This window comes from Streptomyces endocoffeicus, assembly GCF_016741935.1.
GTDB lineage: Bacteria > Actinomycetota > Actinomycetes > Streptomycetales > Streptomycetaceae > Streptomyces > Streptomyces endocoffeicus.
Window position 1 is genome coordinate 56,542 of sequence record NZ_JAERRG010000016.1, and the last position, 56,948, is coordinate 113,489.

General features: G+C 70.6%; 51 protein-coding genes and 2 pseudogenes (2 of these 53 only partly in view). 23 read left to right on the plus strand and 30 right to left on the minus strand.

Going from position 1 to position 56,948, the window contains the following annotated elements; translation table 11 throughout:
* The 3 genes and pseudogenes from JK364_RS32665 to JK364_RS32675 form a co-directional block, all read right to left on the minus strand.
* Positions 1-1,626, minus strand: partial view of a caspase, EACC1-associated type gene (locus tag JK364_RS32665; protein WP_201854963.1) — the 5' portion only. It extends 1,110 nt beyond the left edge of the window; the window shows 1,626 of its 2,736 coding nt (coding positions 1-1,626); the start codon lies at positions 1,624-1,626; its stop codon lies beyond the left edge, outside the window.
* 2 nt (positions 1,627-1,628) lie between these two features.
* The gene (locus JK364_RS32670) at positions 1,629-2,024 is read right to left on the minus strand and encodes an effector-associated constant component EACC1 (protein ID WP_201854964.1); all 396 of its coding nucleotides are present in this window, start codon (positions 2,022-2,024) and stop codon (positions 1,629-1,631) included.
* Between the two features lie 391 nt (positions 2,025-2,415).
* Positions 2,416-2,538: pseudogene (locus JK364_RS32675) on the minus strand (EamA family transporter); the annotation flags it as partial.
* Between the two features lie 218 nt (positions 2,539-2,756).
* On the opposite strand from JK364_RS32675, the gene JK364_RS32680 reads away from it, so the two are divergent.
* Positions 2,757-3,677, plus strand: coding sequence for an aminoglycoside phosphotransferase family protein (locus tag JK364_RS32680; RefSeq protein WP_201854965.1), 921 nt, complete (start codon positions 2,757-2,759; stop codon positions 3,675-3,677).
* A 5-nt stretch (positions 3,678-3,682) separates the two neighbouring features.
* Here JK364_RS32680 and JK364_RS58590 read toward each other — a convergent pair whose 3' ends face one another.
* The gene (locus JK364_RS58590; RefSeq protein ID WP_201854966.1) at positions 3,683-5,053 is read right to left on the minus strand and encodes an NsdA family TPR-like regulatory protein; all 1,371 of its coding nucleotides are present in this window, start codon (positions 5,051-5,053) and stop codon (positions 3,683-3,685) included.
* A gap of 510 nt (positions 5,054-5,563) precedes the next feature.
* On the opposite strand from JK364_RS58590, the gene JK364_RS32690 reads away from it, so the two are divergent.
* Positions 5,564-5,899 carry a hypothetical protein gene (locus JK364_RS32690; RefSeq protein ID WP_307841447.1) on the plus strand — a complete coding sequence of 112 codons (336 nt, stop codon included), beginning with the start codon at positions 5,564-5,566 and terminating at the stop codon, positions 5,897-5,899.
* A gap of 452 nt (positions 5,900-6,351) precedes the next feature.
* Positions 6,352-6,642: a hypothetical protein gene (locus JK364_RS32695; RefSeq protein WP_201854968.1), complete on the plus strand. Its 291-nt coding sequence runs from the start codon at positions 6,352-6,354 to the stop codon at positions 6,640-6,642.
* A 433-nt stretch (positions 6,643-7,075) separates the two neighbouring features.
* Here JK364_RS32695 and JK364_RS32700 read toward each other — a convergent pair whose 3' ends face one another.
* Entirely contained in the window at positions 7,076-7,846 is a 771-nt protein-coding gene (locus tag JK364_RS32700) for a GntR family transcriptional regulator (protein WP_201854969.1), read from the minus strand.
* A 169-nt stretch (positions 7,847-8,015) separates the two neighbouring features.
* Here JK364_RS32700 and JK364_RS32705 point away from each other — a divergent pair, with 169 nt between their 5' ends.
* From JK364_RS32705 to JK364_RS32720, 4 genes are all read left to right on the plus strand, one after another.
* Entirely contained in the window at positions 8,016-8,375 is a 360-nt protein-coding gene (locus tag JK364_RS32705; RefSeq protein WP_201854970.1) for an SCO3933 family regulatory protein, read from the plus strand.
* Complete coding sequence (locus JK364_RS32710) at positions 8,372-9,682, plus strand: FtsK/SpoIIIE domain-containing protein (protein ID WP_201854971.1); 1,311 nt, start codon at positions 8,372-8,374, stop codon at positions 9,680-9,682. Before JK364_RS32705 ends, JK364_RS32710 begins: the two co-directional genes overlap by 4 nt.
* On the plus strand, positions 9,679-9,873 hold the full coding sequence (locus JK364_RS32715) for a hypothetical protein (RefSeq protein WP_201854972.1): 195 nt from the start codon (positions 9,679-9,681) through the stop codon (positions 9,871-9,873). Before JK364_RS32710 ends, JK364_RS32715 begins: the two co-directional genes overlap by 4 nt.
* A gap of 279 nt (positions 9,874-10,152) precedes the next feature.
* A complete protein-coding gene (locus tag JK364_RS32720; protein WP_201854973.1) occupies positions 10,153-11,559 on the plus strand; it encodes a replication initiator in 1,407 nt (468 codons plus the stop codon).
* 124 nt (positions 11,560-11,683) lie between these two features.
* On the opposite strand, the gene JK364_RS32725 is transcribed toward JK364_RS32720, so the two are convergent.
* From JK364_RS32725 to JK364_RS32740, 4 genes and pseudogenes are all read right to left on the minus strand, one after another.
* Positions 11,684-13,132: a recombinase family protein gene (locus JK364_RS32725; protein WP_201854974.1), complete on the minus strand. Its 1,449-nt coding sequence runs from the start codon at positions 13,130-13,132 to the stop codon at positions 11,684-11,686.
* Between the two features lie 26 nt (positions 13,133-13,158).
* Positions 13,159-13,944 (minus strand): annotated as a pseudogene (locus tag JK364_RS32730) (EamA family transporter); the annotation flags it as partial.
* On the minus strand, positions 13,941-14,435 hold the full coding sequence (locus tag JK364_RS32735) for a YbaK/EbsC family protein (protein ID WP_201854976.1): 495 nt from the start codon (positions 14,433-14,435) through the stop codon (positions 13,941-13,943). The pseudogene JK364_RS32730 and the gene JK364_RS32735, both read right to left, overlap by 4 nt.
* Positions 14,436-14,584: 149 nt before the next feature.
* Positions 14,585-18,175: an AfsR/SARP family transcriptional regulator gene (locus JK364_RS32740; protein ID WP_201854977.1), complete on the minus strand. Its 3,591-nt coding sequence runs from the start codon at positions 18,173-18,175 to the stop codon at positions 14,585-14,587.
* A gap of 179 nt (positions 18,176-18,354) precedes the next feature.
* Between JK364_RS32740 and JK364_RS32745 the strand changes: the two genes are divergently transcribed.
* Positions 18,355-18,729 (plus strand): hypothetical protein, encoded by a 375-nt coding sequence (locus JK364_RS32745; RefSeq protein ID WP_201854978.1) that lies wholly within the window; start codon positions 18,355-18,357, stop codon positions 18,727-18,729.
* Between the two features lie 94 nt (positions 18,730-18,823).
* Here JK364_RS32745 and JK364_RS32750 read toward each other — a convergent pair whose 3' ends face one another.
* The 16 genes from JK364_RS32750 to JK364_RS32825 all read right to left on the minus strand — a co-directional run bounded on the left by JK364_RS32750 (position 18,824) and on the right by JK364_RS32825 (position 33,243).
* Positions 18,824-20,464: a penicillin-binding transpeptidase domain-containing protein gene (locus JK364_RS32750; protein WP_201854979.1), complete on the minus strand. Its 1,641-nt coding sequence runs from the start codon at positions 20,462-20,464 to the stop codon at positions 18,824-18,826.
* A gap of 308 nt (positions 20,465-20,772) precedes the next feature.
* Complete coding sequence (locus JK364_RS32755; RefSeq protein ID WP_201854980.1) at positions 20,773-22,038, minus strand: tyrosine-type recombinase/integrase; 1,266 nt, start codon at positions 22,036-22,038, stop codon at positions 20,773-20,775.
* 91 nt (positions 22,039-22,129) lie between these two features.
* Complete coding sequence (locus JK364_RS32760; protein WP_201854981.1) at positions 22,130-22,357, minus strand: helix-turn-helix transcriptional regulator; 228 nt, start codon at positions 22,355-22,357, stop codon at positions 22,130-22,132.
* A 142-nt stretch (positions 22,358-22,499) separates the two neighbouring features.
* Positions 22,500-23,756, minus strand: a complete 1,257-nt coding sequence (locus JK364_RS32765) for a DUF3631 domain-containing protein (protein ID WP_201854982.1) — start codon at positions 23,754-23,756, stop codon at positions 22,500-22,502.
* 355 nt (positions 23,757-24,111) lie between these two features.
* Positions 24,112-25,014 (minus strand): bifunctional DNA primase/polymerase, encoded by a 903-nt coding sequence (locus tag JK364_RS32770; protein ID WP_201854983.1) that lies wholly within the window; start codon positions 25,012-25,014, stop codon positions 24,112-24,114.
* 88 nt (positions 25,015-25,102) lie between these two features.
* Positions 25,103-25,423, minus strand: coding sequence for a hypothetical protein (locus JK364_RS32775; RefSeq protein WP_201854984.1), 321 nt, complete (start codon positions 25,421-25,423; stop codon positions 25,103-25,105).
* The gene (locus JK364_RS32780) at positions 25,420-25,920 is read right to left on the minus strand and encodes an AAA family ATPase (protein ID WP_201854985.1); all 501 of its coding nucleotides are present in this window, start codon (positions 25,918-25,920) and stop codon (positions 25,420-25,422) included. The genes JK364_RS32775 and JK364_RS32780 overlap by 4 nt, the downstream gene beginning before the upstream one ends.
* Before the next feature lie 14 nt (positions 25,921-25,934).
* The gene (locus tag JK364_RS32785) at positions 25,935-26,246 is read right to left on the minus strand and encodes a hypothetical protein (protein WP_201854986.1); all 312 of its coding nucleotides are present in this window, start codon (positions 26,244-26,246) and stop codon (positions 25,935-25,937) included.
* Positions 26,247-26,469: 223 nt separating this feature from the next.
* Positions 26,470-28,575, minus strand: a complete 2,106-nt coding sequence (locus JK364_RS32790; protein WP_201854987.1) for a hypothetical protein — start codon at positions 28,573-28,575, stop codon at positions 26,470-26,472.
* A gap of 2 nt (positions 28,576-28,577) precedes the next feature.
* Positions 28,578-30,164 (minus strand): hypothetical protein, encoded by a 1,587-nt coding sequence (locus JK364_RS32795; protein WP_201854988.1) that lies wholly within the window; start codon positions 30,162-30,164, stop codon positions 28,578-28,580.
* Positions 30,165-30,433: 269 nt separating this feature from the next.
* Positions 30,434-30,817, minus strand: a complete 384-nt coding sequence (locus tag JK364_RS32800) for an RRQRL motif-containing zinc-binding protein (RefSeq protein WP_201854989.1) — start codon at positions 30,815-30,817, stop codon at positions 30,434-30,436.
* Positions 30,817-31,695 (minus strand): hypothetical protein, encoded by an 879-nt coding sequence (locus JK364_RS32805; RefSeq protein WP_201854990.1) that lies wholly within the window; start codon positions 31,693-31,695, stop codon positions 30,817-30,819. Before JK364_RS32805 ends, JK364_RS32800 begins: the two co-directional genes overlap by 1 nt.
* Complete coding sequence (locus JK364_RS32810) at positions 31,692-31,982, minus strand: hypothetical protein (protein WP_201854991.1); 291 nt, start codon at positions 31,980-31,982, stop codon at positions 31,692-31,694. The genes JK364_RS32805 and JK364_RS32810 overlap by 4 nt, the downstream gene beginning before the upstream one ends.
* On the minus strand, positions 31,979-32,473 hold the full coding sequence (locus JK364_RS32815; RefSeq protein WP_201854992.1) for a Pycsar system effector family protein: 495 nt from the start codon (positions 32,471-32,473) through the stop codon (positions 31,979-31,981). Before JK364_RS32815 ends, JK364_RS32810 begins: the two co-directional genes overlap by 4 nt.
* Complete coding sequence (locus JK364_RS32820; protein ID WP_201854993.1) at positions 32,470-32,739, minus strand: DUF6284 family protein; 270 nt, start codon at positions 32,737-32,739, stop codon at positions 32,470-32,472. Before JK364_RS32820 ends, JK364_RS32815 begins: the two co-directional genes overlap by 4 nt.
* 147 nt (positions 32,740-32,886) lie before the next feature.
* Positions 32,887-33,243, minus strand: coding sequence for a hypothetical protein (locus JK364_RS32825; protein ID WP_201854994.1), 357 nt, complete (start codon positions 33,241-33,243; stop codon positions 32,887-32,889).
* A gap of 842 nt (positions 33,244-34,085) precedes the next feature.
* Between JK364_RS32825 and JK364_RS32830 the strand changes: the two genes are divergently transcribed.
* The gene (locus JK364_RS32830; protein WP_504942121.1) at positions 34,086-35,219 is read left to right on the plus strand and encodes an NsdA family TPR-like regulatory protein; all 1,134 of its coding nucleotides are present in this window, start codon (positions 34,086-34,088) and stop codon (positions 35,217-35,219) included.
* Here JK364_RS32830 and JK364_RS32835 read toward each other — a convergent pair.
* Positions 35,203-36,006, minus strand: a complete 804-nt coding sequence (locus JK364_RS32835; protein WP_201854995.1) for an NUDIX domain-containing protein — start codon at positions 36,004-36,006, stop codon at positions 35,203-35,205. The genes JK364_RS32830 and JK364_RS32835 overlap by 17 nt on opposite strands.
* A gap of 189 nt (positions 36,007-36,195) precedes the next feature.
* Positions 36,196-37,977 carry a dolichyl-phosphate-mannose--protein mannosyltransferase gene (locus JK364_RS32840; protein ID WP_201854996.1) on the minus strand — a complete coding sequence of 594 codons (1,782 nt, stop codon included), beginning with the start codon at positions 37,975-37,977 and terminating at the stop codon, positions 36,196-36,198.
* A 227-nt stretch (positions 37,978-38,204) separates the two neighbouring features.
* Here JK364_RS32840 and rsmI point away from each other — a divergent pair, with 227 nt between their 5' ends.
* The 9 genes from rsmI to JK364_RS32885 all read left to right on the plus strand — a co-directional run bounded on the left by rsmI (position 38,205) and on the right by JK364_RS32885 (position 49,317).
* Positions 38,205-39,080 (plus strand): 16S rRNA (cytidine(1402)-2'-O)-methyltransferase, encoded by an 876-nt coding sequence (gene rsmI / locus JK364_RS32845; RefSeq protein WP_201854997.1) that lies wholly within the window; start codon positions 38,205-38,207, stop codon positions 39,078-39,080.
* Positions 39,081-39,266: 186 nt separating this feature from the next.
* Positions 39,267-39,743: a hypothetical protein gene (locus JK364_RS32850; RefSeq protein WP_201854998.1), complete on the plus strand. Its 477-nt coding sequence runs from the start codon at positions 39,267-39,269 to the stop codon at positions 39,741-39,743.
* A 133-nt stretch (positions 39,744-39,876) separates the two neighbouring features.
* Positions 39,877-40,797 (plus strand): TatD family hydrolase, encoded by a 921-nt coding sequence (locus tag JK364_RS32855; protein WP_201854999.1) that lies wholly within the window; start codon positions 39,877-39,879, stop codon positions 40,795-40,797.
* A 130-nt stretch (positions 40,798-40,927) separates the two neighbouring features.
* Positions 40,928-42,127 carry a resuscitation-promoting factor gene (locus tag JK364_RS32860; protein ID WP_307841448.1) on the plus strand — a complete coding sequence of 400 codons (1,200 nt, stop codon included), beginning with the start codon at positions 40,928-40,930 and terminating at the stop codon, positions 42,125-42,127.
* An 83-nt stretch (positions 42,128-42,210) separates the two neighbouring features.
* Complete coding sequence (gene rsmA, locus JK364_RS32865) at positions 42,211-43,077, plus strand: 16S rRNA (adenine(1518)-N(6)/adenine(1519)-N(6))-dimethyltransferase RsmA (protein ID WP_201855000.1); 867 nt, start codon at positions 42,211-42,213, stop codon at positions 43,075-43,077.
* Between the two features lie 160 nt (positions 43,078-43,237).
* Positions 43,238-44,164, plus strand: coding sequence for a 4-(cytidine 5'-diphospho)-2-C-methyl-D-erythritol kinase (locus JK364_RS32870; protein WP_201855001.1), 927 nt, complete (start codon positions 43,238-43,240; stop codon positions 44,162-44,164).
* Between the two features lie 225 nt (positions 44,165-44,389).
* Positions 44,390-46,210, plus strand: a complete 1,821-nt coding sequence (locus JK364_RS32875) for an ABC-F family ATP-binding cassette domain-containing protein (RefSeq protein WP_201855002.1) — start codon at positions 44,390-44,392, stop codon at positions 46,208-46,210.
* Between the two features lie 269 nt (positions 46,211-46,479).
* Positions 46,480-48,324 (plus strand): hypothetical protein, encoded by a 1,845-nt coding sequence (locus tag JK364_RS32880; protein WP_201855003.1) that lies wholly within the window; start codon positions 46,480-46,482, stop codon positions 48,322-48,324.
* A 264-nt stretch (positions 48,325-48,588) separates the two neighbouring features.
* Positions 48,589-49,317 (plus strand): response regulator transcription factor, encoded by a 729-nt coding sequence (locus JK364_RS32885; protein ID WP_201855004.1) that lies wholly within the window; start codon positions 48,589-48,591, stop codon positions 49,315-49,317.
* Between the two features lie 22 nt (positions 49,318-49,339).
* Here JK364_RS32885 and JK364_RS58160 read toward each other — a convergent pair whose 3' ends face one another.
* Both JK364_RS58160 and JK364_RS32895 read right to left on the minus strand, forming a co-directional pair.
* On the minus strand, positions 49,340-49,741 hold the full coding sequence (locus JK364_RS58160) for a hypothetical protein (RefSeq protein ID WP_201855005.1): 402 nt from the start codon (positions 49,739-49,741) through the stop codon (positions 49,340-49,342).
* Positions 49,742-49,768: 27 nt separating this feature from the next.
* Positions 49,769-51,439 carry a sodium:solute symporter family protein gene (locus JK364_RS32895; protein WP_201855006.1) on the minus strand — a complete coding sequence of 557 codons (1,671 nt, stop codon included), beginning with the start codon at positions 51,437-51,439 and terminating at the stop codon, positions 49,769-49,771.
* A gap of 162 nt (positions 51,440-51,601) precedes the next feature.
* Here JK364_RS32895 and galT point away from each other — a divergent pair, with 162 nt between their 5' ends.
* The 4 genes from galT to JK364_RS32915 all read left to right on the plus strand — a co-directional run bounded on the left by galT (position 51,602) and on the right by JK364_RS32915 (position 56,078).
* Positions 51,602-52,645 (plus strand): galactose-1-phosphate uridylyltransferase, encoded by a 1,044-nt coding sequence (gene galT, locus JK364_RS32900; protein ID WP_201855007.1) that lies wholly within the window; start codon positions 51,602-51,604, stop codon positions 52,643-52,645.
* Positions 52,642-53,619, plus strand: coding sequence for a UDP-glucose 4-epimerase GalE (gene galE / locus JK364_RS32905; protein ID WP_201855008.1), 978 nt, complete (start codon positions 52,642-52,644; stop codon positions 53,617-53,619). Before galT ends, galE begins: the two co-directional genes overlap by 4 nt.
* Positions 53,586-54,818, plus strand: a complete 1,233-nt coding sequence (gene galK / locus JK364_RS32910; protein WP_230992854.1) for a galactokinase — start codon at positions 53,586-53,588, stop codon at positions 54,816-54,818. Before galE ends, galK begins: the two co-directional genes overlap by 34 nt.
* A 342-nt stretch (positions 54,819-55,160) precedes the next feature.
* Positions 55,161-56,078 (plus strand): response regulator transcription factor, encoded by a 918-nt coding sequence (locus JK364_RS32915; protein WP_201855010.1) that lies wholly within the window; start codon positions 55,161-55,163, stop codon positions 56,076-56,078.
* On the opposite strand, the gene JK364_RS32920 is transcribed toward JK364_RS32915, so the two are convergent.
* Positions 56,037-56,534: a MarR family winged helix-turn-helix transcriptional regulator gene (locus JK364_RS32920; RefSeq protein WP_201855011.1), complete on the minus strand. Its 498-nt coding sequence runs from the start codon at positions 56,532-56,534 to the stop codon at positions 56,037-56,039. The genes JK364_RS32915 and JK364_RS32920 overlap by 42 nt on opposite strands.
* Before the next feature lie 142 nt (positions 56,535-56,676).
* Here JK364_RS32920 and JK364_RS32925 point away from each other — a divergent pair, with 142 nt between their 5' ends.
* Positions 56,677-56,948 carry the start of a trans-aconitate 2-methyltransferase gene (locus tag JK364_RS32925; protein ID WP_201855012.1) on the plus strand. Its footprint extends 553 nt past the window's final position, so 272 of the gene's 825 nt are visible here — the first part of the coding sequence; its start codon is at positions 56,677-56,679; its stop codon lies beyond the right edge, outside the window.

Sequence of the window (56,948 nt, forward strand, 5' to 3'; positions counted from 1 at the left end):
TCCGGATGGTGTGGCGAGCATGCGCTCGAAGTCGCCGTTGGGCTTGGGCAGTTTGAAGACGATGGTCCTGTCATCCGGGGTGCCGATGGCCTTCAGATCGGAGGTTCCCTTGTACGGTCCTTTGTAGGTGAGGCCGGGATCGAGCGCCTCCTGGAGGAAGATCGGGCCGCCCGGGATGTCGTCCTGGGCCCACACCCGCTCGATGCCGTATTTGATGTCGTAGGACGTGATCGGGGAGCCGTCCTCCCAGGTGATCCCGTTGCGCAGGGTGTAGGTGTACGTCTTACCGCCGTCGGTCACCTTGGCCTTCTTCTCCGCGAGATCCGGGACCAGTTCGGTGCCGTCCTTACCGGGCTTGGGGGCGTAGGTGACCAGTTGGCGGGCGTAAAAGCGGGAGAAGTTCCAGACGTAGCCGAAATAGGTGCGTTGAGGGTCCCAATAGTCCGCGTCGTTCTGGCTGATGAACTTCAGCGTTCCGCCCGGTTTCGCCGAGGCGTTGACGACGGAGCCCTTGGCCGCGGCGTTGTACCCAGAGGTGGGGCCCGGCTTCGGCTTGCCGGACGACTTCGAGGTGTCGCGCCCGGTGTCGCGCCCGGAGTCGTCCTTGGACGAGTCATTCATCCAGGACATCGCCAGGGGCACGCCCGCGGCCACCAGGGCCACGAAGAGCGCTCCCGCCAGCCCGTAGGTGACGGCGCGTCGACGGCCCCGGGATGCGCCGCCGGGGGAGGGGAGCGGGGCGGGCGACGGCAGGGCCATCGGCGACCAGGTGGGCATCGGCGGCACGGCGGGCGGCGGTGTGGGCGGCGTCGGTTCGTGGTCGTACGGCGGTGGCGGTGGCGTCGGCTCGTGGTCGTACGGCGGGGGTGCCGGGCCGAAACCGGGCGGTGCCCAGGCGGCGTTGCGGGCCAGGGCGAGCCCGCCCGCCGTATTGCGGTCGCGCTTCTGCGGCAGCGGCCGCCCCTTGGCCCGCAGCGCCGCGTACACCTGCGCGTAGACCGTGTCCAGGTCCAGCAACTCCGGCCCGCCCGGCACCCCTTCGCGCAACAGCCGCAGCAGCTCACCCGTGAAGGCCGTATGGGTCTCACCGGGCGGGGCGAGCGCGAAGCTGGTGTCGGGGACGGAGGCGAGCAGATAGGTGCCCTCGATCTCCACCTGGTCGATGACCGCCTCGGCGCTCGCCGCGCTCATGAAGCCGAGCACGCGTCCGCTGAAGCAGCAGTCGAGCAGCATCACCTGGCGCCCGGCCCGCCCGTCCAGCACGACGTCGCGCAGCGTGCCGTACGGCAGTCCGGTGTAGGAGCGGTGCTGTATGGACCCGGTCAGTCCCAGGAAGAGCTCGCCGCGGCGCGGTTCCACGAGGCCGTGTCCGGCGAAGTACACCAGCAGGGTGTCCGTGGCCTCCTCAGCCGCGGTCCGGACGGCCTCGAGGACCTCGACCGCCGTGCTGGGGTCCTCGATGACCGTGCAGTGCTCGGGCGCCAGCCCCCAGGAGCCCGGGGCGCACAGGGCCGCGGCCAGCGCGCTCAGGTTGTTGGCCACCGCCGGGATCTGCTCCAGATGGGCATAGCGGCTGGTGCCGATGAGCACCGCGCGGCTGGCGGCCGGGTCGGGCAGAACGGCCACGGCTATCGCCCTTCCCCGCCGCCCTGACGGTCCGGTTCGGGTTCCCGTTCCGGTTCGGGGGCGGCCGGGCGCTCCAGCGCGTCGATCAGCCGCCGCAGCTCCTCGTCGCCGCCGCTGTCGATGTCGACCGTAAGGTCGCCACGGCGCACGGTGATCCGTCGGCCGTGCGGCCGCGTCTGCCGCCAGGTGGACAGCGCCAGCGCGAAGGAGGCCGCGCTCCAGGTGTTGTCGGTGATGAGCTGCAGAACATCGGTGAGCACGCCCATCTGGCCCGGCGAGGGCTCGGCCTGGACCAGCTCCACCTGGGCGCCGTGGCGGGTGCCCGGATCCCGTCTCAGCCAGTCGTGGAGCGAACGGAGTTCCGCCTCCCCACCGGTCACCGCTACGTCGATCCGCACCAAGTCCCCCTTGTGACGACGGTCCTCCGATTCTGTCGTACCCAGGACCGTCCGCGCAGGATCAACGAAGAGCGGAAGAGCGGGGGCAATGGTGTACGGGGCGACGGTGTACGGGGCAACGCGGCGCGAAGGCAACTGGCCAGGGGGTGTCCGATGGGCTGTGACGCCTGCGGCGGGCTGCTCCCCTCCCCGCCCCTTCCCTCAACTGGGGCTCCGCCCCAGACCCCGCTCCTCAATCGCCGGAGGGGCTGGAAGGCGGGGCTCTGCCCCAGGCCTCGTTCCTCAATCTCCCCCAGCTACCGCTGGGAGGTGCCCCCTGGAGGGGCTGGGAGGCGGGGCTCCGCCTCAAACCCCGGAGCCCCCTGCCACGTGGCGGACATCCCGCACGCGATCAACCCGCGTGCAGCATCAGTCCGATGCCCGCCACCATCAGCCCCGCCGCCGCGATCCTCGGGCCGCCGAACCCCTCCTTGAAGAACAGCGCGCCGATCGCCGCGCCCACGATGATCGACGTCAAGTCCTGTAGAGGCAGTAATTACATCGCAGGTCAGAGCGTTGGAGCCTGGCGCTACGTGGCACATGGTTGGGGGTGGAGGGGACGCCGCACCGTGCAGATGGCTGATCGCCATCCCCCGGCCCCGTTGTAGTTCTCGGGTCGTGGGTACGGTCGCAGAGATGTCTCTTAAGGGTCACCGACGGCGGGTGGCGTGATCTAGGGGAGTTGGTACAGGCATGCCGAATGATGCTGCGCGGGATTCACGAGAGGGGTTCTTGTCGGCACGCGCTACGCGGGTGATGACTGCGGCGTGCCATCGAGTGGGCCTCGACAGTGGTGGGGCTCAACTGATCCGCTTGGGCGAAAACGCGCTCTTCCGGCTGACGGCGCAGCAGGTAGTAGTACGGATCGCAAGGTCAACGGAGTACTTGCCCTCTGTGCGTGGCGAGGTGGAGGTGTCGCGCTGGCTGGCGGGTGAGGGCTTCCCGGTGGCCCGGACCGTCGATGAACTAGAGCAACCTTTGGTCGTCGACGGCCACCCCGTGACGTTCTGGCACTTGATAGAGGAGAGCGATCGGAAAGCTACGTATGGTGAGCTGGGGTCGATTCTGCGTGATCTCCACTCGTTGAGCTTGCCGGACGGTCTCGGCCTGCCGCCGTTCCCTGTCTTGGACCGGACCGACCGGCGCATTGAGGCGGCCACTGGGATTCGAGAGGACGACCGCGAATTTTTGCGAAAGCGTGCACGGGAGTTGAGCGATCAGATCGCAAATCTTCGCTTCGAGTCGAAGAAAGGACCTGTACATGGGGATGCGCACGTTCAGAACCTCATGGTGGATCGGAAAGGCCAGGTAACACTTATCGACCTGGAGAGGTTCAGCTACGATCACCCGGAGTGGGACTTGATGGTTACTGCCACTGAGCATCACAGCTTGGGGTGGCAGACTACAGAACAGTATGCGGAATTCGTTGGCGCATATGGCCGAGATCTCCGCACGTGGCCTGGATTCTCCACTCTGCGGAGCGTTCAGGAATTCAACATGACTACGTGGTTGATGCAGAACGTATCCGAGAGTTCTGAAATCGCCGAGGAGTACGCACGGCGCATTGCGTCTCTACGGGATGACGAGGCGCCCCGTAACTGGCAACCGGGCTGAGGCTGCTATGTATCGTTCATTTGTGCAATCGCGTCACGTACTTGCCCATTGAACTGTTGCACGGTGGGGTTGTCCTTGTGGATTGATACCGTTCGTTGGAAGTCCGTGACGTATCGCTGAAAGCGTGTGGATTGAAGGGCATCTCCGCCGTCGACAGCTAGACCTGCCGTGGTGACTGCCGCTTCAAGCTCACCATTGAGGAGCTGGCTCTGTGCGAGAACCATTCGGCAGAAACCGAGCGTGCGTGCGTACTTCGGGTCCGTGAGAGCGACAGCGCGTTCCGCGAAGCGTACGGCTTCACGGCCTTGTCCGAGATCACGGAAGCAGTGGCAGAACTCTCCGACTAGTTCGGCCTCATCCATGTAGGAAAGCCATTCTGGATCACTGCCGGTGTCGGCGAGCTCGAAGAATCGCTCTGCCTCATTCATCGCACGCGCCGCTCCCTTGTGATCCTGTGCAGTGGAAAGGGCGCGTGCCTCGTGTGCGGAGAAGAGAGCCATGCCGCGCGGTGTGGAGTGTCCTCGTCCACCCTCCACGGCTGCTCGGGCGAGACGCATAGCGCGGGGAGCCTGTCCCAAATAATTTGCCTGGTGGCTCATGTTGGCAAGGATGCGGGCGCCCATCATCCGGTCACCGACAACTTGGGTCAGGCGGAGAGTCGACATCATGTACCGGTCGGCAAGTGCGTGGTTTCCACTGTCGTACGCAGTCCACGCTAAGAGTTGCGAAATCTCTGTTGCCGCTTCGAATAGAGCATTTCCTATCTTGGGGCTGTGATTTCCGTCCAGAAGGGGCAACACTTCTTCGCGGAAGTAGTGGCGGAATGCCTTGTGCGCGTGACCGCCGCCAAACTGGAAGTCGAGCTTCATGAAGTATCCGGCCGCAGTGCGGATAGCGGCGATGTCCCGCATCCCCACGCGGCGAGGTGCTGTGGAGTCGCTGTTTAATCCATCCGGGCGTGACACGAGCCATGTGAGGGCGGCCTGGTCGAGGTCGCCATCTGACAATGTGAGGTCGCCGGGGGGATTGTCCTCTGGTCGTAGCCTGGCGAGTCCATCCAAGACGCTCAGGGCCTCAGCGAGAGAGTCGGCGTAGCTCGCACCGACTATGGGGGCGCTTGGGAGTGCCCCGGGGAAGCCGAGATCCGTTGGCGTGACTTTCCGCCTCAATTTGTCGCTCAGAGCCTCGGCTACGAACCCCGCAGTTTGCGACTGGATACCACTGCCATTGAGCCATCGCTGTACGGCTACATGCGTGGTTCCCAGTTGCACGCCGTGTCGAGCGGCAACCTCACGGGTTCGCTTGGCTAAGCCTTTGTTCGACGCTCCGGCTTCCTCCATGAGAGCGGCCAACCGGTGATTTGGCTGTTTGTTCATGGTCGTTGGCACCCCCGCCGCTACGTCAGGTGTTCATCCTGTCACAGCTGTTCTCCAAAGGAGGGGGGTTCACAGTGAACCCCCTTGCTGTAGGTGGTGAACCCCCGGCGTGCAAGTGAACCCCCGGTTGAACCCTGCCGCCGGGTCGCGACCAGTCGTTGACTGTCCCGAACAGAAGACCCCGGCGGCGCGGGCCTTGCGCCCCGGGGCATGGCCAACCTGATGGAAGCAGGTCGACGTGCGGAACTGTATCGGCAGGATCTTCGAATCGCTGACGAAAGTGTGGAAGCAGGGTCAGGGGCGTCACCGATCAGTCAAGGCATGCCCGCCCGTGAGCTGCGGGGACGCCCCGACGTTGCGGCTTCCTCGTGTGCACCAGGTGCCGCGTGGGGCGGTGTTGCGCGGTGAGGATGTGGGGCTTGTCCGGCCGTATCTGGTGGCGCATGAGCGTCGGAAGGACGTGCCTCGGGTCGAGCTGCTGTGTGCTCCGCACGGGATGGTGGTGGTCCGGTGAGTGTGCAACCGCGATTGCTGCCGTGGAACGGTACGAACGGCCAGCCGTGCTATCTGGTGCCTGGTGAAGAGGGCACAGGACATGTGTCGAAGCTCGCTGACGAGATGGAGACGTTCCATCTCCGCATGGCAACCGAACTTCTGGGCCATGCCCTGGAACTGCTCGGTAACCCCAAGGCGGAGGTGGAAGAGCTGCGCTTTCTCTCGAACCGCATGATCGAAGCGCTGCGTGATGTGCTCCGGATCGCTGAAAGTCGCGGCCTGCGCCTCGACCTGCCCAACGAGGACAAGAGCGACGGACAGGATCAGGAGAGTAGGGGAGGCGATGAGTGACAGTCCGGAAGGCTGGCAAGTCGGCCCCGTACCGGGGCGTGGCTTGTGCCGTGGGCGTGGCGGTCGCTTTGAACTTCCGCTACACGTCCTGCGCCCTGGTCGCGCGTCCCTGGCGTCGCTGGTGCTGACGGTGGTGGAGGCAGAGCAGTTGCATGCCGCCTTGTGTTACGCGCTCGGCGGCGAGCCCGCACCCGAGGACGCGCCGGAGTGCCGTAAGCCGGTCCGCTCCCCGGGTGGCCGACACAAGTACTGAGGTCGGTTCGGACGGAATCACGCGCAACAACTGAAAAGCAACGCCGGACCACCCCTCCGCCTGGACAGCTCGGGGTGGTCCGGCTGGGGATCGATCACGAACCCCGGTGCCGATGGTACCGGGGTCGTCGTCGTGCTCCCGCTCGACGTGGCCCGGTCGTTGTTTGCCAGTTGGCTTGCAGAGAAAGGGACTTGACCAAATGTGCGGCCCACGGGACGACGGGTTCGAGGGAGAAGCGGCAGACCTGGAGGTGGGGATATGGGTGCGCGGAGCGGACTACCTGAGCGGCTGGCGGGACGCGCGGGAGGCGGCGGCCGAGCTGGGTGACGCGCTGAGCCTCGTCGGCGTGGAGGCGGCAGGGGTGCGGCTGCGTGCCGCTTCGGGCGCGGACGGCTCCGGGGTGGTGCGGCTGGAGTTGTCGGCGGCGGCTGCGCGTGAGGTGGCGATGCTGGCGCGGGTGACGGCGGCCCGGCTGGGCAGGGCGGGGTGATCGGGGTGGCCGGTGGCGTGCGTGCGGTGCTGGATCGGCGCGCTGTGGGCACGCCGCCGGCCGTAGCGGCTTTTGGGCGGGAGCTGCCACGGGGCGAGAGAACAGGGGGCCTTACGCTGGCCCGGCGAATCGGGCGGGTCGGTGACCCTGCCCGCGTTTGCGACCGATCGGCCCCCTGTTCTTAGAGGCTCGCCCCGTGGTGGCTGCCTAAAAGCCGCGTAGGCCGTCGGCCCCAGCCACAACGCCCCCGCCCCGAACGGCAGTCGGCTCCTCGGCGAGCGCTCGCGGGTGCGCTGAGAGGTGCGGGCGGTGGGCGTCCGACGGGACCGGCGGCCACGCCGCAGCCCGGCGGGGCGGCCAGACCGCCCGGCGCGCCGCAAGGCGCGCCCTTGAGTAAGTGAAGACAAGTTTCGACAGATCGCCACTCGGGGGCTCAGACGGCGCGGAGCTGGCGGGGGCTGTCGGCGGTGACGCGGTAACCGAGTTGGGCACGGTCCGCGCTGGCGCGGAGTTCTTCGAGGATCAGCGGGCGCTGGTCGGTGCCGTGGGTGACGCGGGCGGTGTGGAGGATCGGGGTCGCGTCGGGGATGTCCAGGGTGCTGCGTTCGTCGGGCAGTGGCATTCGGGCGCTGACGGTCTCGTGCCAGGTGAGTTTGTGTCCGGCGGCGGTGAGGATGGCGTAGATCTGTTCCGGGTCGGTGTCCGGCGCTTCGGCCAGCTGCTCGGCCTGGTCGGCGGTGGCGAACGGGATCAGCACGCTGTGCAGGGCGCGGGTGCCGGTGTCGGGGTCGGTCAGCAGCCGGTCAACGCCGAACAGTGCTTCCCCTTCGGCGAGTCCGAGCAGCGGGCCGGTGATCGCTGTCGTCGCGGTGCGGTAGATGGCCGGGGTCTCGGCCTGCTCCCACGTGTGATGTCCGGTGCGGAAAGTCTTGCCGCTGCGGGTGATGGTCCGCTCGATGGTGACGGCGGGGGCGGGCAGGGCGCGGACGTAGCTGCCCTTGCCGTGAATGACCTCGATGAGTCCTTCCGCGCGGAGCGCGGCGATGGCCTTGCGGACGGTGGGGCGGCTGACCTTGTAGCGCTCGATGAGCTGGCTCTCTGAGGGGAGCGGGCTCCCGGGCTTGTACTCGCCTGCGGCGATGCCGCTGCGGATCTCGGCTGCGACCTGCTGGTACAGCGCTCCGGGGCGTTGGATCTCTCCCATGCCGGGCTCTCCTCGTCACCTGTCGTCGGCGGTCCTGACGTGAGCTGATGTCACTCGTAAGCATAAGTACTTGCCTCTGGCCGTCAAGACAGGCATAGTCGAAACTCGTAAGCACGAGTGACGTCACGTGACGTGTGGCGTCTCGACTGGCCAAGGAGGCCCACAACCCATGCAGTCCATACCTGTGGACACATCCCGGCTCGGCGTACTGCGGTGCGCGGTCGGGCCCGAACCGAAGATCGCGGATTTCGAGAGCAAGGAGGTCAAGAAGGACCGGGACGGCAACACGATCTACACCGTCGCCGTCACAGTGCGACAGGACGGGCGGCGGGTGTCGGTGATCGAGATCGCCATCCCCGGAGAACCCAAAGGGGTCGTAGAGGGCTCTGAGGTGCGGGTGACTGGCCTGGAGGCGTTCGCCTGGGCCATGGGCGACCGTCACGGCATCAGCTTCCGCGCGTCGGCCATCACCCCTGTACCGGCCTCGTCGGCAACTGCGGCGGTGGGTAAGGGCGGTGGTGCGTCATGAGCCAGCTTCTCCTGCCTCTCGCGCTGGTGGCGCTGGCCTGGACAGTCGCGCTCGTCACCCGTCTGCCGGAGCGGTGGCCTCACTCGCGCTGGTACCTGGCCGGGTACCCGCGTACCGCGCTGCGGGTGATGGTCACCTGGCGCAAGGTCGCTCACCTCAATGACCTCACCGTCTCCCACCAGCCCAACCGGCGCCTACTGGGTGACCTGGCGGTCAAGGGCGACCCCCTGCGCACTCACGCCCCGCGCTGCTCCATCCCCCGTCCCACGCCCAATGGGCTGTCGGTGCGGGTGCGGCTGCACGCGGGCCAGACTCCGGCCCCGTTCCTGGCGGCGGCTGAGGCGTTAGTGCATGCCTGGCGGGTGCACGCGGTGCGGATCGTCTCTCCCGAACGCGGCATCGTACTGATCACCGCGACCGCCAGTGACCCGCTGGACCACCCCAACCGGACCACAGGGGAGGTGTCGGCGTCGCTGCTATCAGCGGTGGTCGGCGCGCTGGAGACCGGTGGAGCGTGGGTGATGGATTTCCGCCGAGTGCCGCACTGGCTGATCGTCGGTGCAACCCGATCGGGAAAGTCCACGCTGATCGCCCGGCTGATCACCGAACTTGCCTCGCAACCCGTAGCCCTGGTCGGCGTCGACTGCAAGGGCGGCATGGAACTGGGCCTGTTCCAACAGCGGCTCTCGGCCCTGGCCACCTGCCGCAGCCAAGCGGTCGCCGTGCTCGGCGCCCTGGTGGTCGACATGCAAGAGCGCATGCGCACCTGCCGTGCGGCCGGGGCGCGCTCCATATGGGAGCTGCCGGAGAAGGAACGCCCGGTGCCCGTGGTGGTGATCGTGGACGAGATAGCTGAGCTCTACCTGACCAACGGGAGCAAAGAGCAGCGGGCGGAGGCTGAGCAGTGCTCGACCTACCTCCTGCGGCTGGCCCAACTCGGGGCGGCGCTCGGGATGCATCTGGTCGTGGCCGGGCAACGGGTCGGCTCCGATCTCGGGCCGGGGGTGACGGCGCTGCGAGCCCAGTTGAGCGGCCGTGTCTGCCACCGGGTCAACGATCCGGGAACGGCTGAGATGACCCTGGGTGATCTGAACAAGGATGCCGTGGCGGTGGCGCAGTCCATCGGGGAGGCCGAACAGGGCGTCGCCGTAACCGCAGGTGATACGGGCGGCTGGATGCGCGGGCGGTCCCACCTGACCACTCCCGCCGAAGCCCAAGTCACGGCGGCTGAGAACGCGGGGCTGGCCTTCCGCCTGGCTGGGGTCGTCCGTGCGCTGGAAGACCTGGAGGCAGGTGAGGGCACATGAGTGAGTCCCTGGTCCTCTCCCTGGCGCTGCTCTTCGGGCTCGCGACGGTCCTTCTCCTTCGCTCCCGCGCGGTGCGGTGGTGGGAAGCGCTGTTGATCGGCCTGTTCGGCATGTACCTGGGCCAGACCCCCGTCATCTACAGCACAAACGGCCTCGTGAACTGGCTCCTTTCCGGCTTCACCAACAGCTAGACCACCCCCGGGAGGCCTCACCAGATGCCCATGCGTCGTGTCCGCTGCCCTGTCTGCAAGGGGGAGCGCTACCGCAGGACCCGCACCGGACACCGGCGGCGCTGCCGCTGCTGCCGGGGCACCGGCACCATCCGCTAACCCACCCATCCGGCCCGCGAAGCAGGGAGTGATCGCCATGGACGACACCCACCCAACCGCATCCATCCGTGCCGCTGCGGCGGCTCATCCTGGGAGGTCCCCACCATTACCGCCGAGACCACCTCGGCTGACAGGCGCGCCGTGCTCGACCGTGCGGCGCGCCTGCGTCAGCTCTCCGAAGTTGACCAAGATCTGATCCGCCTCGTCCAAGACCCCCGCTTCAGCCGCTGGGTAGAGCAGATCACCGCTACAGGCGGCTGCGCCCACCCGATCCACCTCACCGGCTCCACCACCACCCGCGACACGCGCACGGGTGAGGTACTGCACCACTACGACAGCCGCAACGAGCCTGGCGAACGGCTCCTGATCCGCTGCCGCAACCGCCGCCAAACCGTCTGCGCCCCCTGCTCCCGACTCCACGCTGGCGACACCTTCCACCTCGTGCGCGCCGGACTCGTCGGCGGCAAGACCGTACCCACCGACGTACGCGAGCGGCCCCGGTTGTTCCTCACGCTTACGGCCCCCAGCTTCGGCTCCGTCCACCGTGCCACTGCTCACGGGCAGCGTTGCCGACCGCGACGCGATGGCGGAGAGTGCGAACACGGTCGCCCCCTCGGCTGCCCGGCCGTCCACGACGCAGATGACCCGTGCACCGGCCAGCCGCTGTGCCCCGACTGCTACGACTACCCGGCGCATGTCCTGTGGCACGCGCACGCGGGGCGGCTGTGGAAGGCGTTCACCGACAACCTGTACAACCACCTCGCTGCCCGCGTCGGCCGCACCCGCACCGGTCTGCGCCGCAGCCTGCGCATCTCCTACGCCAAAGTCGCCGAATACCAACGGCGCGCGGCCGTGCACGTCCACGCTGTGGTGCGTCTCGACGGTGCACGCGGGCCGGATGATCCGCCCCCGGCCTGGGCAACGGCCGATGTGCTCACGGCCGTGGTCCGCACCGCCGCTGCGGCCGTACGCCTCGCCACCCCCTTCAGCGCGGCCCTGGGGGAACACGAACTGCGCTGGGGCGCCGAGCTCGACGCCCGGCCGCTCCGGGCCTTCGGTGGCAGTGAGGGCCTGACCGATGACGCGGTAGCCGCCTACGTCGCCAAGTACGTCACCAAAGGGGCCACCGACACCGGGGCCGGACTCGACCACCAGATCACCAGTCCAGACGACATCGCAGCGGCCCCCGTGTCGGCACACGTGCGCGCCCTCATGCACGCCTGCTGGCGCCTCGGCGGCCTACCCGAACTGGAACCCCTCCGTCTACGCGCTTGGGCTCACACGCTCGGCTACCGGGGCCACATCCTCACCAAATCCCGCGCCTACTCCACCACCTACACCGCACTGCGCGCCGAACGAGCCGACCACCAAACCGGCGGGACCCAACCAGCCGACGAAGCGGACGTGCTCACGGACGCCCACTGGCGCTACGTCGGCTCCGGCCACACCCCTGGGGCGGCCTTGATCGCGGCGGGGGTAGCAGAGGACTTGGCCCGTAACCGTGAGACCGCCCGGGAAGAGATCGGCTGCTCGGGGGTGGGCCGATGACCCGACAGGATCCCGAGAAGTGGAGACGTGCGGTCGAGCGGGAAGCGGCGAAGATTCCGAAGCGGCTGGGGCCGAAGAGCGCGGCACGATTGGCACGGCTCCTCGGCCCCTTTCCAGAAGATTGCTAGGGGAGGGGGTTCGGTTTGATCTCAACGCGATCGGTATCGAACCCCCGGCCCCGGGTCGTCGGCGGATGAATGACGACGGCGGAGAAGAGAAAACGGTAGATGGCATTCATGCGTGCGTAATCCTTCCTCTTCTCCAGGGCTTTCCAGTTATTTTCGGCGTCTGGTCCGGCGATGCCGACCAGGACAGCGATCGGGCGTTGCACCGTCTGGCGCTGGCGGTCTTTGATCCGCTTCAGGATCTCCTTCCGCATGGCCTGGTACTCGGTCATCGAGAAGTCGTCATCATCTAGCCAGAGTTGATTGAGTTCCTTGAGTCGCTGCTGATCCTTCTCGTCTGCCTCAACGTCAGCTTCGGGGCGCACAGTCGTTGCGGGGGCGCGACCTGATACGTCCATCTCTTTGAGTCCCTTGATAGCCACGTCGCGGACAAACCTTTCCAGTGGCTCCGCCGAGACTGAACGACCGCACTTCTGCTCGCCGTTCAGGTCGGCTCGGGTGCAGCGATAGTAGGCGTATCTGCCGCTGTTTGTTCCGGCCATGCGCATGCCGCACGTGCACGTGGCCACACCGCGCAGCAGGTAGTAGCGAGTTGGGTGCTTCTGCTTCGCCTTAATGCTGGTAGCCCGATGCTTTCTGAACTCCTGGACCTCCTCCCATTGCCCTCGGTCAATGATGGCGGGCCAAGACCCGATGCCGAATTCCTCGCCGCGATGAGTGCGGATGGCTGCCACGTAGCGGGATGACAACAGGTTACGTACGTTGTCCGGTTCCCAGAGTTTTTCCTTTGAAGTCAGGATCTTACGGTTTTGGAGGTCCTGAGCGATGGCTGCGGGTGCCTCCCCGTCGAGGTATCGGCGGAAGACCTCGCGAACGATTTCTGCTTCATCCTCCACGATGGTCTTGCCGTCCCGGCTGTAGCCGTAAGGCCGATTCCCGAAGTGCGGGTTACCTGCCCTGGCATGATCAGCGAGCATATCCTTGAGTCGACGCGATGTGTCGTCCGAAGAGCGACAGGCGTGCGCCACCTCGATACGCAAAATGAAGCGATCGTCAGGATCCGACAGATCACGTCGATTGGCTTCGCCGTGAAGCATGATTCGTTTGTCGTCGGCGATGCTCAACAGCTCTTCGAGATCCCTCGGCTGCCGCATCAGCCGGTCGGGGTGATACACGATCACATGGCGTATCTCGTCGTCGGCCATGGCCTTGAGCATGGCGTTCCACCCGGGCCGCTTGCGATTCCGTTGCCACGCCGACCGGTTGTTGTCCACGTAGATGTGCTCGGGCTCGACGCGTAGCTGAAGTCGCTCGGCTATCTCACGGCATATGCGTTCCTGACGGTCTACACCCGTCTGGTCCTCGTCCTTGGTGTGCGAGATCCGGCAGTAGATCGCGCCTAACTCGCCTGGGGTGATGGTGGGCTTGCTGTTCTTGGATCGGCTCATGAGTAAATACGGTATGAGCAGGGAGTGAGTGACGATTCGCGCAGTGCCGCGATCGGGGCGAGTTCGGCCCGGGTCTGGGCCCACAGGACCAGGCCGTAGGCGGCGACCGACAGCAGGCCGCCGAGGAGTCCGCGCGCGGCGACGGGCCGTAGCTGGCGGAGGAGGGTGCCGCGGCGGATAGCCAGGGCGCAGGCGGGGATGGCGAAGCCCTCCAGGATCATCAGCCAGGCGATGTAGCCGGGCGGGCTGCCGGAGGCGCGTACCCCCAGACCGTCCACGACGGTGTACGCGGCGATGGACAGACCGGTGGCGATGGCGGCCGTAAGGGCGAGCCACTGCGGCGCGCCCCCGCCGTTCTCCCCGCCGCTCTCCCCGTTCCCCTCGCGCTCGGCGTGCCGCGACCCCCTGATGCCCCACAGCGCCACGCCCACCAGCCCCGCCGAGGCCAGCGCGATGCCCGCCGCCTGCCAGCGGTCCGGCCGCTCGCCGACGAAGACCGCGGCGGCCACCGTCACCACCAGCGGGGCGGTGCCGCGCGCGATGGGGTACATCTGGCCGAAGTCGCCCAGGTGGAACGAGCGCATGAGCAGCAGCTGGTAGACCACGTGGATGGCCGCGGAGGCCAGCAGATACGGCCAGGCGTCCGCCGCGGGCAGCGGGGTGAGCGGCAGCAGCGCCAGCCCGCACAGTGCCCCGCCGCCGCCCACCAGGGTGAAGGCGAGCAACTGGTCCCTGATGCCGTGCGCGATGGCGTTCCAACTGGCGTGGGTGACGGCCGCGATGAGGACCGCGGCCGCGACCAGCGGGGTCACGCGGACCGCTCGCGCACATCCACCAGGGTGCCCTCGGCATGCGTGATCAGGGCCTTGGGGGCGAGCGGGAAGACGGTGTGCGGATTGCCCGCCGCGGCCCATACGGTCTCGTGGTCCAGCAGCCGGCGGTCGGCCAGGACGCGGGTACGGGTGCGGTGGCCGAAGGGCGGCACCCCGCCGATGGCGTAGCCGGTGGTCTCCCGTACCAGCGCCGCGTCCGCCCGGCGGACGCTCCCGGCGCCCAGTTCTTGCCGTACGAGTTCGACGTCGACCCGTGACGCCCCGTCCATCAGCACCACCACCGGCTGTCCGTCCGCCGCGAAGACCAGCGACTTGACGATCTGGCTCAGCTCACAGCCGATCGCCGCGGCGGCCTCGGCGGCGGTACGGGTGGCGTCGGGGAACCGGCGCACCTCGACGTCCAGGCCGAGTTCGCGCAGGGCGTCGGCGAAGCGGGGGTGGGCGGCGGTGTCAGGGGTGGAGTCGACCATGGAGCGACGCTATCGACGCCCCGCGCCCCCCGCCAGGACTTTTCGCGGCGCCATACGGCCATGTCCCGGCCGCCTGTGCCGGGTACGCGTCCGGCCGCCCGTGCCGGGCACGCGTCCGGTCGCCCGCGCCCGGCTCGGCCAAGGCACGCTCAGTAGGCGGGCCAGGCGGCCGCGGCCGGGCGGTAGCCGGTCTCCGCGTGAAGGCGCCGCGCGTCGGCCGTATGGCGCCCGGCGCGCTCCGGGCAGCCGAGGCGGCGGTAGAGGGTGGCCAGGGTGTGGTGGGTGCGGCATTCGACCAGCCGCAGCCCGTGGTCGCGGGCGATGCCCAGGGCGTGCCGGGCGTGGTCCGCCGCCGCGTCGTACGCGTGCGCGCCGTGCCGGACCCGGGCCAGCCCCAGATGCGCGTCGGCCTCCGGGCGCCGCAGCCCGCAGGAGCCCGATGTGTCCAGGGCCTCGGTGAACCGGGCCTCGGCCCGTTCCACCCGCCCGGTCAGCCGGTGGATCTCGCCCAGGGTGGTGAGGCCGTCGGCCTCGTCCTTACGGGTGCCGGTCTCCAGCGCGACCGCCAGGGCGTGCTCGGCGTGGTCCAGCGCGAGGTCGTACCGCCCGGCGTCGCGGTGCACCAGGGCCAGCAGATCGTGGGCGGTGGACTCGTGGTGGCGCTGGCTCAGCTCCTCGCAAACCCGCACCGCCTCGGTGCCGTCCGCCAGCGCCCGGTCCAGTTCGCCCAGGTGCCGCCGGGCGAGCCCCCGGTTGATCAGCGGCGCCACCGTGGCCGAGGGGGTGGCCCGGCGCTCACCCGCCTCGATCGCCTCCGTCGCCCCGTCGACGGCGCGCCGCAGATTCCCGAACTGGACGTCCACGGCAGCGCTGTTGGTGAGCGCGGGGCCGAGGAGTTCGGGCCGGTCGAGGGTGCGCAGCAGCGTGATGCCCCGGCCCAGCCACTCGCTCGCGCGGCGCATGTCGCCCAGGTCGTCATAGAGGGCGGCCAGATTCATCAGCATCCCGGCCTCGCCCTCCGCGAACCCGGCCCGGCGGTAGCCCGCCAGCGCGGCCTGGTGGTGCTCCAGCGACGTCCGCACCTCGCCGGTCTGCCGGTAGAGGGTGGCCAGGCCGTGCCGCATCGCCGCCGCGCCCAGTGGATCGGCGGCCCGCCGGGCGGCCCGCAGCCCGGCCTGGGCCGTGGTCTCCCACTCGGGCAGGTGCCGCCGCTGGTAGAGCCAGCCGCGCAGTTCGTCGGCGAGCCGCCAGGCGGTGCGGTGCCGGTCGGTCTCGGCGGCCCGTACGACGGCGGCGACGAGATTGGCGCGCTCGCTCTCCAGCCAGGCCAGCGCCGCGTCGCGCCCGTCGAAGAGGTCCCGCGCGGGGCGGTCGCGCGCCACCCGGATCAGCGGGGTGTAGCCGAAGGCCGTGGCGGCGCCCGCGTGATCCAGGTAGAAGTCCAGCAGCCGGTCCAGGGCCGCCGCGCGCTCGGGCTCGGGGATCTCGGCCAGGGCCCGTTCGGCCGCGTACTCGCGCAGCAGATCGTGCGGCCGGTAGCGGCCCGGACGCGGCGACTCCACCAGATGCGCGGCATCCAGGGCCCGCAGCAGCACCCGCGCCTCCTGCTCCGAGGAGCCCAGCAGGGCGGCCGCGGCGGGCACGGTGACCTCCGGGCCCGGGGCCAGGCCCAGCAGCCGGAACAGCCGCCGCGGCCCGGGGGCCAGGGCGCGGTAGGAGAGGGTGAAGGCGCGCCGTACGGCCGACGCCGGGTCGCCGTCGAGCTCCAGCGCCCCCAGCCGGTCCCCGTCGTCCAGCTCGGCCGCCAGGTCCGCCACCCCGAGGCCGGGGTCGCAGACCAGCTGCGCGGCGGCCACCCGTAAGGCCAGCGGCAGCGCGCCGCACAGCTCGCTCAGCCGGGCGGCGGCCTCCGGCTCGGCGCCCAGCCGGTTCTCGCCCACCGCCGCGGCCAGCACGTCGTGCGCCTCGGCGGGGGCGAGCGAGCCCAGGACCAGCGGCCGGGCGCCGTCGCGGGCCACCAGACCGGTGAGCCGCTGACGGCTGGTCACCACGACATGGCAGGAGGGGCTGCCGGGCAGCAGCGGCCGCACCTGCTCGGCGGAGGCCGCGTTGTCCAGGACGACGAGCATGCGCCGGCCGTTCAGCAGCGACCGGTAGTGGTGGACCTGCTCGTCCCGGTCGGCCGGAATCCGCTCCCGCGGCACCCCCAGGCCGTGCAGCAACTGCCCGACGGCCTCGGCCGGGCGCAGCGGCTCGCAGTCGTGGTCGAAGCCGCGCAGATCGACGTAGAGCTGGCCGTCGGGGAAGTGGTGGCGGTTGCGGTGCGCCCAGTGGACCGCGAGGGCCGTCTTGCCGACGCCCGCGGTGCCGAAGAGAGCCGAGATGGTCAACGCCCCGGCCGGTTCGCGGTGCTCGCCCGCGTCCCCGCGCCGACGCGGGTTTCCGCCCTCCTGCGCGTGCCCGTTCGCGTGCCCGTTCGCGTGTGCGTTGCTGTGCCCGGGTGCGTCGTTGGGCCGGTGCGCGCTCTGGTTGTCCCGCGCGTCGTCGTGCCCGCGCGGGGTCCCGTTCTCCCGTGCGTGCCCGTCCCCGCGAGCGTCGCTGTGCCCGGGTGCGTCCTCGTGCCGATGCGCGCTCTTGTTCTCCCGCGCTTCGCCATGTCCACGCGGGTTCCCGGTCTCCCGCGAGTGCCCGTTCGCGTAGGCGCTCTCGTTCGCGCGCGTATCCCCCTGCCCGTACGCCTCCAGGCCCCCGCGCTCCCCGCCCGGGTCGGTCCCGAGCGTGGCCTCCGGTGGCAACAGGGCGTCCAGCCGGGCGAGTTCCTCGGCTCGGCCGCGGAACCCGCCCACGACGTGCGGCAGTCCGGCGGGCTGCGGCGGAGGCCCCGGCGCGGGCGCGGCGGGCCCGGCCCGCTCCGCGGCGGCCGCGGCGGACACGGCGGCTGTGGTGGCCGCGGAGGCCCTCGCGGTCCGGTCGGGCGGGGTCCGCGGGGCCGGGGCGCCGAGCGCGGGGTCGTTGCGCAGGATCCGCTCGTGGAGGGAGCGCAGTTCGGGTCCCGGGTCCACTCCGAGCTCCTCGGCGAGCCGGCTCCGCGTGGCCTCGTAGGCGTCCAGGGCCTCCGCCTGCCGCTCACAGCGGTACAGGGCCGTCATCAGCTGCCGTACCGCCCGCTCGTCCAGCGGCTGCTCGTCCGTCATGGCGCGCAGCCACGCCAGCACTTCGCGGTGGCGCCCCAGACACAGCTCCGCGTCGTACAGCTCCAGCCGCGCCGCCAGCCGTTCCTCGGCCAGCCGGACGCGCGTCCCCTCCGCCCACGCCCCCGCCATCCCGGTAAGGGCGTCACCGCGCCACAGGGCCAGCGCGTCCCGCAGCGGGGCGACGACGTCCGCGCCGTCGTGCCGGGCCGCACGCACCCCGGTCACCAGCCGCTGGAAGCGGTGCAGATCCACCCGCTCGGGGTCGGCCTCCAGCAGATAGCCGCCGGAGCGGCGGCCCAGCCGGACGTCCTCGGCGCCGCCGGACCGCAGGGCCGTGCGGAGGCCGCCGATGTATCCGTAGAGCACATTGCGCACCGAGCCCGGCGGGTGCTCGCCCCACACCCGGTCGATCAGCTGCTCGGCGGGGAGCGGACGGCCCAGCTCGCACAGCAGCACCGCCGCCACCGCCCGCTGCTTCGGATGGCCCAGGTCGACCGGCCGTCCGTCGGCCGCCGCCTCCACCGGACCGAGCACCCGGAACTCCATACCGACACCGCCCCCTGTCGTCTCGCCGCTCCGCCCTTCCGACCCTCCGGCACCCGGGTAAATGAGCGGTCAACGTTTCTTCAACTTCCCTTCCACACCGGCCCGGAAGAGTCGTAGGTGCCGCACGGGGGAACCGCCGGCGGCCTTACCGGAGCACGACGACTGAAGGAGCGAGTGACATGCGCGTACGTGGACGCCTGACGGGGGCCGGTCTCGCCATCGCAGCGGCGGCTGTGCTGTCGGGACTGGGCGCGACCGCGGCCAGTGCCCAGCCCGCCGACGCCATCGGCACCAAGGCCGAGGCGGCGAACGTCCCGGTCCATGTGACCACCCCCGCCTACATCCGGTCGGCGCCGCAGACCACCGGCGCCGTCTGGGGCACCGTCCAGTTCGGCGACAACTGGGACGCCATCTGCTTCACGGAGGGCGGTGACGCGAGCCTGAACGGCCGGACCAGCGACATCTGGGTCCAGCTCGACCAGTGGGGCCCGTCCAACGGCTTTGTGACCGAGCTGGCGCTGCAGAACGGCCACGCCGGCCTGCGGCCCTGCTGACCGGCCGAACGCGAAGGAGCCGGGCGGGCGCTCGAAGCGCCCGCCCGGCTCCCGGGGCCGTACCGCGGAGGGTCAGCCCGCGCTCAGCCCGCGCTCAGCCCGCGCGCAGCAGGGCCGCCACGATCGGGCCGGCCGTGTCGCCGCCGTGGCCGCCCTCGGGGACCACACCGGCGGCCGCGACGTCGTCGCGGTACGCGCTGAACCAGCCGTTCGGCTTCTCCTGGTTGTCCACCTCGGCCGAGCCGGTCTTGGCGCCGAAGTCACCGCTCATCCCGGCCATCGCCTCGGCGGCGGTGCCCGAGGTGGCCGTCAGCCTCATCAGCTTCTTCAGCTGGTCGTGGGTGCTGGACTTCATCGTCCTGCTCGCCTTGGCCAGCGTCCGGTCGTCCAGCGACGGCGAGACCAGGTACGGCTGGTGGAAGGTGCCGGTGGTGGCGGTGGCCGCGACCGACGCCATGTTGAGCGGGTTCATCCGCACGCCGCCCTGGCCGATCAGCGAGGCGGCCTTGGAGGCCGCGGACTGCACCGGCACCGCGCCGTCGAAGGTGGGCACGCCGGTCTGCCAGTTGAGCCCGATGCCGAAGACGTCCCGGGCCTCCTTGCTCAGATCGTCGTCCTTCAGCTTCCCCGCCTGGCTGATGAAGGCCGTGTTGCAGGAGCGGGCGAAGCTCTGCTCGAAGGTGCCGTTCTTGATCTCGAACTTCTTGTCGTTCTGGAACTTCCAGCCGCCGTACTTGAAGTACTTCGGGCACGGATGCGGCTTGCCGTACGCCGCCAGACCCTTGTCCATCAGCGTCGTCGAGGTGATGATCTTCATCGTCGAGCCGGGCGCGTACGAGCCCTGGAAGGCGGTGTTGAAGCCGCTCGCGGGGGAGTTGGCCAGCGCGAGGATCTCACCGGTGCTGGGCTTGACCGCGACCACCGACGCCTTGGTGCGCTTGCTCACCTGCTGCTCGGCGGTGCGCTGGAGCGATGCGTCGATCGTGGTGCGGAGCGTGCCCGGGGTGCCTTTGGAGAGCACCTTGAGGGTCTTGTCGGGGGACTTGGAGCCCTTGGCGCGCTCGATCCAGGTCTCCACGCCCGCCTCGCCGCCCGCCTTCTTGCCGTACCGCTCGCGCAGCGCGGCCAGGGCGGTCTTGAGGGTCGGGTGCTCGGCGGCGGTCAGCTCCTTGCCGTCGCGGTCCACCGCCTTGATCGGCGGTGCCTCGGACGCGCCGGTCTTGAGCGTGTCGCCCTCGGCGAGGTCGGGGTGGACCACGGAGGGCTTCCAGGCGACGACCGGCTTGCCGGTCTTGGTGTCGCGGGTCACGGTCAGCGAGGATTCATACGTCCAGGGGACGCTCGCACCGCCGGAGGAGAGCTGGGCGTTGACCGAGAACGGCACCTTGGCGCCGCTCGCCTGCCCCGCGTCCAGCGCCACCTTGGCCACCTTGACCTTCGCGCGGTAGCCGCTCAGCGCCGTGGTGGCGGCGCCGCTGTCGTCCGTAAGGGCGGCGGCCTTCGCCGTCTCGCCCGCCGACCAGGCCGCCAGGAACGCGTGGGCGGTGGTCTTGACCTCGGCCGCGCTGGGCGGGCCGGTCTTCACCTTCTTCAGGGACGGCTTGTCGTCACTCGAGCCGGCGCTCGCACCGTCCTTCGGGCCGGCTGAATCGTCCTGGCCGCTGCCGCAACCGGCCACACCGACCATGGCGGCGAACACCGCACCGACGATCGCGGCTCTCGCGCCACTCCGCATTTCAGAACCCCCACACTGTGTTCTCGGTTCCCCTCATCAGTCGATGAGGGCCGCGGTGCCCGGCACTCTACCGGCACCACGTGAAGCCCCCGCGCCCTCACCGTAGGGGGCGCGGGGGCCGTGGCCGGATCCATGCGGTGGGCCCGGGGCCGGGCCGGGGTCAGATCCAGGTGTCGAGCCACATCCGGGCGCGCCAGGCGTCCATCGGCATCGTCTGGCCCGTGTAGAGCGGGAAGAAGTAGATGAAGTCCCGATTCCCGGACGCTTGCGTAGTCTGACCAGGTACTTTCCCTCTGGCCGGGCCGTTCCTAGGCGGCCTGGGCCGTCTCTGGGCCGTCCAGCGGCCTACCGGAGGCCCGATAGAGGGTGTCGACCGCCCGGCGGGTACGGCCCTCGCTGCTCGGCATCAAGTGAGTGTAGACACGCAGCGTGAACCCGGGGTCACTGTGCCCGAGGTACGTGCTCAGTGCCCGGATGCTCTCACCCGCGTCCAGCAGAACTGACGCGTAGAAGTGCCTGAGCGCGTGCATGCCATGCTCGCGCGCTGCCTGGTAGCGCTCGCCCTTCTCAGGCTCCGGTATGAAGCCAGCGGCGGCCAGAGCCGGTTTCCAGAGGTGATCATCGAAGTGGCTCGACCGCACGGCACGGCCAGCCTGGCCGGTGAAGAGCAACTCTTTCGTGACCGTGGGCCCGTCCGGCTTGAGCCACGGAAGGGTCACCTTCACGGCGGGGAACTGCTTCAGGTGCTGCTGGAGAGCGGCACCTACGACACGGGGGAGCGGCACGTCACGGAGCTTGCCGCGTTTCGGCGGCGCGAAGACGAACTTCCCTCGCACCCGCTTGAGCTGCTGCCGGACAGCAAGCCAGCCGCCGTCAAAGTCCACGTTGTCGATGGGTAGGCCGAATATCTCGCCCTGCCGCAGCCCACACCCCCCGCCCACGTCGACCATCGCGCTGTACCGCTCGGGCAGAGCGGCCCGGACGGCAAAGACCTGCTCTGGTGTCCACGGGACCACTTTTGACGGGCTTCCCTGGGGCCCTCTGACCGACTTGACCAGGCAGGGGTTCCGAGACATCAGACCGTCGTCCACAGCCGCGCTGAGGACGGCTGAGACGATCCCGAAGATGATCCGCCGATATGAAGCCGCCGGTACGGCGCTCTCCAGCTCGCTTAGCCAGGTCCGGATGTGTCCGGGCTGGAACGACGCCAGGGGGCGCGTCCCGATGTACGGGAAGGCGTGCAGACGCAGACGTCGTTCCGCCGAATCCTGGCTGTTGATGTCCGTGGTATGTGTCGAAAGCCACTGTTCCCCGTACTGCTGGAACGTCATGCGTGCGGCGCGGGGGTCGATGTATTGCCCGCGCGACATGTCGGCGGCGATCTGCACGAGCCACTGTTCCGCCAGACGCTTCTGTTTGTCCGGGAATGACTTGCTCTTCTCGGTACCGTCCGGACCGACGTACCGGGCGCGGTAGCGCATGCCGGTGCTGTGGCGGTCGGTCTTGACGCGGCGGGTTTTCCCGCCCTGGTCGGTCTCGATCTTGAACCAGCGATCTTGGATGTGACCTGCCATGCGGCGGTCCCTTCTCTGGGCAGAGCAGGGCAGGGGTGGGGCCGCACGGCCCCGCCCCTGCTGGTGTGGAGGTCTTCGGTTGGCTCTGGTGTCAGGCGGCCTCTTCGGCGGCCGTGCGTGTGTCCTGCCAGCGCTTGACGGCGGCGGGGTCGTATCGCACGTGCTTGCCGACGCGGAATCCGGGCGGGCCGATGCGCTTCTTGCGCCAGGCGTAGACGGTCTCTTTCGAGACTTCGAACATCTCGGCGATGTCGTCGGGGGTGAGGTAGCGATCCGGGAGTCCGGCCCGCAGTGCGGTGATGGCGGCTGCCTCTGTCATGTGGCGGTTCCTCCTACGCAGCGCGGCGGTCGGGGCGTTGGCCCCCTTCTCAGACATCCGCTACATCCGCTACATCCGCTACACAGCAGGTCAGGGGCCTGTTCCGTGTAGCGGATGCGTGGGATGTAGCGGATAGGTGCCGCTATGCGCTGCGGGCGGCGGTGGAGGCCGTAGCGGTTCCGGCGGGGATGTAGCGGATGCCGGGCAGCTCTTCCGCTACATGTGCACCAGCGCTGACCTGGGGTGTAGCGGCTGTAGCGGCTGTAGCGGACTTCTCCGGGGCCGGGGGGCAGTAGCGAAGCCAGGCGTCGGCGAGATCTTCGGCGTAGTAGCCCTTGGGCACCCCGCCGGCCGTGCGGATGGAGCGGGGCCGGATGGGCTTGTTGGCCGCGGTGACGTACTCGCCCAGCATCTTGGACAGCACGCGGGCGGTGAGCTCCTTGCCGTTGCCGTCCATGTCGCCCCAAGCGGCGTCTTCGATCGTGTGGAGGCATTCCAGGATCGCGGCGGTGGGCATGCGGTCCGCGCCGCAGAACACCTTGTCGCGCAGGTCGGTGAGCAGTTGCACGCCTACGGACGCCTTGTCGCCCTCCTTGGCCGCGGCGACCAGTTCGAGGCATGCGGCGCGGGCCCGCTCGGGCCAGTGGCCACCGGCCGCGTCGGCGATGGCGAGCAGGGGCTCCCATACGTCCGCGGGCCGGTCGCTGATGCCCGCGGGCAGCTCCGGCCACGCGTTCTCCACCTGGTCGCGCACCTGGTCGGCCCACTTGGCGAGCCGGTCCCGCAGAGCGTGTCCCTGCTTCTCGTGGATGCGCTGCCTGTAGGGCGAGATCTTCTCGTTGGGGGCGCGCTTGCGCATGCGGATGATGACCGAGCGGGTCAGGATCGTGTCCGGGAGCGAGCCGAGTCCGGCCATGGCCACGGCACAGAAGGTCTGGAACTCGGTCGCTTCCTGGTTGGAGCCGTCGCCGACGCAGCGCAGGACGCCGACGCCCCGGCGGTGTCCTGCGTTGATGAAGCCCCGCAGGGACTCGTTGTCCCCGGCCTTGGGGCCGAAGATGGTGTCTACCTCATCGAACAGGACCGTGGGCAGGTTGTCGGTGTCGCCGACGGCTCGGTACATGGCGTTGGCGGTGGCGTGCGCGGCCACGAGCCGGTTGGGTACCAGCGTCTCCACGATCTCCAGCGCGCGGGACTTGCCCGAGCCGGGCTCGGGGGATAGGAACGCGATCCTGGGGGTGGAGTCGAAGGCGCTGATGAGGTGCGCGTGGGCGTCCCACAGCGTGACGGCCACGTACGCGTGCTCGCTGGGGAAGACGTTGAAGCGCCGGTGGTGGCGCTCGACCTCATCGAGCAGGGCCGCACCATCAATCGGCTCGGGTGTGGTGGTGGAGGTCATGCGGCGGTCGCACCTTCCTGGGGAGTGCGGAGCGGGCAGGTGGTCTTGTGGGCTTCGTGGTCGGAGATGAGGGCGAGCACCCTGCGTCGGCCGACCGCGCTGCGGTCGCGTCCGCACGCGCATTTCGAGGTGGCGGTGGGGGTGGCTCGCCGGTCCGGCGGGGCGGTGATGTGGAGCCACGCGACGGGGTACCGGCCGTCGCCCTTCTGCTCGTCAGAGCGAAGAGCAGAAGGGACGGCCTTACGGCCGACGACTTTCGGCGCGCTACGGCCGGATGCGGCCGGGGCCGGTTCGGCGGTGCACGGTCCCGTCGTGCTGTGAGGCTGGCCTTCCAAGGAGGGATGGGATCGGGCGCTCATGCCGCATCCCGGGGCCGCGCCTTACGGATGGAGCTGTCCAGAGCGCTGCGGATCGTGGCGCGGCACTCGGCCGCGGTGAGTCCCCCCGTCTCTCCCGCCCCTTGGAATGCCTCCTCCACCACGTGCCGGGGGATGTCGCCCCACGCGACGAAGCGCCCCACCTTGAAGGCACACCGGTTGAGAGTGGTGTTGCGCTGCTTGTCCGGCGCCGTGATGACCACGGCACACTCCTGCTCCAGCGCGGCCAGGGCTGCACGGCCCCCGTTGACCGCCGGGAGCTTGAGCGGCCCGGCAGGACGGGCGGGAGCCGGTTGGAGCAGCCGCAGCAGCCACGCGGGCAACGGGGCGACCACAGAGCCGTCTGTGGCCTCATACGGTCCGGCAGGGATGACGCTGCCCGCGGCGACCACGTACCCGCCCCAGGCACGGGTATCGACCAGAGGCGCGATGGTGCCTGCGGTATTGGTCAGCCGGACGCCGGGCGGCGCGGTGAAGTACAGGTGTGTTCCACCGCTCGCGGTCCGGGTGCGGTAGGTGGTGGGCACGGCGTGTCCGGCGCGCTCGCAGAGCGCCGCAAAAGTCGTCGCGCCGCAAGGCGCGTCCGAACTGCTCTTGTCCTTGGGCACGTCGAGGTCGACCACGACCAGCCCGGACGGGCCGGTGGCGATGCCGACGTTGAACGGAGCGCGCGACCATGCGGCGCGGATGCGGCCGGGGTCGGTGGTAGCGCGCTGTTCCCACTTGCGGTGACCGGCGGCGCACTCACCGGTGCGGGCGCAGGCCGCCTCACCGTGCAGGACCGGGCGCTTGGTGCCGGCGCGGAGCGGGAAGACACGCCAACCGCGCTCGGCAGCGTCCAGGGCCGCACGAAGCAGCGCGGAGCGGGCTTCATGGGTCATGCTGGATACCTCCAACAGGTCTGTTGTGGACTGGTTGGCCGGGGCGACCGCGTGTCTTTGGCGAGAGGTGCGGTCGCCCCGGGCGTGGTCAGAAGGGCGGTTCGTCGCTGTAGCCGGGCCGGTTGCGGCGGCGGAAGCGGCCGGTGTCGGCCCACTTCGGCAGCCGCAGCCTCACCAGCGGCAGGAACGGCGCACAGTCGCAGCCCTCGAAGTCCGGCTCTTCGGGGTCGCAGGCGCTGCCGGTCATCACCCAGCCGTCACCCCCGCAGGTGAGGCAGCCGGGGTCCGGCAGCCGGTGAACGCCGACCATGGGCCGTGGCCCGATAGGGCGCTTGCCGATCGGGTGAGAGAACCACGCCACGTGGTAGCGGATCTCCAGCCGTCGGCGGGCCAGGGAACGGCGGATCATGCGGTTCGCCCTTCAAGGTGTGCCGGATCCGGCACGAGGCTGACGGTGTGGATGTCGGTGAATCCCTCGGCGGCCAACTGCTCGGCTGTGGGGGTCATCTGGTGCAGCTCGCGCAGCACGTGCTGCGGGACCTGGCGGGCACGGTTGGTGTTGCGTGCATGGCAGATGTCCAGCGGCAGATCGAAGAGGATGGCCACGGCGGGGCGCTGGTAGTAGCGGGCGCGGGCGAGGAGTCCGGCGCGGACGTGGGGCAGCACGTTGGTGCTGTCCACGACGGTGGTCAGGCCGCGTGCGAGCCGGGCCTCCAGTAGGAGGTTTTGGATCTGGGCTGCGGTGGGGGTGGCGGACTGGTCGGCGGCGTCGTCGGTCGCCATCTGGCGGTAGTCGTCCAGGCACAGACGGCCGGTGGGGAAGTGACGGCGGGCGTAGGTGGTTTTGCCCGCTCCAGGGGGGCCGACCAGGGCGATGAGGCTTCCTGAGAGGTGCGGAGCTTCCATGTGACTGGCGTTCCTCACTTCTTGGAGTGGAAGAGCTTGAGGGTGATGCCGCCGACGCCGATGGGTCCGGCGGTGGCGCCGGCGATGGCGGTTGCGGTGTGGGTGGCGACGTCGAGCAGCCAGCACAGGGCGGCGGCCAGTCCCCAGCCTCCGGCGACGACCGCTCCGGCGATGGCGAACGGGATCAGGACGCGCTGCCACGGGAAGCCGGTCGGGTCGGTGTCGTTGACGACGATGACGACCGGCTGTCCGGTGGCCTGAGCGCGCTGGAAGACGTCGGCGGGTATGTGCGGGGCCATCTGGCCGGGTGGGGTGTGCTGGCTCATTTCTGGCTCCTTCGGCGTGTACCGCGGGCCCGCGCCGACAGGTGGCGCGGGCCCGTGCGGTGGGTGGTGTGCTTGTCGTCTCTCTTGTCGTGCGGCTTGTCGTCTGGCTTGTCGCTTGTCTTGTCTTGTCGCTTGTCGCCTCGCAGGTCACAAGCCGTTCCCGGGCCTCCTGACCCGCCCCGGGGGGCCTGTTGTTCGGTGCGGGCCGACAGGCGACAAGCGATCAGTTCTCGGGGGCGTGTTGGCGGTGGACGTAGCGGGCCTTGGTGCCCTCCCCGACCCGTACGGCGGTGCCGTTGTCCACCCATGTCTTGAGCCAGCCGACGACCGTCTGACGGGTCGTGCCGTGGGCGTCGGCGAGCGCGCGGGCGATGGCGGATGCTCCGGTGCCCTCGGTGCCGGCGGCGAGCAACAGCGCGAGCGCTTCCCGCTGCGCCGGGCTGTCCTGCTCACCCCGCAGCGCGGACAGGTTCAGCCCACCCCGATCAGCCGGGGGAGCGTCCGAGTCGGGGGCATTCGGGTCGGGAGCGGTGGCGAACTGGGCATCGATCTCGGCACGGAAACGGCGCAGCACCTCGTCTTCCGGCGAGTCCTGCCCGCTGTCCTGCTCGCCTTGCAGCGCGGACAACTTCAGCCCCGGCCCGGCAGGAGCGTTGTCGGCGCCCTCGTCGGTGCGGGGGGTGTGGTCGCGCATCCATCCGATCCGGTCGGCGTCCCAGCGGCGGGTGTAGGCGGGCCCGGCAGCCTTGGCGGACAGCTTGTCCAGGACGGGGTGCCGGTCGGATGTGGCGGCGATGATCTCCCGGATTTGGTTCGGCAGGACGCGCCAGGTCTTGAACAGCGCGGCCGGGGACTCCGGGGTGCCCATGAATCCTGAGCCCTTGTAGGGGGCTTGGTCCACGCGCAGGCCGCGGGTGCCGGGGAACATCTTGCTCAGGTCCATGCCCTCGGTCTCGCCGCCGGTGAGGGCGACGCGGACCTTGGCTTCCCGGCGGATCATCAGGTTGCCCAGGACGCTGCTGGTGGCTCCGAGCGCGGTCAGCACGGTGCGAAGGCCCATGGCGCGGGCGATCCGGATGACTTCCAGGATCTTCTCGCCGAGCTTGCGCATCTGCCGGTCGGTGCTGGCCAGGATCTCCGCGCCCTCATCGATGACGAGCATGATCTGAGGGATGGCCGGGCTGATCGGCAGCAGGTCCGTGTTCGCCTTGGCGAGCAGGTCCTGGTAGCCCATCTTGCGCTGCTTGGCGACCCGTACCGCCGCGTCCAGCATGGTCACGGCTTCGTCGTAGGTACCGGCGAGCCAGTCCACACCCGGCCGGACCGGCTTGCCCTCCGGGGTGTGGATCTCGCCGTTGAGTGCGGGCAGGACCCAGGGCAGGCCCGCCGAGCCGGCGTTGAGGTCGATCACCCACGTGAGCATGTCTTCGGCGCGGGCGAATCCGGCGAGGATCGCGTGAACCATGTTGGTCTTGCCCGATCCGGTCGGGCCGACGACCAGCGCGCACTGTTCGCGCAGGTACGCGCGGATCTGGTCGGCGTTGGTCCGGTAGCCCCACGGGATGCCCGTCATCACCGACAGCGGCCCGTAGTCGGCTGGGTAGGTGCGTTCCTCTTCCAGGACGTTGACGGTGGTGACGTCCATGATGGTCCGGCCCTGGTGGATGCCGGGGGCGGCGGTGGCGGTGCAGCCGTGCGGCAGCCGGGCATCAGCGGAGAGCTGCACGGAGTACTGGGCGATGCGGTCGTAGGTGATGCCGCCCTGCGGTTCCAGGTCCAGGGAGTACCCGGCCCCGGTCTCCCACTTCTCCACGCCGAGCACGCGCACGGTGATGTTGCAGATCCGCCGGATCCGCTCCACCCATTCCGCGGCGATCTCCCGGCGCTCTGCGGAGAGTTCTTGGGCGATCTGGCGCTGCTCGGCCGCGATGGCTTCCTCCTCACGGGCCTCCTCGAACAGGGCGGTGGACCGTGCGGCAGCGCCGATCCCGACCCCGATCGTGGCCAGCGACCCCAGGGCGGCCCAGGTCAGCGGGCCGTGGGTCATGGCCCACGTGGTCCACCCGGCCCCGACGAGCCAGGAGGCGGCGCGGGTGGCCAGGGTGCGGCCGGCGTTGCGCACGCGCAGCCCGACGACGGTGTGGCCGAGGGCGCCGGCGGCTCCGACCGCGAGTGCCCAGGTGGGTGGCATGGAGGTGGCGGCGCCGGTGGTGGCGACGGCGAAGGCTCCGGTGGTCGCGGACAGGGCGCCGGTCACGGGTCCGTGACCGGCAGCCCAGTCCAGCACCGGGCCACTGCGCTGCTGTTTGGCGGTGGCGGTGCTGCTCATCTTTAGACGTTCCAGCCCTTCTCTGCCTGGTGGCCGTTGCGGGGGTCCTCGTGGCGGGCGATGTCCTGTGCGTGGACCTGCCGGAACAGCGGGCCCATGTCCTCGGCGACGGCGACGGTGCTCATCAGGGCGCCGAAGATGTCGTTGAAGCCGGACGCGACCTCCTTCTCCAGCGGGAACTCGCCATCGGAGCGCTCGGCGAGGATCTTCATCACGTTCGCCACGCTGGTCAGCGCGGCCGGGAGCCCCTCGACCATGGCCAGGATCTCCATGGCGTTGTCGGGGTCGTAGGAGTGGGCGGCCTGCTCCATCTCGGCCGCGGTCTCTTCGAACTGGAAACCGGACACGTGCTCTCCTTCACTCACCTGGGTCTGGGGTGTGGTGCCGGTGGGAACCTTGGCCGCGGGCCGCTCCACGCTGTCCGCGACGTCTTCCGTGCCGTCCTCGGTGGCCTCCGCGTCGGCGGCGTCCTCCTGCTCGCGCAGGTTCTGACGGGTGGTCTCGTCCCGTGCGACGCGCTGCTCGGTGGCCGTGCGGACCATCCGCCAGTACAGGCGGCGACCGGGGTACATCAACCACGGGATATCGAACTTGCGGCCGAGCGGGGTGGTCAGGCAGCCCAGCAGACCCACCGGCAGGGCGAGCAGGGCCGCCATCAGGCGACGCCCGTGGAAGCGGGCCGCGGACCGCCGCAACGCCCGTCGGGCAGCCTTCCGGGCCGGGGCCTTACGGACTGCCGCCCGCTGCGCCGCCACATCGGCGCCGGTCTTGGCATCCCGCCGGGCGCGGTGCTTGGCGATGGCCGCATCCCGCGCGGCACGAGCCTTACGGACGGCACCGCCCAGCAGGCCACCGCCGGAACTCCCGCGCTTGCCCAGCCGGTTGTTGCCGGCGGCGGCTTTGGCGTTGCGGCGGGCGTCGGCGACCGCGCGGCGGGCCGCGGTGGTCTGCGCCCGCTGGTCCCCGCGGGATCCGGCCGCGGCCTGCTGCGAGGCCCGCAGACCCCGTATCTGCCCGACCCTGCCAGCGCTCTTCCCCGCGCTGCCGGATGCGTGCTGGGACGCGCCGTGTCCGGCCTTGCCCAGGGTCTTGCCGCTGGTGGACGCGCCACCGTGGCGTGCGGCGGGGCGGTTGCCGGATCGGTGCCGCCCCGGCATAGCGCCCGTGCGGCCCGTACGAGAGCCACCCGGACGGCTCCCCATCCGGCCACCGCCGAACGTGCCGCTACGGTGCAGGCCCGCAGTGCGGGCAGCGCTACGGCCGGCGGCGCGGGCGGCGGTCCGCCGGGCGGTCCGGCGGGGGTTGGGTTTGCGGGAGCGGGCGGCGGCCACGGTGGCCAGGACGACGGCGCCGGTGGCGGCGACCATGGCGCCGACCGGTCCGCCGACCAGGCCGGCGGACGCGACCGCGCCGATCGTGGTGTTCGCGCTGGCCGTAGCCAGCGGCACCACGGGCCACCCGCCCGGGGTGTGCTCCACCCCGGACGCAGCGGCGGGGGCCGGGGTGGGTGTCGGCTCGGGTGGTTTCTCGACCGGCGGCGCGGTAGCGGTCTGGGGGGCTGCTACCGCTTCGGTGCTGGTGTCGGTCATGCTGACAGCACTCCTTGTCTGAAGGGAGCGCAGAGCCCGGACGCACGCTTTGGCCGGCCGCGTCCGGGCGACTGCTGAAACAGGGATGGCGCAGGACTACTGGTGACGCGGGTGGGCGGCGGCGATCTCCTGCCACCGGCGGGACTCGCAGCGCTGGCGCCGGTCAGCCGGACCATGAAGTCGCAGCCGCGGTCCGGGCAGCGGTGCGTGACCGCGCGGGAGACGCCCGTGAGCTGGTGGATGGTGTCGCGGAAGGCCAGTCGGGTTGGTCAGGCGGCGCGCTGTTCCTCGGGGAAGGCGCAGGTCACACACAGGCCGAGCGAGGTCGGGATGCAGTACCCGGCATCGGTCCGGCAGGCGGGGCAGGTGCGGCGGGCGAGCATTGCCGCGGCGAGCGCCGCGGACTTCGCGGCCGTCATCGGCCGCACCTGCTTGGCCTGGTCCAGCCGGTACAGGAACGCGATCTGCGTCCCCCCGGCGCGGCGGTTGGCGCGCATGATCTGTGCCTGTATCGGCTGCCCGCCGGGACGCAGCCCGCGGGCGCGTAACTGGCGCCTGGTGGCCAGCCCGTCGGGGGCGAGGCGCCAGGGGAAGGTGGGGATGCCGTAGCGGGCGCCGGTGGGGTCGTAGCACTTGCCGAATGCCGGGGACATCAGACCGCCACCGGCTCACGCGCGTGGTCGTGGTCGGTGGTCTCGGGGCCGGCTGCCTGGTCCCGAAGGCGCTGGTAGATCTTGTGGACGTAGGAGGTGGAACGGGTGGATTTCCGTGCCGCCTCGGTGATCGTCTCCCCCATCACCCAGCACGTACGGATGACGTTCAACGCCTCATCCGCGGGCAGCTTCTCCGTCTCCGCGGCCTCGTCCTCGGCCGAGGTGGAAGCCTGGGGGATGGTGAGCTCATACACCCGGCGGTCACCGCAGATGACCAGCGGCGACGGCTCCACGGCCGCCGGGACCGGCACGGGAGCCGGGGCCGGGGCGGGCGGTGCGGGGACCGGGGTGGACACCGGGGGGACAGGGGTGGATTCCACCGGGGCGTCCACCGCTTCCACCTCAGCGCGCAGTTCGGCGATCTTGTCGAGGATCGCGCGCCGGTAGTGGGTGATCGCTTCGGCGAGAACGATCAGGAGGACAGGGGGGATGGAGTGGAGGACCAGCCCCGCCGGATCCACCTGCCGGGGAACGCCGAACGCCGCCCCTTCCGGCCACAGCGAGCCCCAGCAGTTCATGACCCAGGTGCCCAGACCGGCGAACCAGCGCAGCACCGAGGCCCAGCCGGAGGGGTTCACGCCGTACTCCGACAACCGGCCGTCCACGATCAGAACGGCCCCGAGCGCGACCGCGACCATGGGGTCCAGCAGCCAGGCGATCCAGGGCGAGACTTCGTGCTGGATGGCGAACATCGTGACGTTGGTCGCGGTGAACGCGAGCGCCACCACGGCCACCAGCACCAGGACCGTCGTCAGCCCCGACTGGAGCCGGTTCAACGCGTCGATCTGGACGCGCGGCGGGAGGGACCTGCCGTTCATACCGGGGCCCCCTTGCCTTCCCAGGGGGTGTAGGTGACCGGCTCGTCGGCGATCCAACGGTCCAGAAGCTCGGCAGCCCTCGCGATGTCGTGGTCCTGCTCCAGGACACAGGCCAGGATGATCCGCGCATGGGCCGCTCGGCTGATCAGAAGCGCGCGGTGTTCCCGTTCGGCTTCATCGGTGATGTCCGGCAGGGGCAGGTCCAGCGCGTCATGCACGGCCCGCAGCAGCGCCGTAACGGCGTCCGCCTCAGCGGGGGCCGCCTTGGGGGTGATGGGCTCGCTCACAGCGCACCCCCGATCGCGATACCGGCCGCGATCACCAGCGGGATGGCCGCGTACCGGATCAGGTCGACCGCGGTCTGAAGCCGCTCGAACTTCGCGACCGCGATCCGGGAGAGCGTCACGATGGCCGCCGGGCGGCGGTCCTGGCGCATGTCCGCCCGCAGCTCCTCGGCCGTCAGACCAGCCCAGTAGGGGAACGAGCAGTGATCGGTCCCACCGAGGCGGGGGCGGACCGCGGCCAGCAGCACGCCGACCGAGGCCAGCAGCAGCACAACCGCCACCCCGCCGACCACCACCGCGACGACCGGGAGGGACAGCCCGGTCCCGGCGGTCCACAGACCGGCCATGACCGCGCCATCGAACGCCAGCAGTAAAGCGACCTTGTTGTCGGTCCGGGCCATCTCGGCCTTGACGTCCGCATACGCAACCGTCAGGTTCGCATCCTCCCGCGCATCCACCGCGGCGGTGGCGGTCGACGTCACAGGGGCGCTCACGCTCCCACCCCCGGCACGTTCATCGCGGCGGCGCGGTTCGAGAGTTCCCGCCGGGCGGCCAGCACTCGGCGACGGGCCCGGCGGATACGGCGCGCGTCCAGCTCGGAGACCGGCCGGTCAAGCGTCGTGATCTGCACGTCCAGCAGCTCGACTTCGGCTGTGATGAGCGGCATCTCAAGCTCGATGGCGTCCAGCTCCGCGGCGCTCGGCTCGCGGTCGGACAGGTTGGCCGTAACAGCGGCGTGAAGTGCACCGATGGACTTCATAGGTCGTGGTTCCTTCCAAGGTGGAACGGCCTAGAACAGCGGCCCCGGTGTTCGAGCACCGGGGCCGCGCGCCGTTCATGGGTGGAGTGCCCCGGGCCGGATTCGATCCGGCGCCCTTCACGGCGAGATGCCGGGGCTGGTCATGCGTCAGTGATGGCTGGCGCCATCGGTGGGCCAGATGACGGCGCGGACAGCGCCCTTGACCCGGTCGTCCTGGTGCCAGGTGAACTGGGCATGCAGGTGGGTCGCTCCGTCGCTGTCGGTGCGCTCGGGCCAGCGCCTCGCCCCCAGGTAGTCAGCCCAGGCGTCGAACGCGGCCCGCTGCTCAGCCGGGGTGCACGTCAGTCCGTGCGCGTCGCCGACCAGAGCACCAGTGGTCGCGATGATCCACTGAAGCGCCGGCAGTCCTTCCTGATGGCCGTGGGCGAGCATCGTCGTCAGCCCACGGACCGCCTCACGCTGCCAGCGGTACTCGTACGCGGCAGTGATCTCGCGGGCGGTCATCAGCGGCCACCCCGAGCCTGCGCGTCCCGCTCGCTGCGCCGGTTGGCCTCGGCTGCTTTGCGGGCCAGGTCCTCCCGCTCGGCCTCTGTCAGACTGGTGATCACAGGTTCCTCCACTCCAGGTGCCTGTACAGCGGGCCCCGGGGCGCAACCCGGGGCCCGCGCTGGTGTCGACCACTCCCTACGAGCAGCCACGGCCACCGGCGCGCACCATGCAGGCGAGCGCCGGTGACGGTGGTTCCTGGTAGAGCAGGCTTCACCGGCCCGCCGTTGCCACGGCTGACCGGTCCCGAGCCCGGATCGGGCGCGCCATCGTCTCTGCTCTGGCGCGACAACAGGGCAGCTCACCCGGATGACCGCCCGCCGCAAGACGAGCGTTCTACAGAGCCGAAATGCCGTACGTGCCACGCCGACGCGTGGCACCGCTGCCGACGGTCCTCACCCGGCCGTCACGGGAACGGGGACTCTCACCCCATCTCGATTCACTGTTCAGTTCTCAAAGAACGTCGCGGCTTCCTTTCGGCCGCCTTCACGCGCTGCCGTCCGGGCCTGGTTGAGCAGGTCAAACACGAGCGGATCCCCTTTCGGGGCCCCTCTGCGCCCCATCTGGTGCGCACCAGAAGACTTGCATCTGGTGCGCACCAGATGCAAGCCCCGAGATGCTGAAACTTCGGAACTCGCCATCTGTGCGCACCTCCAGGGAAGCGGTGTGGCCAACATTCGTGTAGCCAACAACGATTCACGCGAGCACTGTTAAGGCGTGGGTTAACCCCTGTGGACCTGCGGCGATATGAGGCATCCTGCTGTTGGAGGCGCCGAACTGATCTGGGGAGAGCGGTCCGTGTGAACGAGACCTTGAAGCTGGCGCGATTGCGGCGCGAGTGGTCGCAAGAACGACTCGTGCGCGAGATCGAGCGGCACGCGAAACAGCACCTGCTCGACGTGGCGTCGACGGCGAGCCTGCGGGTCTACGTGTCGGAGTGGGAGAACGGCAAGCGCACCATCTCGGCTCGGTATGCCACGATCCTCCGGGCGCTGCTCGGCCTCACTGACGGCGAGTTGCGCGGGACGGACGAGTCCGCTGTGTCGCTGCCCACGGCGGGAGGCTATGACGAGCTGGTCAGCCGTATTGACTCGGCGCGGACCATCGGCCTCGACATGGTGCAGCCCTTCATGGAGCAGACCGAGCTACTGCGGACCTTCGATCGTCAGATGGGCGCTGCGAGCCTGGTTGACCAGATGACAGGGCACCTTGCGAGGCTGGAAGACGCGCTCACGTTCGCGGTCCTCCCGGAAACGCGTCGCCCTGTGGCGCGGGCCCTCGCGGGCGCGGCCACGCTCGCCGCTTGGCAGGCGCTGGACGTGGGCGCGGTCGAACGAGCTTGGCGCCACTACGAGCTGGGCAAGCGGGCCGCCCAGGAGGCGGAAGAGCCGATGTACCTCGTGCACGCCATGGCGGAGCAAGCGAACGTGTTGCTCGACGCGGGACGGCCCGAACTCGCGGTGAGCGTCGTGCAGAACGCGCAGCGCGAGGCCAAGGGGCGGGTGTCGCCTCGACTGCAAGCATGGCTGCATGCCGCCGAGGCGGAGGTGTACGCACACACAGGGCAGCCCGACGAGTGCCGGCGGGCACTCGACAGGGCCGCAACCGCTCTGCCCGGAGGGGCGGAGGATCGCGACCCTGACATGTTGAGCATCTTCCTGAATGCCGGGCATCTCACCCGATGGCGCGGAAACCTGCTCGCCCTGGTTGGCGATGGCGAGGCGGTGGACAGCCTCTATCAAGCGCTTGACGTGATGGATCCGACTTTTGTACGCGCTTCGGCTGGTGTTCGGTGCGACCTGGCGCAAGCCCATCTCGCTCGGGGGGAATTCGACCAGGCGCAGGAGCATCTACGCGAAGCGCGGCTGTTGGCGGGCCGCACGGGGTCCGTGCGGCGCCGCCGTCGAATTGAACAGCTCACGCAGAGGCTGTAGAGCTGTTATCTCCTCGTGTCGCGAGGATATGAAGGAGGGCAACGAGGGTGCCCGATCCCATGAGGTCGCCGCGCGCCATGAGCTTCGGGATATCGGCTATCGGAACCCATTCGACATGTCCGGCTTCCTCAATGTCGGTGGGGTCCCCGATGCGTTGCGCGCCTCGCCCGACAAAGATTGCGTGCGGTGAATCCACCATGCCGACCATAGGCTGATAGGTGACGACGTGCTCAAGTGAGTCCGGCCGCCATCCAGTCTCTTCTTCGACTTCCCGCAGCGCCGTACGCTGGGCATCTTCCCCCGCATCCACGATGCCGCCCGGGAGCTCCCACCCCCATTCCTGCGGCACGAAGCGGTATCGCCAGAGCATCAGTACGCGGTCCTGGTCGTCTAGCACTGCCGCGATCGCGACGTGTTGAAGCCGCACGACGTGATGTTCGAAGCGTTCCACTCCCGGTGGCTCAACGTCCACCAAGTCGAGTTTCACCCAGCGGTTGTCATAGATGGTGCGTTCGCCGTGGATTTGCCAGGGCTCCAGTCCTTCCGGATTGCTGACACTCACCGCGTCGTTCGAATGGTTAGAACGCACAAAGTAGGAACTGCGTCCCCGGACTCCCAGGACTTTCTCTGTGACGAGTCGAGCCAGCACCGCACGCAGCGCAGTGCGTCCTATTTCGAGGTCATCAACGAGGGTGCGTTCCGACGGAAGCTTGTCGCCCGGCGACAGCTTCCCGGACGCGATCCATTCCCGGATCGTGCTGTACGCCCGCGCGGACTTAGGCCCCATCCCTTGAGCACACTCCCAATTCGTTTACTGGCGCGTACCAACGTCCTGACCAGGCTACGGCAGTGGTGACCACAGCGGGTGCGCTCCACTCTCCGGGCCGCCTGTGGGCCGTCCGGGGTCGACCAACGACGACCAACGACGACCAACAACGACCGGAGCGGCGAGCGCACCCGCGAGGTGTCATCACAGCTAGATCCAGGTATCCAGCCACATCCGGGCGCGCCAGGCGTCCATCGGCATCGTCTGGCCCGTGTACAGCGGGAAGAAGTAGATGAAGTTCCAGATGATCAGCAGGACGAGCGCGCCCGAGCCGACCGCCCCGATCACCCGGCGGGTCTCGCTCGCGCCCGGTGGCCCCAGCAGCGCGCCGATCATCATCGCCACCCCGAGGCACAGGAAGGGCACGAAGACGACGGCGTAGAAGGAGAAGATCGTCCGGTCCTGGTAGAGGAACCACGGCAGATAGCCCGCGGCGATTCCGCACAGGATCGCGCCCGCCCGCCAGTCGCGCCGCAGCGCCCACCGGAACAGCAGGTACAGCAGCGCGAAACAGCCCGCCCACCACAGCAGCGGGGTGCCGATGGCCAGCACCTCGCGGGCGCACTTCTCGGCGGCGTCCTTGGGGCAGCCCTCCTGGCCGGCCCGCGGGGACTCGTAGAAGTACGAGACCGGGCGGGACTGGACCATCCAGCTCCACGGATTGGACTGGTAGACATGCGGCGAGTCCAGGTTGACGTGGAACTTGTAGACCTCGGACTCGTAGTGCCACAGGCTGCGCAGCGGGTTGAGCAGCCAGTCGAAGGTGCCGCCGGTGCCGTAGCCGCCGCCGCCGTCGGACTTGCCGGACTCGGCCCAGTGGCGGAAGTAGCCGCTGTGCCGCCAGCCGCGCCCCTCGTCGTAGCTGCCGCTCGAGGTGAACCAGCCCGACCAGGAGGCGATGTACGTGAGGATCGCCACAGGCACCAGTGAGACGAACGCCCAGCCCAGATCGCGCCGCAGCACCGCCCGGTAGGGGCGGAGGGCGCCCGCGGTGCGGCGGCTGCCCACGTCCCACAGGACGGTCATCAGGCCGAAGGCCGCCAGTACGTACAGCCCGTTCCACTTGGTGCCGATGGCCAGGCCCAGCAGCACCCCGGCCGCGATCCGCCACGGCCGCGCGCCCAGCTTCAGGCCCCGGGCGACCGCCGGGTCCGGCCGCGCCACGCCGTCCTCACCGGCCGGCAGCGCCGCCGCCAGCCTGGCGCGCGCCCGGTCCCGGTCGACGAGCAGACAGCCGAAGGCGGCCAGCACGAAGAACATCACGACCAGGTCGAGCAGCGCCGTGCGGCTCATCACGTAGTGCAGCCCGTCCACGGCCATCAGCGCGCCCGCGAGGCAGCCGAGGAACGTCGACCGGAACAGCCGCCGCCCGATCCGGCACAGCATCAGCACCGACAGGGTGCCGAGCACCGCGACCATGAACCGCCAGCCGAACGGATGCAGCCCGAAGAACTGCTCGCCGAGCCCGATGACCCACTTGCCCACCGGCGGGTGCACCACATACGAGGCCGCGTCGCTGAGCGGGATGTGCTGCGGGGCGTCGAGAATCCGGTCGTTGGCGGATTTCGGCCACGTGCCCTCGTAGCCGTACTCCCAGATCGACCAGGCGTCCTTGGCGTAGTACGTCTCGTCGAATATGACGTTGTCCGGGCTGCCCAGATGCCAGAAGCGGGTCAGCCCGGCGCACAGCGCGACCAGCAGCGGACCGCCCCAGCCGCTCCAGCGGGCGATTCTGGCCGCCGCCGAGGGGGTCGCGCCGAGGATCTCCCAGAGCCGGGTGCCCGGCTCCGCGTACGGCGGGACCAGCCGCTCCCGTACGCCGGGCCTGGTCTGGCCCGCGTATCCGAAACGGCGCAGCCGGCGCTGCCAGGCCGGCGGCTGGTGGCCGGTGGCTTTGCCCGGCTGGGCGTGGGTCGCGGTGTCACTGCTCACCGGGCCATCGTAGGGAAGCGGTCTGTGAGTGTGGCGGGGAAAGGTGGCGAACGGGGATTCGTGCCCGGGGCGGCGGCCTCGGGGCGGAGCCTGCGGCCGCCTGGGGGCCGGGCCCGTGGCTGGTCCCGGCCGACGCCGTGGCTGGTCCGGGCCGAGCCCGCGGCCGGTCCCGGGCGACGCCGCGGCCGGGCGCGGGGCCCGCCGCGCCCGGCTGCGAGGATGGGGGCGTGACTGGAACGCTCGTACTGGCAGGGACCCCCATCGGCGACACGGCGGACGCGCCCCCGAGGCTGGCCGCCGAACTCGTGGCCGCCGATGTGATCGCCGCCGAGGACACCCGGCGGCTGCGCCGCCTCACCCAGGCCCTGGACGTGCGCCCGGACGCCCGGGTGGTGTCCTACTTCGAGGGCAACGAGTCGGCCCGCACGCCCGAGCTGGTCGAGTCGCTGGCCGGCGGCGCCCGGGTGCTGCTGGTCACCGACGCGGGCATGCCGTCGGTCTCCGACCCCGGCTACCGGCTGGTGGCCGCCGCTGTGGAGCGCGGGATCACCGTGACCGCCGTGCCCGGCCCGTCCGCGGTGCTCACCGCGCTGGCCGTGTCCGGGCTGCCGGTGGACCGCTTCTGCTTCGAGGGGTTCCCGCCGCGCAAGGCGGGGGAGCGGCTGACGCGGCTGCGCGAGGTCGCCGACGAGCGCCGCACCCTGGTCTGGTTCGAGGCCCCGCACCGGCTGGACGACACGCTCGCGGCCATGGCCGAGGTGTTCGGCCCGGACCGCCGCGCCGCGGTGTGCCGGGAGCTGACCAAGACCTACGAGGAGGTGCGGCGCGGTCCCCTGGCCGAGCTGGCCGCCTGGGCGGCGGAGGGCGTGCGCGGCGAGATCACCATCGTGGTCGAGGGCGCCCCGGAGCCCGGCCCCGAGGAGGCGGGCCCCGCCGAGCTGGCCCGCCGGGTCGCGGTGCGCGAGGAAGCCGGTGAGCGCCGTAAGGAGGCCATCGCGGCGGTGGCGCAGGAGGCCGGGGTGCCCAAACGGCAGGTGTTCGACGCGGTCGTGGCGGCGAAGAACGCCGCCGGAAGCACGCCACGCGAAGGTAAAGCCCCGTAGCGAAAAGCAAAGCTCAGGTTAGTAGCCGGGCAGTTGCTCGCCAGTTTCTCCATCGCCGTTGCCAAATCTCGCTCAAAGAGAGGGAAGAGCCCGTGCGGTGGCGCCGGGAAAGGCGTCCACTGGTTGTGGAAGACCTGGGGCGATCCCATCCCGGAAGACTTGTCCTGTGTGACAAGAGGAGCTGCCATGAGCGATATAGCGGGAACCTCGAGCGGTGCTCATCCGATAGCCGCCCGCACCACCTCCGATCAGTCCGGCGAGGTGGCCCACGAGGCGTACGCCTTCGCCTGCATGAAGTGCGGGCACGGCTGGGAGCGGTCGTACGACATCGAACACCACGTGGACGGCGAGGGCCGCGCCTTCGTCGTCTACTTCACCGGCGGCCGGCGCGTCCCGTCCCCGCTGACGAGCCCCGACTGCGTCAACTGCGGTGCGCATCTGGTGCGGATCATGCGCTCGGGTCAGGTCTCCTCCGTCCTGGAGAGTGCGCGGCGCGGGAGGCCGCACACCACCCGGGACCGGGAGGACGGCACCGGCGCGCCGGAGACCGAGGCGGACGCCGCGCCGGACCGCGCACCGGAAAACGAGGATCCCGCGCGACGTCGTGGGCACCATTGGCACCTTCCGAATCTGCTGCATCCCTTTCAGCACCACCGCGACTGAGTACGATCCGGTTCATATGAGCTGTTTCACCTGACCGGGTTCCTGTGAGCCGGGTCATATGAGCCAGCCACGGGTCAACTGAGCGGCGGACGTGATTCACCGCACATTCACCGGGATTCATAGAATCGCGTCCATGGCGAAAACAGCATCGACCCCCGGCGGCAGTGGCAAGGCGAGTGGCGCGCAAAAGGAAAAGGACGCGCCCCCGCCGCCGCCGGAGCCCCTGCGGGTCCCGGTCGCCGATTCCCACACCCACCTGGACATGCAGTCGGGCACCGTCGAGGAGGCACTGGCCAAGGCCGCCTCGGTCGGCGTGACGACCGTCGTCCAGGTGGGCTGTGATCTCGCCGGGTCCCGGTGGGCGGCCGAGACCGCGGCGGCGCACGAGAGCGTCTGGGCCACGGTGGCCCTGCACCCCAACGAGGCGCCGCGCATCGTCCTCGGCGACCCCGACGGCTGGTCCCGGCAGGGGGCCAGGGAGCCCGGCGGCGACGCCGCCCTGGACGCGGCGCTCGACCGGATAGCGGCCCTCGCCGCGCTGCCCCAGGTGCGGGGCGTGGGCGAGACCGGCCTGGACTACTTCCGCACCGGCCCGGAGGGCATGGCCGCCCAGGAGCGCTCGTTCCGCCGCCACATCGCCATCGCCAAGGAGCACGGCAAGGCGCTGGTCATCCATGACCGGGAGGCCCACGACGACGTCCTGCGGGTGCTCGCCGAGGAGGGCGCGCCCGACACCGTCGTCTTCCACTGCTACTCCGGTGACGCGGCCATGGCGAAGATCTGCGCCGAGCGCGGCTACCACATGTCGTTCGCGGGCAACATCACCTTCAAGAACGCCCAGCCGCTGCGCGACGCCCTCGCCGTCGCCCCGCTCGACCTCGTCCTCGTCGAGACCGACGCGCCGTTCCTGACCCCCGTCCCCTACCGCGGACGGCCCAACGCTCCGTATCTGATTCCGCTCACCCTGCGGGCCATGGCGGAGGTCAAGGGCGTCCCCGCGGACACCCTGGCGACCGCCGTAGCGGCCAATACGGCACGCGTCTTCGGCTATTGAGGGGCGGTGGCGATCCGATGAGGGGCGGTGGCGATCCGAGGCCGGTGATCACACTGCGTGATGATCTTCCTTTGGAGAGTCACCCCCACTCCGCTACAGTCCCGGACCCAACGCCCTGACCAGTGGACTTGTGGAGTGTTACCGGAGTGTTGTCGTGAGCCGTAGGGCCAGCCACCGCGTCCCGGGCGGCCGTGCCGCCGCCCGCCGAGCCGCCCGGCGCGGCGCCACCGGCCGGACCGATCCGATGCGCCGGCTGCTGCCGCAGGCGATGGTGGTCGCCGCCCTGGCCGGCGGCACCTCCGCCTTTGTCGCCCAGGACAAGGCCGTAAGACTCAGCGTCGACGGCGACGCGCGCACATTGCACACCTACGCCGACGACGTGGGCGAGCTGCTGGCGGACCAGGACGTCCGCGTCGGCGCGCACGACATCGTCGCCCCCGCGCCCGGGGAGCGGCTCGGCGACGGCGACGAGATCGCCGTCCGCTACGGCCGCCCCGTCACCCTCACCCTCGACGGGGAGCGCCGCCGGGTGTGGACCACCGCCCGCACGGTTGACGGCGCATTGCGCCAACTGGGCGTACGTGCCGAGGGCGCGTATCTGTCCGCCTCCCGCTCCGCCGCCATCACCAGCCGCGGGCTGCTCCTGCACGTCCGCACCGAGCGCACCGTCACCTTCCTCGCCGACGGGCGCCCCCACACCGTCCGCACCAACGCGGCCACCGTCGGCGAGGCCCTCGCCGCCGCCGGGCTCACCCTGCGCGGCCAGGACATCACCTCCGTCCCGCAGGACAGCTTCCCGCGCGACGGCCAGACGGTGACGGTGATGCGGATCACCGGCGGCAAGGAGGTCCGGGACCATCCGGTGCCCTTCACCACCGTCCGCCGCGCCGACCCCACCCTCCCCAAGGGCACCGAGCTGGTGGCCCGGCCCGGCGAACCGGGCACCCTGCGCGTCACCTTCCGGGTGCGCAGCGTCAACGGCGTACGGCAGCGGCCGCGGAAGATCGGCAGCGAGATCGTCAAGGCGCCCGTGGCCCGGATCGTCCGGGTCGGCACCATGACCGTGCCCGCCGGCGTCGGCGGCCCGGCGGACGGGCTCAACTGGCGGGCGATGGCCCGCTGCGAATCGGGCGGCCGGCCCGACGCGGTCGACGGCTCCGGCCGCTACGGCGGCCTCTACCAGCTCGACCAGGGCACCTGGCACGCCCTCGGCGGCCACGGCCGCCCCCAGGACGCGCCCCCGTCCGAGCAGACCTACCGCGCGAAGAAGCTCTACCAGCAACGCGGCAGCAGCCCCTGGCCCAGCTGCGGCTCAAAGCTGCACCGGTGACGGGGCTCGGTTCGCCTCCGGGTGCCCCGGAGGCGAACCGAGCCCCGGAAAGGGGGGCCCGAAAGGGGGCCTAAACTTCCTGGGTGAGCTCCACCGACTCCGACGTTCTGCTCGGACCCGCCGACATCCGCGAACTCGCGGCGCGGCTCGGCGTACGCCCGACCAAGCAGCGCGGCCAGAACTTCGTCATCGACGCCAATACGGTCCGCCGGATCGTCCGGTCCGCCGGGGTGCGCCCGGACGACGTGGTCGTCGAGGTCGGTCCCGGGCTCGGATCGCTGACCCTCGCGCTGCTGGAGGCCGCCGACCGGGTCACCGCCGTCGAGATCGACGACGTCCTCGCCGCGGCCCTCCCCGCCACCGTCGAGGCCCGGCTGCCGCAGCGCGCCGACCGCTTCGCGCTGGTGCACGGCGACGCCCTGCGGGTGACCGAGCTGCCGGGCCCCGCCCCGACCGCGCTGGTCGCCAACCTGCCGTACAACGTCGCCGTGCCTGTGCTGCTCAATATGCTCGGGCGGTTCCCGACCATCGAGCGGACGCTGGTCATGGTGCAGTCCGAGGTCGCCGACCGGCTCGCCGCCCCGCCCGGCTCCAAGGTGTACGGCGTCCCGTCCGTGAAGGCCGCCTGGTACGCCCACGTCAAGCGCGCGGGCGCGATCGGCCGCAACGTCTTCTGGCCCGCCCCCAACGTCGACTCCGGCCTGGTCTCGCTGATCCGCCGGGACGAGCCCCCGCGCACCACCGCCACCCGGGAAGAGGTCTTCGCGGTGGTGGACGCGGCGTTCGCCCAGCGCCGCAAGACCCTCAGGGCGGCGCTCGCGGGCTGGGCCGGTTCGGCGGGGGCCGCGGAGGCGGCCCTGAGGGCCGCCGGGGTCTCGCCGCAGGCGCGCGGCGAGTCGCTGACGGTGGAGGACTTCGCCGCGATCGCCGAGCACGGACCCGCGGCCTGACCCCACGGCCCGCCCGCGGGCGGGCTTGCTCCCCGCCCCGCCCCGGGGGCTTGCCCCCGGTTCGGGAAGGGGCGGGGTGGGGAACAAGCCCGCCCCACCCCCACCCCCACAGGCGGGACAATGGCCGCACCGGAACACCCGAACCCCACCGAGGAGCCCCGTGAGCCGCCCCGTGACCGCCCGTGTGCCCGCCAAGGTGAACGTCCAGCTCGCGGTCGGCGGGCTGCGCCTCGACGGGTTCCACGACCTGGCCAACGTCTTCCTCGCTGTCGGGCTGTACGACGAGGTCACCGCCACCCCCGCCGACGCCCTCCGGATCACCGTCGAGGGCGCGGACGCCGGCCAGGTGCCGCTGGACCGCACCAACCTCGCGGCCCGCGCCGCTCTCGCGCTCGCCGAGCGCCACGGCATCGCGCCCGGCGTGCACCTCCACATCGCCAAGGACATCCCCGTGGCGGGCGGCATGGCGGGCGGCAGCGCGGACGCCGCCGGGGCGCTGCTGGCGTGCGACGCGCTGTGGGGCACCCAGGCATCCCGCGCCGAACTCCTCGAGATCTGCGCCGCGTTGGGCAGCGACATCCCCTTCAGCCTCGTCGGCGGCGTGGCACTCGGCCGCGGCCGGGGCGAGCTGCTGACGCCGCTGGAGACCGGCGGCACCTTCCACTGGGTGTTCGCCGTGGCCGACGGGGGGCTGTCCACCCCCGCCGTCTACCGCGAATGCGACCGGCTGCGCGAGGCGTCCGGCGCGGGCGCGAGCGCCGCCGATGTGCCTGACCCCGAGCCCTCCCGGGCGCTGCTGGACGCGCTGCGCACCGGTGACGCCACCGCGCTGGCCGCCGCCGTCTCCAACGATCTGCAGCCCGCGGCGCTCTCGCTGCGCCCCGCGCTCGCCGACACCCTGCGCGCCGGCGCGGACGCGGGCGCGCTCGCCTCCCTCGTCTCCGGCTCCGGTCCGACCTGCGCCTTCCTGGCCAAGGACACCGAGGCCGCGCAGGCGGTGGCGACCGGTCTGGCCGCCTCGGGCACCTGCCGGACGGTCCGGGTCACGTCCGGCCCGGTCCCCGGGGCGCGGCTGATCGGCGCCTGAGCGTGTGGTCCGCGTCTGAGTGTGGTCCGTGCCTGAGCGTGCGGTCGGCGCCTGGGCGTGGTCCGTGCCTGAGCGTGCGGTCGACGCGTGAGCGTAGTCCGCGCCTGAACGAGCGGTCGGCGCCTGAGCGAGCGGTCCGCGCCCGAGCGAGTGGTCGACGCCTGAGCGAGGCGCCCCGCGCGGCGACTACCCTGGGATGCCGATCGATCCGCGTAATGGAGTGTGATGGCGACCAACCTGGTCAACGTTGAATCCGTCGGCAAGGTGTACGGCACCCGTGCCCTGCTGGACGGCGTCTCCCTCGGGGTGAACGAGGGCGACCGCATCGGCGTCGTCGGCCGCAACGGCGACGGCAAGACCACGCTCATCCGGATCCTCGCCAAGCTGGAGCCCGCCGACGACGGCCGTGTCACCCATGCCGGTGGTCTGCGGCTCGGCGTGCTCACCCAGCACGACTCGCTCGACCCCGCGGCCACCATCCGCCATGAGGTGATCGGCGATCTCGCCGATCACGAGTGGGCCGGTGACGCCAAGATCCGGGACGTGCTCACCGGGCTGTTCGGCGGGCTGGACCTGCCCGGCTTCCCCCAGGGGCTCGACACGGTCATCGGCCCGCTGTCCGGCGGTGAGCGCCGCCGTATCGCGCTCGCCCAGCTGCTGATCGCCGAGCAGGACCTGATCGTCCTCGACGAGCCCACCAACCACCTCGACGTCGAGGGCATCTCCTGGCTGGCCGGGCATCTGCGCGCCCGCCGCTCGGGCCTGGTGGTGGTCACCCACGACCGCTGGTTCCTCGACCAGGTCTGCACCCGGATGTGGGACGTCCAGCGGGGCGCCGTCCACGAGTACGAGGGCGGCTACAGCGACTACGTCTTCGCCCGCGCCGAGCGCGAGCGCATCGCCGCCAGCGAGGAGGCCAAGCGGCAGAACATGATGCGCAAGGAGCTCGCCTGGCTGCGCCGCGGCGCCCCCGCCCGCACCAGCAAGCCCCGCTTCCGCATCGAGGCCGCCAACGCGCTGATCGCGGATGTCCCGCCGCCCCGCGACAACGCCGAGCTGATGAAGTTCGCCAACTCCCGGCTCGGCAAGACCGTCTTCGACCTGGAGGACGTGACCGTCACCGCCGGGCCCAAGGTGCTGCTCAAGCATCTGACCTGGCAGCTGGGGCCCGGCGACCGGATCGGCCTGGTGGGGGTGAACGGCTCGGGGAAGACCTCGCTGCTGCGCGCCCTCGCCGAGGCCGCCCGCAGCGAGGGCGATCAGCAGCCCGCCGGGGGCCGGGTCGTGGTCGGCAGGACCGTAAGGCTCGCGTATCTGTCCCAGGAGGTCGCCGAACTCGACCGGAACCTGCGGGTCCTGGAGGCCGTCGAGCAGATCCGGCAGCGCGTCGACCTCGGCAAGGGCCGGGAGATGACCGCCTCCCAGCTGTGCGAGAGGTTCGGCTTCACCAAGGAGAAGCAGTGGACCCCGGTCGGCGATCTCTCCGGCGGTGAGCGGCGCCGGCTGCAGATCCTGCGGCTGCTGATGGACGAGCCCAATGTGCTCTTCCTGGACGAGCCCACCAACGACCTGGACATCGAGACCCTGACCCAGCTGGAGGATCTGCTCGACGGCTGGCCCGGCTCGCTCGTGGTCATCAGCCACGACCGCTACTTCATCGAGCGCACCACCGACCGGGTGCTCGCCCTGCTGGGCGACGCCACTCTGCGGATGCTGCCGCGCGGCGTGGACGAGTACCTGGAGCGGCGGCAGCGGGCCCTGGCCGCGGCCGCCCCGGCCGCCGCCTCGCCTGCCAAGCAGAAGACCGGCGAACAGGCCGCCCGGCAGCGGTCGGCGGCCGATCAGCGCGCCGCCAAGAAGGAGCTTCAGCGCATCGAGCGGCGGCTGGACCGGATCAGCGAGGAGGAGTCCGAGCTGCACGCGCGGATCGCCGAGCACGCCACGGACTTCGCCAAGGTCGCCGAGCTCGATACGCGACTGCGCGAGCTGACCGGGGAGCGGGACGAGTTGGAGACCCGTTGGCTGGAGCTGGCCGACGACGCGTGATGTGAATGGCCTGAAAGCATCGCGTGAAGAGACTGTGCGGCGGTGGCGTGTGCCCTGGCAACGGTCGCGTCACAGGCCGGTCTCAGCTGGTCCATGACCTGGACACGGGTCCCTAATGCGCCCCTTACGGGTGATACAAAGAACTCCCGCCTTCCTTCCGCTCAATGGCGGGGTGCCCTGTCCGATTCGCTCCTTCCCGGAGGCTTTTGACCACCGGGATCGCGGGGGAGGCCGGTCGGACGACGGGTCCCGCATCTGAAGGATTTCGCATGTCACAGCCGCCTCCGCCGCCGAACCAGCCGCCGCAGGGCGGCTTCGGCGCGCCGCAGGAACCTGGTTACGGCTACCCACAGCAGCCGCCCACGCCGCCTCCGGGCCAGCAGGGCTACGGCTATCCGCAGGCCCCCGGCCAGCCGCCGCAGACCCCGCCTCCGCCGCCGTCGGCACCGCCGGCGCCGCCGCAGACGCCCCCGCCGGGCGCCGGTGGCTACGGCTACCCGGACCAGCCGGCGCACGGCCAGCCGCCCCAGGGCGGCCCGTCGCCGTACGGATCCGGCCAGCAGCCTTACGGTCAGCCGCAGTACGGACAGCAGCCTTACGGACAGCCGCAATTCGGCCAGCCGCAGTACGGCCAGCCGCCGCAGGCCCAGTACCCCGGCGGCCCCGGTCCGGGCGGCCCCGGTGGCTCCGGCCAGTCCAAGCAGCGCATGGCGATCATCGTCAGCGCCGTGGTCGCGGTCGCGCTGATCATCGGCGGCGGCATCTGGTTCGCCACCAAGGACGACGGCGGCGGCAGCGAGGCCAAGGGCAAGGACAAGCAGTCCAGCCAGGGCGGCTCCTCCAGCGGCACCACCGGTGGCGGGGACAAGCCCGCCAAGGCCGTGGACGCCAAGCTGCTCAACAAGGTCCCGATGCCCAAGGTCTCCGACCAGGTCACCGTCGAGGGCATGTGGACCACCGACGACACCTTCGTGAAGGCCGGTGTCTACAAGATCGTCGGCTATCCGCTGAGCGGCGGCGACGCCAAGTGGACGATTCCGCTGGACGGCGCGGTCTGCTGGTCCTCGGACCACCTCACCAAGGACGGCCTGACCACGGTCCTCTACCAGGAGGCCAAGCCGTCGGCCGAGGACAAGTACCCCAGCTGCACCGAGATCGGGCTGCTGGACCTGAAGAACGGCAAGATGCTGTGGCACCGGAACGTCAAGGAGGGTGACGAGAAGGTCCGCTTCGACGAGGTCACCATCGGCGGCGGCACCGTGGCCGCGGGCGGCACCAGCGGCGGCGCCGCCTGGTCCAGCTCGGGCCAGTCCCTGTGGAAGCCCAAGTCGGGCGAGCAGTGCTCGGACGACGGCTACGCGGGCGGCGAGGACAAGCTGGTCGCGGTGCGCCGCTGCGGCGACTACGACAACCCGCAGATCCAGGTCCAGACGCTGAACCCGAAGACGGGCGCGGTGAAGTCGGCCTACAAGGTCTCGCAGGGCATCGACTACGTCCACGTCGCCTCCACCGATCCGCTGGTGATCGGCCTGGACGCCGGTGACTCCACCGGCTCGGCGGTCTCGGACTTCCTGTCCATCGACGACAGCGCCAAGACCGGCAAGGTGCTCGGCAAGATCGGCACCGAGAACGGCAAGTACGACGCCAAGTGCGACTCGACCAACGTCGAGGGCTGCCGGAAGCTCGCCGTCTCCAAGTCGGCGAACGCCCTCTTCCTCGGCTCCGAGGACCGCACCGACTCCAGCGCGGCGACGGCCAACGAGGTCGTGGCCTTCGACCTGAAGACCGGCAAGCCGATCGGGAAGACCGACGGGGTCAAGGGCGCCGCCCTCACCCCGCTCGGGCTGGACAAGGACGGTTCCGTCCTCGCCTACCAGGAGAGCACCTGGGAGACCGGCGGCGCGGTCTGGCGGATCGACCCCAAGTCGTACGCCAAGACCAAGCTGCTGCAGAACCCCGTCACCAGCCATGAGCTGGAGCAGAAGTTCAGCCCCAGCTACTCGGAGATCATCTACTCCGGGGAGCACCTCTTCATGAGCGACGTCTACGCCGACAAGCCCTCGGGCACCTACGACAAGGACGACCCGCTGGCGATCATCTTCGGCGCGAGCTGACGTTCCGGCGTCCGCCCGGCCCACTCCACGGCGGCCCCGCCCGTACGAACCGTACGGGCGGGGCCGCCGCTGTGCGCTCCGGCGGAGCGCCGGAGTGCGCGCCCCGGGGAACCCGGCCGCATCGATCGGATTGGGACGTCAATCGGACGTCAAGTAGGCACGAATGGCCGGGATTTCGGCATTCCGAGGGGCTTCTGCCCGGTAAGGGGCGCGCAACGTCGAACAAGCGTGTAGCTTTCCCCCCTGAGCGAATGGGGGGAGCTCATGGGCGTGCGACTCATGGTGGTCGACGATCACCGTCTGCTCGCGGAGGCGCTCGCCTCGGCGCTGAAGCTGCGCGGGCACCGGGTGCTCGCCGCGGCGGCGCCGAGCGCGGGCGCGGCGGACCTGGTGGTGAGCCGGGCACCTGAGGTGTGCCTGCTGGGCACGGCGGCACCCGCCGAGCCGGGGGTGTTCGACCCGGTGGTGCGGATCAAGAAGGAGCGGCCGCAGGTCGCGGTCGTGGTGCTCGGCCCGGTGCCGAGCCCGCGCGGCATCGCCGCCGCCTTCGCCGCCGGGGCGTCCGGCTATGTGCGCCACGACGAGCGGATCGAGGGCGTCGAACGCGCCATGATGAAGGCGCGCGCGGGCGAGGCGGCCGTAGCGCCCCAGCTGCTCCAGGGGGCGTTCGCGGAGCTGCTCAACCCCGCGGCCCAGCCCGACGACGAGGGCGCCCGGCTGCTGCGGATGCTGACCCCGCGCGAGGTGGAGGTGCTGGTGCGGGTCGCCGAGGGCGAGGACACCCGGCTGATCGCGGCGGGCATGGGGATCGCCCCCAGCACGGCCCGCACCCATGTGCAGCGGGTGCTGATGAAGCTCGGGGTGGGCTCGCGGCTGGAGGCGGCGGCCCTGGCGGCCCGTACGGGGCTGCTGGACCGCGCGGCGACGCGCCGGACCGCGCCGCCCCCGCCCCAGCCGCCTCCCACGCCGGGGCCGCCCGCGCCGGCGCCGTAGCCCGTACCGTGGCCCGCGTTTCTCAGCCCGCTCCGGACCCGGGCTCTCCCGACCCGGGCTCTCCGGATCCGGGCTCTCGGCCCCCGGGCTCTCCGGCCCCGGGCCCGGCTCCGGGCCCGCCCCCGGGCCGAGCGGGCTCCGGCTTGGGCTCGGCCCCGGGCGCGGACAGCGGCCTGAGCCTCATCCAGAGCAGGAAGAGCAGGCCGACCGCGAGCACGCACGACCCCGTCCAGAGGTTGATGTTGATGCCCGACGCCTTCCTCACATCCGCGTCCGAGGCGGTGAACCCGGCGATGAGGACGATGATGCCGTAGATCACGAACAGCCCGCCGATGATCCGCCGCACATCGAACAGCCGGGCCGCGGTCGCCGACTTCCGCTGCAGCTCCTCGACCTCGTGCCGGTATTCGTACTCCTCACTCATGGCGCACGCTCCTTAATCCCGGAAGGGTCACAGGGAGAACGGGATGTAGCACAGGGCCGCGAGGATCAGCGCGCTCCAGCCCAGCACGGCCGGACGGCGGTACCACGCCTCGTCGCCCGGCGCCGGTGGCTCGGCCACTCCGGGCGCGGTGGTGCCGTAGACCAGACCGGCCAGCGACTCCACCGGCCTGGGCCTGGTGAACGGGGTCACCGCGACCATCACCACCCCGCCGGCCACGAACGCCACGATGGCGGAGACGAAGTTGGCGCCCTGGTCGCTGGGGATGGCGATGACATCCCCCAGGTAGAGCCAGAAGTAGTTGATCATCGCAGCCACCGTGCCGCACAGCAGCCCCCAGAACCCGGCCGCGGCGGTGGCCCGCTTCCAGAACATCCCGATGATGAAGACGCAGAACAGCGGCACGTTGAAGAACGAGAACAGGGTCTGGAGGTAGTTCATGATGTTGCTGAACGAGGAGGCGATGAAGGCCGTGCCCATACCGGCCAGCACCCCGATCGCCGTCACCACCCGCCCGGTGAGCAGGTAGTACCCGTCCGGTCGGCCCTTCATGACGTACGCCCGCCAGATGTCGTTGGTGAAGACCGTGTTGAACGAGGACACATTGGCCGCCATGCCCGCCATGAAGGCGGCCAGCAGCCCGGTCACGGCGAGCCCCAGCACCCCGTTCGGCAGCAGTTCGCTCATCAGCAGCGGAATCGCGTCGTTGTACTGCAGCCCGCTCTTCTCCGTGCCGATGTCCGGCTCCATGACCAGGGCGATCAGCCCGGGGACCACCACGATCAGCGGGATGAACATCTTGGGGAACGCGGCGATCAGCGGGGTGCGCTGGGCGGCCGAGAGGTTCTTGGCCGACAGGGCGCGCTGCACCTCGGCGAAGTTGGTCGTCCAGTAGCCGAAGCTCAGACAGAAGCCGAGGCCCAGCACGATGGTCAGCCAGTTGGCCCCCAGCGGGTTGTCGGACCCGATGCCGGTGCCGCCCCAGGCGGAGACGAAGTTGGGGCCGTGGGAGGCCGTGAGCGAGTCCTTGAGCCCGCCGAAGCCGCCGATCCGCCGGAGGCCGACGACGGTGAGCGGGATGAGGGCGGCCAGGATCACGAAGAACTGCAGCACCTCGTTGTAGATCGCCGAGGAGAGTCCGCCGAGGGTGATGTACGCGAGCACGAAGAGCCCCGCGACCACGATGGCCACCCACTGCGGCCAGCCCAGCAGCGCCTCCACCACGATCGCCATCGCGTAGAGGTTCACCCCCGCGATCAGCACGGAGGCGACCGAGAAGATGATCGAGCTGAGCAGATGCGAGGACGGTCCATAGCGGTGCAGCAGGAACTCGGGGACGGACCGTACCTTGGAACCGTAGTAGAACGGCATCATCACCAGGCCGAGGAAGACCATGGCCGGAATCGCCCCGACCCAGTACCAGTGCACCGTGTACACCCCGTACTGCGCGCCGTTGGCGGCCATTCCCAGGATCTCCAGGGCACCCAGATTCGCGGCGACGAAGGCGAGACCGGTGACCCACGCGGGCAGCGACCGGCCGGAGAGAAAGAAGTCGAGGCTGGTCCTGACGCTCGCTCTGGCGGCGAATCCCACGCCGAGGACGACCACGAAATAGAGGATCAGGATCGTGTAGTCGAGCGCGTTGGTGGGGAGCCGCAGCCCTTCGGCCAGATAGTGCATGGTCTCGCCTCATCGCCTGAACGGAATGCACCAGAAACGTTCGGTGAACGTATCCGAATTCTTCTGGTTTGTCCGAGCACCTACACCGCGCATTGACGGCACTGTTGGCTTGTGGTTCATTATGTTGAGTTGTGTTGGGTGCACCTGACAGGAGCTGGCGGAGTGAAGAAGACGGCGACGCGGCTTGCGGACGGACGCGAGCTGATCTATTACGACGCACGCGACGACGCGGTGCGCGACGCCGTCGACCAGCGGCCGCTCGACCCCATCGCGACCCGCTCGGAGATCCGGCACGACCGCCTGCTCGGCGACCGGGTGGCGATCGCCTCCCACCGCCAGGCCCGCACCTACCATCCGCCGGCCGACGAATGCCCGCTGTGCCCCTCCCGTGAGGGGCGGCACAGCGAGATCCCCGCCTCCGACTACGACGTCGTGGTCTTCGAGAACCGCTTCCCGTCACTGGCCGGTGACTCGGGCCGGTGCGAGGTCGTGTGCTTCACCTCCGACCACGACGCCTCCTTCGCCGACCTCGACGCCGAACAGGCCGCGCTGGTGCTCGACGCCTGGACCGACCGCACCGCCGAACTGGCCCAACACCCCGCCGTCGAACAGGTCTTCTGCTTCGAGAACCGCGGCGCGGAGATCGGCGTCACCCTCGGCCATCCGCACGGCCAGATCTACGGGTATCCCTTTGTGACCCCGCGTACCCGGCTGATGCTCCGTTCGCTCGGCGAGCACCGTGCGGCCACTGGTCGGAATCTGTTCGATGATGTGGTCGCCGATGAGCTGGCCGACGGGCGCCGGGTGGTGCTCGACGGCGAGCACTGGGTCGCGTTCGTGCCCTACGCCGCCCACTGGCCCTACGAGGTGCACCTCTACCCGAAGCGGCGGGTCCCGGACCTGCCGTCGCTGGACGAGGCCGCGCGCACAGAGTTTCCACAGATGTATCTGGAACTCTTGAAGCGCTTCGACCGGATTTTCGGCGAGGGTGAGCCGCCCACGCCCTACATCTCCGCCTGGCACCAGGCGCCGTACCACCTGACCGACCGCGGTGAATTCGCACTTCACCTCGAGCTTTTCACCATCCGCCGCACTTCCGGCAAGCTGAAGTTTCTCGCGGGTTCCGAATCCGGCATGAATGTGTTCATCAACGATGTGCCGCCGGAGGCCGCGGCCGAGCGACTGCGAGAGGTAGCGAGCAAGTGAGCAATGCGCAGCAGAAGAAGTACCTGGTCACCGGCGGTGCCGGCTATGTCGGCAGCGTGGTCGCGGCGCATCTGCTCGAAGCCGGGCACCGGGTGACGGTGCTGGATGACCTCTCCACCGGCCACCGCGCCGGGGTCCCCGAGGGCGCGGAGTTCATCGAGGGCCGCATCCAGGACGCGGGCAAGTGGCTCGACCCCACCTACGACGGCGTGCTGCACTTCGCGGCGTTCTCCCAGGTCGGCGAGTCCGTCGTCAACCCCGAGAAGTACTGGGTCAACAATGTGGGCGGCACCACCGAGCTGCTCGCCGCGATGCGCGACGCCGGGGTGCGCACCCTCGTCTTCTCCTCCACCGCCGCCACCTACGGCGAGCCCGACCAGGTCCCGATCACCGAGGACCTCCCGACCGCGCCCACCAACCCCTACGGGGCCAGCAAGCTCGCCGTCGACCACATGATCAGCGGTGAGTGCGCCGCCCACGGTCTGGCCGCGGTCTCCCTGCGGTACTTCAACGTCGCGGGCGCCTACGGGGCGTACGGCGAGCGCCATGACCCCGAGTCCCACCTCATCCCCCTGGTGCTCCAGGTCGCCCAGGGCCGCCGGGAGGCCATCTCCGTCTTCGGCGACGACTACGCCACCCCCGACGGCACCTGCGTCCGCGACTACATCCATGTCGCCGACCTCGCCGACGCCCATCTGCTCGCCCTCGGCGCGGCCTCCTCCGGCGAGCATCTGATCTGCAACCTCGGCAACGGGAACGGCTTCTCCGTCCGCGAGGTCATCGAGACGGTGCGCCAGGTCACCGGCCACCCCATCCCGGAGATCGCCGCCCCGCGCCGCGGCGGCGACCCGGCGGTCCTGGTGGCCTCCGCCGAGCGTGCCAAGGAGCGCCTGGGCTGGCGCCCGACCCGCGCCGACCTGGCCGGAATCGTCGCGGACGCATGGGAGTTCGCGCAGCGGAGGGAGAGCCAGTGACGGACGAGCACGGACCCGGGCGGGTCACGGCGGGGTTCCACGAGGTCTACGGCACCGAGCCCGGCGGCGTCTGGGCGGCGCCGGGCCGGGTCAATCTGATCGGCGAGCACACCGACTACAACGACGGCTTCGTCATGCCGCTCGCCCTGCCCCACACCTGCCTGGCCGCCGCCTCCCCGCGCGCCGACGGGGTGCTGCGGCTGCATTCGGGCGACGTCCCGGGCGGGGTCGTCGAGCTGCGGGTCGAGGAGCTCGCGCCGGTCGCGGGCGGCACCGGCGGCGGCGACCGCGGCGGCTGGGCGGCCTATCCGGCCGGAGTGGTCTGGGCGCTGCGCGAGGCGGGGCTGCTGACGGGCCCGGCCGGTGGTGCGGAGCTGTACTTCGAGTCCACCGTGCCCACCGGCGCCGGGCTGTCCTCGTCCGCCGCGCTGGAGGTGGTCACGGCCACCGCGCTCAACGATCTGTACGGGCTGGGGCTGACCCCGCCGCGCATCGCCCAGCTGTGCCAGCGCGCGGAGAACGCGTTCGTGGGCGTGCCCTGCGGGATCATGGACCAGATGGCGTCGGCGTGCTGCACCGAGGGGCACGCCCTCTTCCTCGACGCCCGTGATCTCACCCAGCGCCAGGTGCCGTTCGACCTGGCGGCCGAGGGGCTGCGGCTGCTGGTCGTGGACACCCGGGTCAAGCACGAGCTGGGCGACGGCGCCTACGCGAGCCGGCGCGCCGCGTGCGAGGCGGCCGCGCGGGCGCTCGGGGTGCGGGCGCTGCGGGACGTGCCCTTCGAGGGGCTGGACGCGACGCTCGCCGAGCTGGAGCGGTTGGGATGCGACGCGGCCACCCGGCGGCGGGTGCGCCATGTGGTGACCGAGGACCGGCGGGTGGAGGAGGTCATCGCGCGGCTCGACGCGGGGGACACCCGGTCCATCGGGCCGGTGCTGACCGCCGGGCACGCCTCCTGCCGCGACGACTTCGAGATCTCCTGTGACGAGCTCGATCTGGTCGTGGAGACGGCGAACGCGGCGGGGGCGCTCGGGGCGCGGATGACCGGGGGCGGCTTCGGCGGCTCGGCCATCGTGCTGGTGGCCGAGGCGGACGCGGAGGCGGTGAGCAAGGCGGTGACCGAGGCGTTCGGCGCGGCCGGGCACCGGGCGCCGCGGATCTTCCCGGCGGTGCCCAGCGCGGGGGCGGGACGGCTGTAGGGGGCCGTACCCACCGGCCCTTGATCGCCTCTCGGTAAAGTTTCGCCGCTCGTGGATCTCGTACTCCTCAAGAGCGAACAAGAAACCCACAGTGAACAGTCGAGAGCGGTCAGTTTCGCTAATCCGCTTCCTATATGAGACCACGGCCTTACTCTGAGTACAGCGTCGGTGGGGGCCGACGCTTATCAGGGGGCGAGACAGGCAGGTACGACGCCCGGGGTGGGGTAGCAATCACGGCACGGCGGCGGCCGTGCGGATCGTGGTGACCTTGCGCCGGGCGCCGTACCCGCACTGTTTCTCGGTGTTCCGGGATCTTTCATCCGGCGACGTGGGGGGTTGTTCGTGGCACGTATTCGGGTTCTCGTGGTCGACGACCATCGTATTTTCGCCGAGTCCTTAGCGGCCGCCCTCGCGGCGGAGCAGGACGTGGACGTGGCGGCGGCCGGAAGCGGTCCGGCGGCATTGCGCTGTCTGGAGCGCGCGGCGGCGGAGGGGCGCCGCTTCGACGTCCTGCTGGTCGACGCCGACTTGGGCACGGCCGCCGACGGTATGGGGCCGCCACCGCTTCCGGTGCCGGCCGAGCTGCCGTACGGCGGGACGAACGGCACGGCGCACAGCGGCATCCATGGCGGGACGCACGTCGGCGCGCACGGCGGGCCGAACGGTGGGGCGCACGGCGGGCCGAACGGTGGGCCGCACGGTGGGGCCCATGGCGGCCCCGCACGGGCGGTGAACGGCCGGGCGGCCGACGGCATATCGCTCGTCGGCGCGGTCCGCTCCGCCCAGCCGGGGGTGCGCACCGTGGTGCTGGCCGAGCGCGACGACCCGCGCCGCGCGGCGGCGGCGCTGCAGGCCGGTGCGTCCGGCTGGGTCGCCAAGGACTGCTCACTGGTCCGGCTGCTCGCGGTCATCCGGGGGGTGCTGCGGGAGGAGACCCATCTGCCGCCCGCTCTGCTCACCGGCGTCCTGCGGGAGTTGACGGCCGCCCGTAAGCACCGCACCGAAAGCGAGCGTCTGGTCGAGTCGCTGACACCGCGCGAGCGGGAGGTGCTGCGCTGCATGGTGGCCGGGCTCGGCCGTAAGGCCGTCGCCGAGCGGCTCTTCCTCTCCCCGCACACCGTCCGCACCCATATGCAGAATGTGCTGGGCAAGCTGGGTGTCCACTCCACGCTCGCGGCGGTGGCGCTGGCCCGGCGGGCCGGTGTGGGCCCGGTCGACCTAGCCGGGGAGATTGTCGAACGGGGCGGTCAGCTGGCGTAGCAGCGCGGCCAGTTCGGCGCGCTGGGCCTGGGAGAGCTCGGCCAGGATGGCGTGCTCATGGTCCAGCAGCCCCGCCAGCGCCTGATCGGCGCGGTCACGCCCTTCGGCGGTCAGCCGGACCAGCACACCGCGCCGGTCACTGGGGTCGGGCCCCCGCTCGACCAGCCCCTTCGTGGCGAGCCGGTCGATGCGGTTGGTCATGGTGCCCGAGGTGACCAGAGTCTGGGTCAGCAGCTGCCCGGGGGAGAGCTGATACGGGGGCCCGGCCCGGCGCAGCGAGGTCAGGACGTCGAACTCCCAGGGCTCCAGATTGTGCTCGGCGAAGGCGATCCGCCGTGCCCGGTCGAGATGGCGGGCGAGCCGGCTGACCCGGCTGAGCACTTCGAGCGGTTCCACATCGAGGTCGGGGCGTTCCCGCCGCCACGCCGCGACCAGCCGATCGACCTCGTCCTCCATGGCGATCAGTGTAGTGGGTCTGTCGACATGAAGTCTCTTGACATCAAGAGATAACGTGGAGCACGGTTGCACGGTAAGGCGCCGGGACGCGCGGAAGCGACCACGGCGCCTCGTATCGACCGTACCCGCAGGGGGACCGACCATGACCACCGCACCCAACTGGGACCCTCGGCAGTATCTCCGCCACGCCGGCCACCGCACCCGCCCCTTCCTGGACCTGCTGGCCCGAGTCCCCGAGCTGCCCACCGACCCCGGCCGCCCGCCCCGCATCGCCGACCTGGGCTGCGGCGCCGGCAACGTCACCGCCCTGCTCTTCGACCGCTGGCCCGACGCCCGGATCACCGGCCTGGACAGCTCCGCCGAGATGCTCGCCGAGGCCCAGCCCCTCGCGGGCCCCACCACCGGCGGCGGCCG

Coding starts and splice junctions, on each gene's coding strand:
- JK364_RS32680 (WP_201854965.1), top strand. CDS start 2,757: ATGCCGAATGATGCTGCGCGGGATTCACGAGAGGGGTTCTTGTCGGCA.
- JK364_RS58590 (WP_201854966.1), bottom strand. CDS start 5,053: ATGAACAAACAGCCAAATCACCGGTTGGCCGCTCTCATGGAGGAAGCC.
- JK364_RS32695 (WP_201854968.1), top strand. CDS start 6,352: ATGTGCGGCCCACGGGACGACGGGTTCGAGGGAGAAGCGGCAGACCTG.
- JK364_RS32700 (WP_201854969.1), bottom strand. CDS start 7,846: ATGGGAGAGATCCAACGCCCCGGAGCGCTGTACCAGCAGGTCGCAGCC.
- JK364_RS32705 (WP_201854970.1), top strand. CDS start 8,016: ATGCAGTCCATACCTGTGGACACATCCCGGCTCGGCGTACTGCGGTGC.
- JK364_RS32710 (WP_201854971.1), top strand. CDS start 8,372: ATGAGCCAGCTTCTCCTGCCTCTCGCGCTGGTGGCGCTGGCCTGGACA.
- JK364_RS32715 (WP_201854972.1), top strand. CDS start 9,679: ATGAGTGAGTCCCTGGTCCTCTCCCTGGCGCTGCTCTTCGGGCTCGCG.
- JK364_RS32725 (WP_201854974.1), bottom strand. CDS start 13,132: ATGAGCCGATCCAAGAACAGCAAGCCCACCATCACCCCAGGCGAGTTA.
- JK364_RS32735 (WP_201854976.1), bottom strand. CDS start 14,435: ATGGTCGACTCCACCCCTGACACCGCCGCCCACCCCCGCTTCGCCGAC.
- JK364_RS32740 (WP_201854977.1), bottom strand. CDS start 18,175: ATGGAGTTCCGGGTGCTCGGTCCGGTGGAGGCGGCGGCCGACGGACGG.
- JK364_RS32745 (WP_201854978.1), top strand. CDS start 18,355: ATGCGCGTACGTGGACGCCTGACGGGGGCCGGTCTCGCCATCGCAGCG.
- JK364_RS32750 (WP_201854979.1), bottom strand. CDS start 20,464: ATGCGGAGTGGCGCGAGAGCCGCGATCGTCGGTGCGGTGTTCGCCGCC.
- JK364_RS32755 (WP_201854980.1), bottom strand. CDS start 22,038: ATGGCAGGTCACATCCAAGATCGCTGGTTCAAGATCGAGACCGACCAG.
- JK364_RS32760 (WP_201854981.1), bottom strand. CDS start 22,357: ATGACAGAGGCAGCCGCCATCACCGCACTGCGGGCCGGACTCCCGGAT.
- JK364_RS32765 (WP_201854982.1), bottom strand. CDS start 23,756: ATGACCTCCACCACCACACCCGAGCCGATTGATGGTGCGGCCCTGCTC.
- JK364_RS32770 (WP_201854983.1), bottom strand. CDS start 25,014: ATGACCCATGAAGCCCGCTCCGCGCTGCTTCGTGCGGCCCTGGACGCT.
- JK364_RS32775 (WP_201854984.1), bottom strand. CDS start 25,423: ATGATCCGCCGTTCCCTGGCCCGCCGACGGCTGGAGATCCGCTACCAC.
- JK364_RS32780 (WP_201854985.1), bottom strand. CDS start 25,920: ATGGAAGCTCCGCACCTCTCAGGAAGCCTCATCGCCCTGGTCGGCCCC.
- JK364_RS32785 (WP_201854986.1), bottom strand. CDS start 26,246: ATGAGCCAGCACACCCCACCCGGCCAGATGGCCCCGCACATACCCGCC.
- JK364_RS32790 (WP_201854987.1), bottom strand. CDS start 28,575: ATGAGCAGCACCGCCACCGCCAAACAGCAGCGCAGTGGCCCGGTGCTG.
- JK364_RS32795 (WP_201854988.1), bottom strand. CDS start 30,164: ATGACCGACACCAGCACCGAAGCGGTAGCAGCCCCCCAGACCGCTACC.
- JK364_RS32800 (WP_201854989.1), bottom strand. CDS start 30,817: ATGTCCCCGGCATTCGGCAAGTGCTACGACCCCACCGGCGCCCGCTAC.
- JK364_RS32805 (WP_201854990.1), bottom strand. CDS start 31,695: ATGAACGGCAGGTCCCTCCCGCCGCGCGTCCAGATCGACGCGTTGAAC.
- JK364_RS32820 (WP_201854993.1), bottom strand. CDS start 32,739: ATGAAGTCCATCGGTGCACTTCACGCCGCTGTTACGGCCAACCTGTCC.
- JK364_RS32825 (WP_201854994.1), bottom strand. CDS start 33,243: ATGACCGCCCGCGAGATCACTGCCGCGTACGAGTACCGCTGGCAGCGT.
- JK364_RS32835 (WP_201854995.1), bottom strand. CDS start 36,006: ATGGGGCCTAAGTCCGCGCGGGCGTACAGCACGATCCGGGAATGGATC.
- JK364_RS32850 (WP_201854998.1), top strand. CDS start 39,267: ATGAGCGATATAGCGGGAACCTCGAGCGGTGCTCATCCGATAGCCGCC.
- JK364_RS32855 (WP_201854999.1), top strand. CDS start 39,877: ATGGCGAAAACAGCATCGACCCCCGGCGGCAGTGGCAAGGCGAGTGGC.
- JK364_RS32875 (WP_201855002.1), top strand. CDS start 44,390: ATGGCGACCAACCTGGTCAACGTTGAATCCGTCGGCAAGGTGTACGGC.
- JK364_RS32880 (WP_201855003.1), top strand. CDS start 46,480: ATGTCACAGCCGCCTCCGCCGCCGAACCAGCCGCCGCAGGGCGGCTTC.
- JK364_RS32885 (WP_201855004.1), top strand. CDS start 48,589: ATGGGCGTGCGACTCATGGTGGTCGACGATCACCGTCTGCTCGCGGAG.
- JK364_RS58160 (WP_201855005.1), bottom strand. CDS start 49,741: ATGAGTGAGGAGTACGAATACCGGCACGAGGTCGAGGAGCTGCAGCGG.
- JK364_RS32895 (WP_201855006.1), bottom strand. CDS start 51,439: ATGCACTATCTGGCCGAAGGGCTGCGGCTCCCCACCAACGCGCTCGAC.
- galK (WP_230992854.1), top strand. CDS start 53,586: ATGGGAGTTCGCGCAGCGGAGGGAGAGCCAGTGACGGACGAGCACGGA.
- JK364_RS32920 (WP_201855011.1), bottom strand. CDS start 56,534: ATGGAGGACGAGGTCGATCGGCTGGTCGCGGCGTGGCGGCGGGAACGC.